Source organism: Citromicrobium sp. JLT1363, from assembly GCF_000186705.1.
In the GTDB taxonomy this organism is placed as follows: Bacteria; Pseudomonadota; Alphaproteobacteria; order Sphingomonadales; family Sphingomonadaceae; genus Alteriqipengyuania.
The window spans coordinates 53,616-111,286 of sequence record NZ_AEUE01000001.1; the positions used below are offsets into that span (position 1 = coordinate 53,616).

General features: G+C 63.5%; 49 protein-coding genes and 2 tRNA genes (2 of these 51 cut by a window edge). 32 read left to right on the plus strand and 19 right to left on the minus strand.

Annotated features, from left to right (window positions below; genetic code table 11):
- The 7 genes from ADAD_RS15270 to ADAD_RS0100345 all read right to left on the minus strand — a co-directional run.
- On the minus strand, positions 1 to 76 hold the beginning of the coding sequence (locus ADAD_RS15270; RefSeq protein WP_237700701.1) for an alpha/beta hydrolase. The gene continues 1,031 nt to the left of window position 1, outside the view; only the first 76 of its 1,107 coding nucleotides appear in the window; it begins with the start codon at positions 74 to 76; the stop codon falls past the left edge of the window.
- Positions 18 to 1,121 carry a phosphatase domain-containing protein gene (locus ADAD_RS0100320; protein ID WP_010407938.1) on the minus strand — a complete coding sequence of 368 codons (1,104 nt, stop codon included), beginning with the start codon at positions 1,119 to 1,121 and terminating at the stop codon, positions 18 to 20. The genes ADAD_RS15270 and ADAD_RS0100320 overlap by 59 nt, the downstream gene beginning before the upstream one ends.
- A gap of 69 nt (positions 1,122 to 1,190) precedes the next feature.
- On the minus strand, positions 1,191 to 2,669 hold the full coding sequence (locus tag ADAD_RS0100325; protein WP_010407940.1) for a PAS domain-containing protein: 1,479 nt from the start codon (positions 2,667 to 2,669) through the stop codon (positions 1,191 to 1,193).
- A gap of 103 nt (positions 2,670 to 2,772) precedes the next feature.
- Complete coding sequence (locus tag ADAD_RS0100330; protein ID WP_010407941.1) at positions 2,773 to 3,240, minus strand: DUF2141 domain-containing protein; 468 nt, start codon at positions 3,238 to 3,240, stop codon at positions 2,773 to 2,775.
- Positions 3,198 to 3,920 carry a sterol desaturase family protein gene (locus ADAD_RS0100335; RefSeq protein ID WP_010407943.1) on the minus strand — a complete coding sequence of 241 codons (723 nt, stop codon included), beginning with the start codon at positions 3,918 to 3,920 and terminating at the stop codon, positions 3,198 to 3,200. Before ADAD_RS0100335 ends, ADAD_RS0100330 begins: the two co-directional genes overlap by 43 nt.
- A gap of 44 nt (positions 3,921 to 3,964) precedes the next feature.
- Positions 3,965 to 4,474, minus strand: a complete 510-nt coding sequence (locus ADAD_RS0100340) for an MmcB family DNA repair protein (RefSeq protein ID WP_010407945.1) — start codon at positions 4,472 to 4,474, stop codon at positions 3,965 to 3,967.
- A 63-nt stretch (positions 4,475 to 4,537) separates the two neighbouring features.
- Positions 4,538 to 4,915: a hypothetical protein gene (locus ADAD_RS0100345; RefSeq protein ID WP_010407947.1), complete on the minus strand. Its 378-nt coding sequence runs from the start codon at positions 4,913 to 4,915 to the stop codon at positions 4,538 to 4,540.
- 143 nt (positions 4,916 to 5,058) lie between these two features.
- On the opposite strand from ADAD_RS0100345, the gene ADAD_RS0100350 reads away from it, so the two are divergent.
- Positions 5,059 to 5,135 (plus strand) — tRNA-Arg (locus tag ADAD_RS0100350).
- A 374-nt stretch (positions 5,136 to 5,509) separates the two neighbouring features.
- Positions 5,510 to 6,010 carry a competence protein CoiA family protein gene (locus ADAD_RS17340; protein ID WP_443100998.1) on the plus strand — a complete coding sequence of 167 codons (501 nt, stop codon included), beginning with the start codon at positions 5,510 to 5,512 and terminating at the stop codon, positions 6,008 to 6,010.
- A 30-nt stretch (positions 6,011 to 6,040) separates the two neighbouring features.
- Here ADAD_RS17340 and ADAD_RS0100360 read toward each other — a convergent pair whose 3' ends face one another.
- Positions 6,041 to 7,339 carry a hypothetical protein gene (locus ADAD_RS0100360; RefSeq protein WP_139020285.1) on the minus strand — a complete coding sequence of 433 codons (1,299 nt, stop codon included), beginning with the start codon at positions 7,337 to 7,339 and terminating at the stop codon, positions 6,041 to 6,043.
- A 612-nt stretch (positions 7,340 to 7,951) separates the two neighbouring features.
- Here ADAD_RS0100360 and zorA point away from each other — a divergent pair.
- From zorA to ADAD_RS0100420, 11 genes are all read left to right on the plus strand, one after another.
- Positions 7,952 to 9,877, plus strand: coding sequence for an anti-phage ZorAB system protein ZorA (gene zorA, locus ADAD_RS0100370; protein WP_010407962.1), 1,926 nt, complete (start codon positions 7,952 to 7,954; stop codon positions 9,875 to 9,877).
- Entirely contained in the window at positions 9,877 to 10,605 is a 729-nt protein-coding gene (locus ADAD_RS0100375) for an OmpA/MotB family protein (protein WP_010407965.1), read from the plus strand. Before zorA ends, ADAD_RS0100375 begins: the two co-directional genes overlap by 1 nt.
- Positions 10,602 to 12,008 (plus strand): EH signature domain-containing protein, encoded by a 1,407-nt coding sequence (locus tag ADAD_RS0100380; protein ID WP_029139792.1) that lies wholly within the window; start codon positions 10,602 to 10,604, stop codon positions 12,006 to 12,008. The genes ADAD_RS0100375 and ADAD_RS0100380 overlap by 4 nt, the downstream gene beginning before the upstream one ends.
- Complete coding sequence (locus ADAD_RS0100385) at positions 12,002 to 15,814, plus strand: DEAD/DEAH box helicase (protein WP_010407969.1); 3,813 nt, start codon at positions 12,002 to 12,004, stop codon at positions 15,812 to 15,814. Before ADAD_RS0100380 ends, ADAD_RS0100385 begins: the two co-directional genes overlap by 7 nt.
- Positions 15,811 to 16,149, plus strand: coding sequence for a hypothetical protein (locus ADAD_RS0100390; RefSeq protein WP_010407971.1), 339 nt, complete (start codon positions 15,811 to 15,813; stop codon positions 16,147 to 16,149). Before ADAD_RS0100385 ends, ADAD_RS0100390 begins: the two co-directional genes overlap by 4 nt.
- Positions 16,150 to 16,671: 522 nt before the next feature.
- Positions 16,672 to 17,265, plus strand: coding sequence for a hypothetical protein (locus ADAD_RS0100395; protein ID WP_010407973.1), 594 nt, complete (start codon positions 16,672 to 16,674; stop codon positions 17,263 to 17,265).
- A 2-nt stretch (positions 17,266 to 17,267) separates the two neighbouring features.
- Positions 17,268 to 18,821 (plus strand): type I restriction-modification system subunit M, encoded by a 1,554-nt coding sequence (locus ADAD_RS0100400; protein WP_010407975.1) that lies wholly within the window; start codon positions 17,268 to 17,270, stop codon positions 18,819 to 18,821.
- Complete coding sequence (locus ADAD_RS0100405) at positions 18,821 to 19,864, plus strand: virulence RhuM family protein (RefSeq protein WP_010407977.1); 1,044 nt, start codon at positions 18,821 to 18,823, stop codon at positions 19,862 to 19,864. The genes ADAD_RS0100400 and ADAD_RS0100405 overlap by 1 nt, the downstream gene beginning before the upstream one ends.
- Complete coding sequence (locus ADAD_RS16240; RefSeq protein ID WP_029139793.1) at positions 19,857 to 21,011, plus strand: restriction endonuclease subunit S; 1,155 nt, start codon at positions 19,857 to 19,859, stop codon at positions 21,009 to 21,011. Before ADAD_RS0100405 ends, ADAD_RS16240 begins: the two co-directional genes overlap by 8 nt.
- Positions 21,008 to 24,265: a type I restriction endonuclease subunit R gene (locus ADAD_RS0100415; RefSeq protein ID WP_010407981.1), complete on the plus strand. Its 3,258-nt coding sequence runs from the start codon at positions 21,008 to 21,010 to the stop codon at positions 24,263 to 24,265. The genes ADAD_RS16240 and ADAD_RS0100415 overlap by 4 nt, the downstream gene beginning before the upstream one ends.
- Before the next feature lie 3 nt (positions 24,266 to 24,268).
- Positions 24,269 to 25,003 (plus strand): M48 family metallopeptidase, encoded by a 735-nt coding sequence (locus ADAD_RS0100420; protein ID WP_010407983.1) that lies wholly within the window; start codon positions 24,269 to 24,271, stop codon positions 25,001 to 25,003.
- Between the two features lie 228 nt (positions 25,004 to 25,231).
- Here ADAD_RS0100420 and ADAD_RS16245 read toward each other — a convergent pair whose 3' ends face one another.
- The gene (locus ADAD_RS16245) at positions 25,232 to 25,936 is read right to left on the minus strand and encodes a helix-turn-helix transcriptional regulator (RefSeq protein WP_083825525.1); all 705 of its coding nucleotides are present in this window, start codon (positions 25,934 to 25,936) and stop codon (positions 25,232 to 25,234) included.
- 103 nt (positions 25,937 to 26,039) lie between these two features.
- Between ADAD_RS16245 and ADAD_RS0100435 the strand changes: the two genes are divergently transcribed.
- Genes ADAD_RS0100435 through ADAD_RS0100450 form a run of 4 tightly spaced genes read left to right on the plus strand, consistent with a single transcriptional unit; the run spans position 26,040 to position 31,568 of the window.
- Positions 26,040 to 27,947 (plus strand): TonB-dependent receptor domain-containing protein, encoded by a 1,908-nt coding sequence (locus ADAD_RS0100435; RefSeq protein ID WP_010407986.1) that lies wholly within the window; start codon positions 26,040 to 26,042, stop codon positions 27,945 to 27,947.
- Positions 27,948 to 27,998: 51 nt separating this feature from the next.
- Positions 27,999 to 28,952, plus strand: a complete 954-nt coding sequence (locus ADAD_RS15285; RefSeq protein WP_010407988.1) for a glycerophosphodiester phosphodiesterase family protein — start codon at positions 27,999 to 28,001, stop codon at positions 28,950 to 28,952.
- Complete coding sequence (locus tag ADAD_RS0100445) at positions 28,949 to 29,515, plus strand: cytochrome b (protein WP_272941316.1); 567 nt, start codon at positions 28,949 to 28,951, stop codon at positions 29,513 to 29,515. Before ADAD_RS15285 ends, ADAD_RS0100445 begins: the two co-directional genes overlap by 4 nt.
- Positions 29,516 to 29,522: 7 nt before the next feature.
- Entirely contained in the window at positions 29,523 to 31,568 is a 2,046-nt protein-coding gene (locus tag ADAD_RS0100450; protein ID WP_139020286.1) for a TonB-dependent receptor plug domain-containing protein, read from the plus strand.
- Positions 31,569 to 31,661: 93 nt separating this feature from the next.
- Here the strand turns inward: ADAD_RS0100450 and ADAD_RS0100455 are convergent, their stop codons facing one another.
- Positions 31,662 to 32,159, minus strand: a complete 498-nt coding sequence (locus ADAD_RS0100455) for a DUF2141 domain-containing protein (protein WP_010407994.1) — start codon at positions 32,157 to 32,159, stop codon at positions 31,662 to 31,664.
- Positions 32,160 to 32,423: 264 nt separating this feature from the next.
- Between ADAD_RS0100455 and rpe the strand changes: the two genes are divergently transcribed.
- The 8 genes from rpe to ADAD_RS0100500 all read left to right on the plus strand — a co-directional run bounded on the left by rpe (position 32,424) and on the right by ADAD_RS0100500 (position 41,490).
- Entirely contained in the window at positions 32,424 to 33,092 is a 669-nt protein-coding gene (rpe, locus tag ADAD_RS0100460) for a ribulose-phosphate 3-epimerase (RefSeq protein WP_010407995.1), read from the plus strand.
- Complete coding sequence (locus ADAD_RS0100465) at positions 33,089 to 35,074, plus strand: heparinase II/III family protein (RefSeq protein WP_010407997.1); 1,986 nt, start codon at positions 33,089 to 33,091, stop codon at positions 35,072 to 35,074. Before rpe ends, ADAD_RS0100465 begins: the two co-directional genes overlap by 4 nt.
- Before the next feature lie 4 nt (positions 35,075 to 35,078).
- Positions 35,079 to 36,668, plus strand: a complete 1,590-nt coding sequence (purH, locus tag ADAD_RS0100470; RefSeq protein ID WP_029139795.1) for a bifunctional phosphoribosylaminoimidazolecarboxamide formyltransferase/IMP cyclohydrolase — start codon at positions 35,079 to 35,081, stop codon at positions 36,666 to 36,668.
- 251 nt (positions 36,669 to 36,919) lie between these two features.
- A complete protein-coding gene (gene msrA, locus ADAD_RS0100480) occupies positions 36,920 to 37,603 on the plus strand; it encodes a peptide-methionine (S)-S-oxide reductase MsrA (RefSeq protein WP_010408003.1) in 684 nt (227 codons plus the stop codon).
- A 66-nt stretch (positions 37,604 to 37,669) separates the two neighbouring features.
- On the plus strand, positions 37,670 to 38,140 hold the full coding sequence (locus ADAD_RS0100485; RefSeq protein ID WP_010408006.1) for a Fur family transcriptional regulator: 471 nt from the start codon (positions 37,670 to 37,672) through the stop codon (positions 38,138 to 38,140).
- A 55-nt stretch (positions 38,141 to 38,195) separates the two neighbouring features.
- Entirely contained in the window at positions 38,196 to 40,118 is a 1,923-nt protein-coding gene (dxs, locus tag ADAD_RS0100490; protein ID WP_029139796.1) for a 1-deoxy-D-xylulose-5-phosphate synthase, read from the plus strand.
- A 12-nt stretch (positions 40,119 to 40,130) separates the two neighbouring features.
- The gene (locus ADAD_RS0100495; RefSeq protein ID WP_010408010.1) at positions 40,131 to 40,580 is read left to right on the plus strand and encodes a hypothetical protein; all 450 of its coding nucleotides are present in this window, start codon (positions 40,131 to 40,133) and stop codon (positions 40,578 to 40,580) included.
- Positions 40,581 to 40,692: 112 nt separating this feature from the next.
- Positions 40,693 to 41,490, plus strand: a complete 798-nt coding sequence (locus ADAD_RS0100500) for a crotonase/enoyl-CoA hydratase family protein (protein WP_010408012.1) — start codon at positions 40,693 to 40,695, stop codon at positions 41,488 to 41,490.
- Positions 41,491 to 41,529: 39 nt separating this feature from the next.
- Here ADAD_RS0100500 and ADAD_RS0100505 read toward each other — a convergent pair whose 3' ends face one another.
- The 4 genes from ADAD_RS0100505 to ADAD_RS0100520 form a co-directional block, all read right to left on the minus strand.
- Positions 41,530 to 42,198, minus strand: a complete 669-nt coding sequence (locus ADAD_RS0100505) for an NnrU family protein (protein WP_010408014.1) — start codon at positions 42,196 to 42,198, stop codon at positions 41,530 to 41,532.
- 200 nt (positions 42,199 to 42,398) lie between these two features.
- Complete coding sequence (locus tag ADAD_RS0100510; protein ID WP_010408016.1) at positions 42,399 to 43,781, minus strand: amidohydrolase family protein; 1,383 nt, start codon at positions 43,779 to 43,781, stop codon at positions 42,399 to 42,401.
- On the minus strand, positions 43,778 to 45,157 hold the full coding sequence (locus tag ADAD_RS0100515) for an amidohydrolase (RefSeq protein WP_029139798.1): 1,380 nt from the start codon (positions 45,155 to 45,157) through the stop codon (positions 43,778 to 43,780). Before ADAD_RS0100515 ends, ADAD_RS0100510 begins: the two co-directional genes overlap by 4 nt.
- Positions 45,158 to 45,179: 22 nt before the next feature.
- Entirely contained in the window at positions 45,180 to 46,952 is a 1,773-nt protein-coding gene (locus tag ADAD_RS0100520) for a peptide MFS transporter (protein ID WP_010408020.1), read from the minus strand.
- Positions 46,953 to 47,147: 195 nt separating this feature from the next.
- On the opposite strand from ADAD_RS0100520, the gene ADAD_RS0100525 reads away from it, so the two are divergent.
- From ADAD_RS0100525 to ADAD_RS0100550, 6 genes are all read left to right on the plus strand, one after another.
- On the plus strand, positions 47,148 to 47,525 hold the full coding sequence (locus tag ADAD_RS0100525) for a GntR family transcriptional regulator (RefSeq protein WP_010408022.1): 378 nt from the start codon (positions 47,148 to 47,150) through the stop codon (positions 47,523 to 47,525).
- 135 nt (positions 47,526 to 47,660) lie between these two features.
- Positions 47,661 to 47,942, plus strand: a complete 282-nt coding sequence (locus ADAD_RS0100530) for an integration host factor subunit beta (protein WP_010408025.1) — start codon at positions 47,661 to 47,663, stop codon at positions 47,940 to 47,942.
- 61 nt (positions 47,943 to 48,003) lie between these two features.
- Positions 48,004 to 48,088, plus strand: a tRNA-Leu gene (locus tag ADAD_RS0100535).
- A 109-nt stretch (positions 48,089 to 48,197) separates the two neighbouring features.
- Positions 48,198 to 49,799: an NAD(P)/FAD-dependent oxidoreductase gene (locus ADAD_RS0100540; protein ID WP_010408029.1), complete on the plus strand. Its 1,602-nt coding sequence runs from the start codon at positions 48,198 to 48,200 to the stop codon at positions 49,797 to 49,799.
- A gap of 29 nt (positions 49,800 to 49,828) precedes the next feature.
- A complete protein-coding gene (locus ADAD_RS0100545) occupies positions 49,829 to 50,239 on the plus strand; it encodes a GtrA family protein (protein WP_010408032.1) in 411 nt (136 codons plus the stop codon).
- Complete coding sequence (locus ADAD_RS0100550) at positions 50,226 to 52,010, plus strand: hypothetical protein (RefSeq protein ID WP_237700702.1); 1,785 nt, start codon at positions 50,226 to 50,228, stop codon at positions 52,008 to 52,010. Before ADAD_RS0100545 ends, ADAD_RS0100550 begins: the two co-directional genes overlap by 14 nt.
- On the opposite strand, the gene msrB is transcribed toward ADAD_RS0100550, so the two are convergent.
- The 4 genes from msrB to ADAD_RS0100570 all read right to left on the minus strand — a co-directional run bounded on the left by msrB (position 52,007) and on the right by ADAD_RS0100570 (position 56,260).
- A complete protein-coding gene (msrB, locus tag ADAD_RS0100555; RefSeq protein WP_029139799.1) occupies positions 52,007 to 52,501 on the minus strand; it encodes a peptide-methionine (R)-S-oxide reductase MsrB in 495 nt (164 codons plus the stop codon). The two genes, ADAD_RS0100550 and msrB, sit on opposite strands and share 4 nt — an antisense overlap.
- A gap of 79 nt (positions 52,502 to 52,580) precedes the next feature.
- The gene (locus ADAD_RS0100560) at positions 52,581 to 53,930 is read right to left on the minus strand and encodes a cytochrome P450 (RefSeq protein WP_010408039.1); all 1,350 of its coding nucleotides are present in this window, start codon (positions 53,928 to 53,930) and stop codon (positions 52,581 to 52,583) included.
- Positions 53,931 to 54,026: 96 nt separating this feature from the next.
- Positions 54,027 to 55,259: an ABC transporter permease gene (locus tag ADAD_RS0100565; RefSeq protein ID WP_010408044.1), complete on the minus strand. Its 1,233-nt coding sequence runs from the start codon at positions 55,257 to 55,259 to the stop codon at positions 54,027 to 54,029.
- Positions 55,256 to 56,260 carry an ABC transporter ATP-binding protein gene (locus tag ADAD_RS0100570; protein ID WP_010408046.1) on the minus strand — a complete coding sequence of 335 codons (1,005 nt, stop codon included), beginning with the start codon at positions 56,258 to 56,260 and terminating at the stop codon, positions 55,256 to 55,258. Before ADAD_RS0100570 ends, ADAD_RS0100565 begins: the two co-directional genes overlap by 4 nt.
- 45 nt (positions 56,261 to 56,305) lie before the next feature.
- On the opposite strand from ADAD_RS0100570, the gene queG reads away from it, so the two are divergent.
- Entirely contained in the window at positions 56,306 to 57,403 is a 1,098-nt protein-coding gene (gene queG, locus ADAD_RS0100575) for a tRNA epoxyqueuosine(34) reductase QueG (protein ID WP_010408048.1), read from the plus strand.
- A gap of 88 nt (positions 57,404 to 57,491) precedes the next feature.
- Here the strand turns inward: queG and ADAD_RS0100580 are convergent, their stop codons facing one another.
- Positions 57,492 to 57,671, minus strand: the 3' portion of a protein-coding gene (locus tag ADAD_RS0100580) for an NAD(P)/FAD-dependent oxidoreductase (RefSeq protein WP_010408051.1). The gene runs 1,050 nt beyond the window's last position; only the last 180 of its 1,230 coding nucleotides appear in the window; the start codon falls outside the window, past its right edge — the gene reads right to left on this strand; it ends in the stop codon at positions 57,492 to 57,494.

The window sequence follows — 57,671 nt, forward strand, 5'->3', positions numbered from 1 at the left end:
AGCAACCGCCCGGTTCCTTAGGCTTCTTCTCCAGCTCGCGACTCCACCGTTTCCACGATGCGCGATGTTTCCCCATGCGGTGCAACCCCTGCTGCTCTCAGGAAATCCCGACCGACCGCATAGCTGTTTCCCAACCACAGGGGCACCCCAAAGGACTCGATGACCCGTTTCGCGTCAAGTTCGACCTCGGTCAGCACTTTTTCGGTCGTGCGGATGAACACCGCCGCGATCCGCTCGGGCTCGCGCGCGACCGCCTCGGCAAAGGCGGGCAGGTCCCCCTGCGTATCGTCGCCGATGAAGGCGAAGCGCATGTCCGCGAAATGATCGAGGATTTCGGAGATCGACTTCCGCTTGTGCTCGCCGTGGCTCTTCTTGCCGATCGTGGCGCGGTTGAAGCCCCAGTTGCGCAGGAACAGCGCGCCCAGCGGCAGTCCGCGCGACTGCTGGAACGCGACGAGGTAGGAAAACAGGTTCCACGGGGAAGACGAGATATAGAAGAACGGGCGATGCGTTGCCGGGATGAAGCTGCCGGTGGGCTGCTGTTCGCTCGGCACCGCCAGCCCTCCGCCGATCGCGCCGTAGAAGGCGTCCGCGCCTTTCACGAGGATGCGATCCTGCGGCATCTGCGCGAAGATGCGCTTCCAGTTGCGCACCACGTTGTGGATGCCGCCGGTAATGCCCGTTTCGATGATCGTATCGTCGATGTCGGAGATTACGCCGATCTGCGCGTCCTCCCCCGGCACCAGCACATGCCCCGTCACCGACTGGTGGCCATCGGCGTTCTCCCAGCCCAGCCGGACGACTTCCCACGCGGTTTGCGCGTGGTAGGGCCAGTCGCCTTCGAGCGGCACATCGAACCGGAAATAGCCATCGTCGTCGGACGTGACGACATGGTTGAAATCCTCGCCATCCGCGCGGGTGAGGCACAGGGTGACGCGCACATTGCGGACTTCGCTGGCGAAGAACTGCGACATCATGACGCGGAAGGTGCGCCAGCGGCCCGCCTGTTCGAATTCGGGCGCGCGGGAGCGCTGGGTCCGGCCGACCAGCGTCAGCCTGCCGCGGCTGCGATATCCGAAATAAGGTTGCACCCGAACCGGGCGGCGCCTGAAAATCGCCATGGACGCGCAGCTAGCCTGCCCCGGCCCCCGCGTGAACCCCCAAGGAGGTGCGGGTTCACTCTCCCGGTATCAGCCGGCGAGATGCTTCGCCGCGCGGGCCAGCAGGCGGTCATCATCCGCAACTTCCCCGAGAAAGGCGATCTCGCCATTATCGTCGCGGCGGATGACGCACAGCGAATGGCGCGCGCCCTCGGTCGGGATTTCGGAGAGCGGGCGCGCTGCCAGCGTACCCAGCCTGCGCTCGATCCGCGTGCCTGCCGTGGCGGCGGAACCCGAGGGACGGCGCGCAGCACGCTCGCGGGCGACGATTGCCTTGAGGCCGCCCTCTGCTGCCTCGATGGTATCGGCCAGCGTGCCCGGGGCGATCTCTTCGCGGTGCGCAAAGGCGAGCACGGCGGCATACTCGGCCAGCCGCGACTTGTCGTAATCGGTCCCGAAGACGAGCTTGACCACCGGGGTCAACGGCGCGCGCGGCGAGATGGAAATCGCGTTGTCTTCCAGCAGCCGGGCGAAGGCGTCCGGCTCCTGCTGCGCGGCCAGGCTCACGTCGTAGGCACGGCCCACCGCACGGTAGAGCGCGGCGTGGCTGCGCATTTCGGCGCTGCGGGCTTCGGCGGCAAGCGCCCGTGCATCGGCCAGGCAATCGTGCAGACCCGTGGGGCTTTGCGGCGCGGGCGTCGTGCCCGGCCGATCGAACGCGTCGCCGTCCGCATCAGGGCCGCCGCTTTCTTCGGCGGTGGCCGAATCGGTTGCCGACTGTTCGATTCCATCGAGATGGGCGTCGAGCCGGGCGAAGGAAGGGCTGGGAAGAGGCCGCTCGCCCGCTTCCTCGCCACCGGGGGCGCCCGGCCCATCGGCCCAGCGCGTGATCGACGGGGCGGTGGCAGTGCGCGGGGCCTTGCCGCTCAAGGGGTCTTCTTCCTCCCGCTCGGCCGGCTTGCCCGACAGCGCCTGATCCACTTCGAGCAGCAATTCGTCCGTCGTCAGCTGGTCGGCCACTTCCTTCCAGTTGATGACCCCGTAGATGAAGTCGATGGTCTCGTCGTCGGTGGAGAAGGGCAGCAGGATTCCCCGATAGAGAATCGCCACGTCCTGCGCGTTGACGAACTCCGCCTCGAACCCGATCGGGGCCTCGTTGGCGAGGATCTGCATGTAGTGATCGGTCATCCTGCTCAGCAGGGAGCGGCCCGGCACGTCGGCAAGCGTGCGGATGTCCCCTTGCGCGCCGCATTCACCCGCCAGCTTGGCGCCGAGGAAGGTGATGGCCGGATCCTCGATCCCCGCCGTGAAGTCCAGCAACACGCCGTTATCGGCGAAATCGGGCAGGCTGTCGGGCTCGATATCCTCGACGCTGGGATAGCGGCGCTCCCCCAGCAGGGTGGCCCAGTAGTTATAGGCGCGCACCTGCATCCGGCGCTCGTCCTGACCCACCGGGGCCGGCGGGCTGTCGTCCACGGCAAGCTCGCCGTCCTCGTCGCCCGTCCCGTCCCAGGGAGTCTCGTCGTCCGCCCCGTCGGGAAGGCCGAATTTTCCGCGCAAGCTGTCCATGTCTTCAACAAACCCCTGAATGTTTGGGGTCCGTTGTGACGGGCCATGGTAAATATTGCGTTAGCCGCGGCAGCGTGTGTTCGCGCCCGCTGCCGCGCCGGGATCACCGGCTCATGTAGCGCATCCTGATCTTCTGGTAGACCGGCGCGTCGCTATCCACCGTGAAGGCTGCGGCAGAGAATTTCGGCGGGCCGAACCGGGCCTTCGCATCGCGGGAGAAACCGAAGCCTTCCTTGGGCAGGAACAGCACGGTGTCCGCCTTTCCGTTGCCGTTCTCGTCATGCAGCAGCGAAATGGCATATTCGCCGGGCGGCACGTCGTTGAACACGATCGTGACGCGCGCATTCGCCCGCACCATCCGGCGCTGCGCCCGCTCGTCCTCGCCACAATCGGGGAAGGCCCCTTCGCTGGGCGTGAGACAGGCAAGGACCGATCCGTCTGCCGAGCGCACGTCGACCACGGTGACGACAACGTCCTGCGGCACCCTGGCGCTGTTGCCCAGTGTCAGCAGCGCCGCGCCGCCCAGCGCTAGCGCGGGAAGCTTTGCGATAGTCCCCGGTCGGTTTTGCATAAGCGGTCCCAGAATCTGAAATAGAGCCCGTAATTGCACAGGTAGCGTTCGTGATGGAGCTGGTGATGGCTGGCGGTGATGATCCACCCGCCAAGCGGCGAACGGACGAGCCACCGCGGAAACATCTCCCACCCCATGTGGTTCGTGACGCCCATCACGGTCATCACGGCCAGCACGACGCCCAGCATAGCAATGTGGATGGGCACGAGGAAGACGAGAAAGGGGATAATCACCGCACCCGTGAGGGCTTCTATCGGATGGAAGCTCATCGCGGCCCATGCGGTGGGCGGCCGGCTGGCGTGATGGACGGCGTGCGCCACGCGAAAGACACGCGGGCGATGCATCCAGCGATGCGTCCAGTAGAACCAGGTGTCGTGCGCGAAGAGGTAGATCAGCACGGAGAGCGGCAGGTACCACAGCGGATAGGCGGTCCAGTCGCGGTAGATCAGGGTCCAGCCGAAACGATCCCAGCCGAAGGCGACGATGCCCGCCGGGATGCCGAAGATTGCTGCAGAGACCAGCGACCAGCCGATCTCGCGCCGGATCTGCTTGCGCAGCCCCGCGTGGTAACCCGGGCGCACGCGCGCGGTCAGCATGGCGAAGGCCCCGCTGGTGGCGAGGTAACGCAGCGCAACGATTGCGGTCATCGCGATGATCGAGAGGGTGAAGGCAAGCAGCATCGGCGACTTGCCCTATGCCGCAGATGGAGCGCGGTTGCGAGAACCTATTGCTCGCCACCCCAGGGCGCGCAGGCCGGATCGCAGGCGACCGTGGCACGGCGCAGCGCGGTGCGCGCAAGCCGCTCCACCTCCACCTTGCGCCGCGCGGGGGCCAGCGGATGGCGCGCCGCCGGGCGCAGGATCTCCGCATCGTAGCCATCGGCCACGATCAGCCCGCAGCGTTCGGGCTGGAATGCCTCGCCTTCCAGGATCGCGGGATCGAGATGCGCGCCGATCCCCCAGTAGAACTTGTCGCAATGGTCCAGGTAATCGGTCCACTTGCCATCCCCGGTCAGATCAGCGCGGGACACCTTGATCTCCACGATGATGACATGCCCCTTGGCATCCACCCCCATCAGGTCTGCGCGGCGCCCGCCACGCAGCGGCATTTCGGTAAGCGTCCAGATGTCGTTGCGCGCGAACAGCCGCATGATCCCGCGCGCCGCCTGGCTCGCATCGCACAGCGACTCAGCAGGGGTGGCGGGGGTGTCGAGAAGGAAGGGAGCGTCGGCCATGCGCCCTAGGAACAGACCGGAAACATCGTGTCAAGCCGCCTGCTGCGCGCGCGGTGCGGGGAGCTAGCAGGCGAGCGCCGTAGCCGCTTCGCCCAGCACCTGTGCGCGCCCGCGCTCGTACTCGTTCCACAGCCGGATCGCTGCGGCATGCGGGTTGGCGGAGGTGCCGTGCGCGGCGAGCAGCGCGTCGAGCCCTGCGCGCATCGTTGCCACCAGTTCGGCCAGCGCGAAGATCGCCGCATCGCCCCGCGTGCCCTGCACGGCGGCGAGCAGGCCGATGCGCGCTTCGGCGTGGACGTCGTGAACCGGGGTGGGCCTGCCCGCGAGCATCGCGAGGACCCTCGCGGCGTCCTCTACCGCGCCCCACTGTTCGACCAGCGTGGACCCCGCGTCGAGCGGGTGCGGCGGCGCAAGATCTGCTTGGGGGGCGAGGTCGCTCATGACAGGCGGACGCTACCCGTGCGAATCTTGCCAATCTCCTAAGGCCCGGCGCGTGTATGACGGGCAATGCGACGCACCCGGCGATTTTTACCGTGGCGCGCGCCCCGGCGCTTTGCTAAGCGCCCGCTTCGCGCATTCGCGATGCACCCGTAGCTCAGCTGGATAGAGCGCTGCCCTCCGAAGGCAGAGGCCACAGGTTCGAATCCTGTCGGGTGCGCCAGCTTTTCCGCCATTTTTGTCCGACCGACCGATTTTGCACTCCGGTGTGTTTCCGGTGAAATGGGTAGAACATTCGCGAATTATCGCGTCGCCTATGTAGCGGGCGCCGAGCTCAGGGCACATCTGTCCGCTCTCGTCCCCAATCGCGAACGATCCCAAGATGTCCGCTATGCGCCCTAATTTTGGCCATTCGCGACGTTCGCGACGTATCCTGAAAGCCGCCGTTCGTTCAGGGTTCACCAAATGGCAACAAGGCGCCCTAGTTTCGGTCGTTCATCGGCCCGGCGCGCAATCTCGAAAGCCGCCGTTTGTTCACATCGCGCGATACCCGGCGAGCCTCTCGCACTCAGCGGGCGGATGCAGCTGATGACAACAATGGACGCGATCCAGGCGCAAGGCGGCGCCCGCCTTTGGAAGGCAGACGTCCTCGTGCAATGGGCGGGTCGGCGCATCGCGATAGAGATACAGCGCTCCTACCAACACCTTCGCGACTTCGAGCGTCGGCAACAGAGATACCGGGACGCTGACGTGGAGTGCGTCTGGCTGCTGCCGCGCGACGCCTACCATAGGCTCGCGAAAGCCACGGGAAGGGTCCGCCTTAAAGAGGAATTCGGGGGAAGTTTCCCGCCTTCAGGAAGCATCGGACCATGTCTGCGGCACCTACCTGTCGCTAGCCTCCATGATCCCGAGAGGGCGGAGATCGCAGGAGCCGGACTTTTCCGAGTCACCCTCGACGCGTGGTGCCGCGCGATACTGGAACGGCAATTTCAGTGGTCTGATGGCCTATGGATGATCGGAACAGACCCATCATCGCCGATATCCGGAATACACTCTCCGGTGACGAGGCCAACGAACGCGACTGGCGAGCCGCGCTAACATCGGTGCCGCGTCGTGACGTCTATACTCCTAGCGGCTGATCCGGTTGGACATTTCATCACCGACCGCCTCGATCCTGCCGGGGTCGACCCGAAGCCCTAGGATGCTGGGCGGATTGTCACGTTCAAACAGGCGCAGGTCCTCGCGCTCGCGCGGGGTCATGCCGATCGCAGATCGCTTCACGATGCCAGCCACCGCCTGCTGCCTGATCCAGTAGAATAGCTGATCGATGCGCTGCAGAACGATCGGAAGGTTCCCATCCGGATCCTTCCGCGACATGTGCCGATCCATGACGGCCCGGATCGAATGCAGCCGATCCTTGGAGCTTGGATGCGTGGAATCGATGCCTCCAGTCTCACGCTTATGGAGCGACTGACAGGCGTCCACCACCTCGATGCCCTTGAGAAAGATGTAGGGAGCGACACTGGTCAGGGCGTTCGAGTATCCGAGGCGCACCGCGGTCTCTGTCGCGAGAACCGCTCCTGCGGCGTCCGCCTCGAACTCCGCCTCATGGGAGAAGATCGTCGCCTCGGTATCCCCGAAAGCATCGTCCCTGACGCCCACGCTCTCCGACGCAGTCTCAAGGTGACCGAGCATAAGATGAGAGAGCTCGTGCGCGATCACGAAGCGCTCCATCGCGACGTTCAGGGGGATGTAGAGTGTCAACGCGCCGGCTTCAGGGATCCACGGCTCGCTCGCGCGGACGGTGCCCAGGAAGACCATCGCGGCGAACATGTCCTCGATGCGTCGCGCGATGTCGGGGGCTTTGGCGTTCGAGACGATCCGCCGATCCTCGAAGACGATCGCACCGTCCTTCACCACGCCTCGCGTGAAGCAGGTGGCCACGATCTTGGCGAGCGAAGCGCAGAAGATGAAGAGCTCGGAATCGACGAACACATGATGATACTCGTCGTCCCAGGTGTTCGCACAGCAGAAGGCGTTGACGAGGCCCGATGGCACCGACGAGACGAGGAGCTTACGGCCGCCCGGTTCCAGGGCGGCCAGCGCCATCGTCTCCGACACTTGGTCGACGATCTGCTGGATCAGCTCGCGCGTCCGCGGCTCGTCGTATTCACCGACCTTGGCGGAGGCGGGCCTCGTGAGCATCGCGTCGAACTCGCCCATCATTTCGCCACCGGCGCCCTCGACCGCGTCGCGCATCTTGCGCAGGTGATCGTCGCGGATGTGCAGAGGGGCCGCGTTCGTCTCGCGGGCCAGCAGGCCCGAATACCGCTCCGCGAACCGCGCCTGCACCGATTCCGCCCAGTCACGGGCTCCCTGCAGCCGAAGCTCCGGGGTCATCTCCTCATCATCGAAACCGTCAGCCAACTCTGCTTTCCAAACTACCGTGCGGATCGGCCCCATAAACGATTGCGAATACGACGAAACCCATGCCAGCTAGATCAACACGAACAGCCACGAAATCAGCAAGGGTTGCTCAATCGATGACAATGATGGGGCGGCCAAAGCAAGCGCGACTGATCTGACAGCGACACCTGCTCCACACCGCACCCGAACATCAGGACAGGATCACGGCGTAAACTGCGATGAGCGGGAAGCCTGTTTCAGAACTGGCTGATCTCCCATTTGGCGGGGACATCATCGTCGATAAGGTCGAGACGCTCTATAGCGGCATTCGCCTGCACGTGGCCGAAAAGTCCTATCTAATCGAAATCTCGTCTGGGAATACTTGGGAGTGTCCGGAGGAATTATTCTGAGGATATCGCCTAGGTTCAACTACAATGACCACAGAACTCGACAAGCCAAGCTCAAGTCCCAAAAAAATCATGAAGTTGCTGCGACCTGCCTTGGCGCACACTCTCGGTTTCGATAGGGTTTAGCTCGTGCGGAGCTATTCATGCCGGTTGTCGTCCGTAGGCTCGGTCTGCGAACGCTGCAGGTCGCAAAAGCCTGGCACGTTCGAATGCTTCTGGGGGTTGCATGAAAATTACGGAATGGCTCGGTCACGGGCTCATCTATTTCTTCACAGAAATACCAATCATCGGCGATGCGATGGCGGCTTTCTTGGCGATTGTGCTAATCGGCGCTGCGCTCGTGATCGCCTACCATTACAGGCGCAAATATCACGCCCCACTTGCGGGCGCGATCTATGCGCGCGTTCGCCTTCTCGATGAGATAACGGGCGGCAGCACCGCCGATGTAGACCAGGCGCGCCTCGAGTTTGCGCGCAGGTTCAATGACATTGATGAGCAAATGATGGAGGCGAACGGTTCGGAGGCGCTGCCTCTGCGTAGAACTTGGGAGGAGTATCGCGAAACGATTGTCGATCCCTCGGCAGAGGTTCTTCAGAACTCCGCTCGCCCCGAACACTTCTTCGTTAATTTAGGTGACCGCCATCGTGGGTTGAACTGGTTTGCCAATATATTCATCGCACTGGGACTTCTAATCACTTTCCTGGGCATCATCGCAGCCCTTTCGACACTTGATTTCAGCGGCGGTGTCGACGCGATGCAGGAGCGGCTCAATGACTTGATGAAGGTCGCTGGAGCAAAGTTCTGGGCTTCGGTGGGAGGCATCGTGGCCTCCATCATTCTTCGTTCCTATGACTACCGGTTCGGCAAGCGGATCAATGACGGATTATCCATGCTCTGCGACAAGCTCGAGCATGGGATGGCTTATCTGCCACCGCAACGTATTGCGAGCGATCAGCTTGAACAACTTAAAGAACAAACGCCGGCACTCCGTGCCTTCTCAGAGCAGCTTGCTGCCGCCCTCGATGGCGCTTTGGAGAAGCAGATGGCTCCCATGATCACCCATCTCGGATCGATCCAGCAGGGCATAGACAAGATCAGCGGCGGTGGCGGTGAAGCCGTCCGCGACGCGATCGCTTCAAGCGCTGGCGCTGAAATGGCCGGGCTGGCGGATGCCATTGGCGCGATGACACATTCCATGGCTTCGATGTCTGAACGGATCGAAAAACAGAGCGGTGAAGCTGATCGCCAAATCGAAGAAGCTGTCAGACGCTTCGGTCAAGCCTCGGAAGAAATGCGTTCAGCGTTTGGGGAGCTTAGTCGTAACTTCGGCGTTGTTGCTGACCGCATGCGGGAAGAAAATGAGCAGGCCAGCGAACTTGCGAGGAAGCGGATGGACGAACTGCTGAGCAATCTCGGGAATACACTCGACGAGATGAAATCCGGTCTCGCCTCTGCTGCGAGCGAGATGGGTGAAGCGTCTGCACAGGCCGCGAATGACGCGGCCCGGATCGGCCAAGAAGCAATGGAAAAATCTTTCTCACAGTTCGTTGAACGGTTCAATCAGACCGGCCAACCGCTGGTTGGCAGCATGAAAGATGCAGGTGAAGCCATCTCGTCGTCTGCGGATGGCCTTTCCAGTGCGCAAAGCGCCATCGGAGATCACGCGCGTGCGATTGAGCAAGTAGCAGCGCGATCAAGTGATCTCGCTTCTGCTTTCGGAACGGTGGCCAACGACGTCGAGGCGGCTACGGCCCCTGTCCGTCAGTCGGCAGCTTCCATCGCTGAAGCAGTCAAATCCGTTGAATCTATCGTTTCAAACAATGCGCAGTCGTCCGAAAGTGCACGCGACGAGATGCGCCAACTTGCCGCAGCGCTAAACGAGACCGCGACTGCCGCCTCCTCCGCATGGTCTGAATATCGCGCTCGTTTCGAAGACGTGGACAGAGCTCTAGGCGATGCGATCGAGAAGATTTCTGACGCTGCGGGCAACCATGCTTCGAACCTCAACGAGCGGGTCGGCCAGATCGACAAAGCGCTGGGCGATGGGGTGGCGCAGCTCGCCGGCGCTCTCGAACCTCTCACGACCTTGCGGGATACCGTCGAGGAACTTGCTGGCATCCTTGCCAACCAGAACAGGGAAGCCGCTGAATAATGGAAGGCGTGGTCCGCCGGAAGCCGCCTGAGGAGGGCGAAAGCTATTTTATGTCCATGACGGACATGATGGTCGGCCTGCTTCTTATCTTCATTATCCTGTTGGCCTACTTTGCCCTCAATCTGCAGACGAAAACCGAGGAGCTGACAGGCGCTAACAGGACCCGCGCCGAGATCCTCAACGATCTGCAGCAGTCCCTGAAAGACCGAGGGCTCAAAGTGGAAATCGACACCAAGACCGGAGTTCTGAGGCTCCCCGACGACGTCCTGTTCGACAAAGGCCAATGGGAACTGACGGAGAGGGGGCAGGCTGCCATCAGCAAAGTTGCCAACGCCATGGTCGAAGTCCTGCCTTGTTATACCGCTTCCGATCTTTGCGAAGGCGAACGCTCACCCCACTTGATCGACGCTGTCTTTGTCGAGGGGCACACGGACTCTGACGTGATGTCTGGCGGCATCAACAACTATGGACTTTCTGTGCGCCGGGCAGAAACAACTTTCACCATGCTCCAGCGCAACCAACCGGCCCTTCGCGGCTTTCTTAATAGACCGGCGGTAGAGGACGGCGCGGCGCCAATCCTAAGTCTGAGTGGTTACGGTCCTGACCGTCCTGTTGATCGTGGCGATTCCGAAGAAGCCAAGAAGCGTAATCGTCGGATCGACTTGCGCTTCCTGATGACGACGCCAAGCGCAGGCCTCGACCGCGACATATTGAGTCAGGAGCAATGAGTTCGCTGCGGTCTGCAATTGCAAGAATGGATGCCTTGGCATCCACCGGACTGGCGAAACCTCCGACGACACAGCCCGAGTTGCAGCGACAATTAGCCAAGCTTGATGCATGTGTGGGCGAAGCAGAGCCCGTCATCGAACTTAAGCCATTCCTGCGAGGCGCGGCCGATACGGGTGCAAACGGCTTGCCGCGGTTTCAACTCAACAGGGTTCTGCGCGGAGCATGGTGCGACCCGGAGTTCGATGACCTGGGCGTTGCGGCGCTAGAACGGGCCGAAGTCGACCATCGGCGCAGTTCCGACCAGGCCGTGATCAATGGCTACCTTACCTATTTCCCAACGGAACGCTCGATCATGCCGATGCTTGCAGGAGCTGCCTCCCGGGCCGCCGGTCGGCATGACTGGGCGTGGCGCGGGCGTGGAGCAAGGTGGGATCTGTTCAGGCCGCAGATAGGACCAACCAAAGTGGCACGCGATTTTGTTGCGCGCGACGCGGATGGCATTTCCTTCTTGATGCGCGAGACGGGCCTTGGCGCAAACCTTGCGGCAACCGGGTTTGGTCAGGCAACTTTTGCCGAAACCTGCAAAGCGACCGCAGAGCTTCAGCCTGCAGAAGCAATCGGCCCGCAGCGCAGTATCTTGCGTATGTTTGATACAGAAGCGCAGGCAGGACAGTTGGAACTGGTTGTCCGCAGCCTGCTAGAGCCCTGGATCAGGACCAAACCCGAACCCGAGCATCGAAAGGCAATTTCCGAGTTTCTGCTCGATCAGGTGGGTGATCCGCGTCTCCAGCGCACCCGGTGGGACAGGATCGTGCGATCACTCGCCGAGTCGATCGGTGGAGAACGTGCGCGCGAGGTCACTCAGGTGTTCAAGCGCTGGCTTACCGAGGTCGCGATGCGCGAGTTCTTCCGCGCCATTGCAAAAACCACGGATCGGCCCGATCAGTGGGCACAGCGCGAGAAATTCTGGATGGCATACCTCGATGAGGGCCTCGTCAGCGATGCATGGCCCGCTTTGGGGATCCGGGCGCGCAACAGGATCGAGGATCTCATTCGTCAAAGTGGTGAACGCCCGGAATATGGCATCATTCGGGGGGGGGCTGCTTCGTCGTCATCTATTATCATGCAGATAGGCGATCTGCGCATATCAGAATGGAGCGATAACGGATCTTGCCGTTTCTGGAGTGACACCGATCCCGGAGCACCGAAACTCTACGTAAAGGTCTACGACGGCGGGAAGCTGCGGACCACCAGTGGACGGTCGGATTTCGAATATGAGTCTCACGTCCCTGCAAGTCCTGGATGGGAAGGCAAGTTCGCCGGTATCATCCATCGCCGGACATCAATCGCGCATCCCCATTTCGGGAGAGGCCGTGGCCGCAACTGGAATGATCGATGGTAACGACCAAGTTCATTGCCACACAGAACGAGGACGGTGGCGAGACGATTGCACTTCTCCGCGAACAGCCGGGCGGGCTTTTCCGGCGAGCATCGAGCGAAATCGTGCCCGTCCCGGAGTGGCCTAGAGTAGCCCCCGAAGCTGGCCAAGCCGCTCTGGCGCTGGCTCGAGCTCTCGATGATGATGGTCAGATAAGCGAAGAGGCGGAGGGCATAGTCCTTCCACCGCAGATCGTTGCACGGCTCGATGAGGCCGACGCATTCGCACTCGGTCTTCCGCCAGCCACGTCGATGACCCTTCAGCTCAACTCAGGGGGTTCGCTCGCTGAAGGAACAATCAAAGTCGATACGAAATGGGTTCGCCGCGGTGGCCTGCCGGTTCGAGCCGACATCGCTGGCGCGCGTCTTCGAGACGGCGGGCGTGTCGGACGAATTCCCGAGCCGATCTACTCGGCCTTCCAGTCCGCACTCGCAGTCAACGCGGCGGGTGATCCCGATCAGCGCCGTGCTTTCTTTGCCGAGCTTCGTTCGAAGCTCGGAGACGATATCGGCACCGGGATTGAGGCGGATGGCTTTCTCGACCGTGTCCGGATTGCTTATGCCGCCAATTTTTCGCTCAACGCAAAGACCGACCATGGACGTTTCGACTTCGACCCAGTCCTCTTCTCCAAGAACGCAAGCGAGAGCGCTGAGGGTGATCTGGTCGACGAAGAAGAAGCGTCGCTGCTTACCCCCCAGGACAATCAGCATTTTCAGCGTAGGTTCCGAGGCCAGGAGGGCGGGCGGCGAAGCTATCTGCTTTCAGACGGGACGCTCCTTTTTCTCGACCCGATGCTGGGCAAAGCTCTCGACATTGTGCGCGCAAAGCAAGTGGGCACCTCCCGAGAGAAGCGCGAATTTCTGCGTTCCCCGCAGCGTGTCCTTCGAGAAGAGCTCAAGCTAGACGCGAGTGGCGACGACGAAGCCGCTGATTGCCTCTTCATCGAGACACAGCAATTCTCCGAGCGGGTCAGTGGGATCGAGGTCTGGCAAAAGCCGGTCCTTCCCTGGATCAAACCCAAACCAAACAGCTGGCTGCCAGAAGGATTTGGCCTACGGATCGGAGATCCACCCAATGCGCGCCACGTTCAACTAGCGCCTGGCGAAGCCGAAAAACTTGCCGACGATGTCGAGATGGCGATCGATGCATGTAAAGAAACAGTAAGCTGGGCTGCTGAAGAAATCCCGGCTACTCCGGCAACACTTCAGGCTGCCCGCGCAATTGCGAACCTTGAAGACGAGATAAGCTGGGTTCGCGAAGAGCGCGCAGAGTTCGAGCTACCACCGACAGAGACTGCTGAAATCTTCTTCCTTCAGGTCGGTGAGAATTTCGAGCAACTAGATTATGCGCGCCTGCCTCGTCCGAGTACCGGAGTGACGTCTTTTGAGCCTCCCGAGCTCCCGAACGGTATGAGGTCAAATCCCAAGCCTCATCAGGTGCAAGCGTTCGCCTGGTTTGCAGAAGCTTGGGAACGGCGACTACCGGGAGTTTTGCTCGCCGACGATATGGGGCTCGGGAAGACCTTCCAAGCGCTGATGTTCTTGCTGTGGGTGCGCCAGCGATCATCGCAGCGGAAGCCCGTTCTGATCATCGCACCAGCAGGGCTGCTGCGAAACTGGCAAGCCGAAATTTCGCAGCATATTGATTCTGGTCTTTTGGGGCCGGTTGTAGAAGCGTTTGGCGCGAATCTGCGAAATTTTCGTCTTGAAGCCGGGAGCGATATCCGCGGTGGAACATCGCGACTCGACGCGTCCGAATGGACCGACGCCGGTATCGTGCTGACGACCTATGAGACGATGCGTGACTATCACATGAGCTTCGCGCGTATTCCCTTCGCGGCAATCGTCTACGATGAAATTCAAAAGCTGAAAAATCCTGCCAGCCAAATGACCCGCGCGGCGAAGGCGTTGAACGGGAGAATTCAAGTCGCAATGACTGGCACCCCAGTCGAGAACCGATTGCAGGATCTATGGTCGATCGCGGATACGGTGTATCCGGGCTTTTTGGGGTCTAGCCGAGAGTTCGAGAACAGCTTCCCGCCGAACGATCTCGATCGACTTCGCGATCTGCAAAGCCGTCTGACCGAACGAGACGGAGAATTGCCACCCTTTATGCTTCGCCGCATGAAGGACGAGATACTCACGGGCCTCCCTGAGAAAAGTTCGCGCAAATATTCGGTCAAGATGCCGGTGGCACAAGCTCAGGCTTACGACCTTGTGCTTGCTAGGGCCCGAGCACTGCGGGAAAGCGGTGAGCAGGGAGCGATGCTCAAGGTCCTCCACATGCTGCGGGGAACATCGCTCCACCCCTCGCCGCCGCGTGGTGTCACGGATATCGATGAATACATCGGGCAATCTGCGCGATTGCAAAAGACCTTCGATATCCTCGAAGAGGTCAAGGAACGCGGCGAGAAGGCACTCCTTTTCTGCGAAGATCTTGAGATGCAGGCATTTCTCGCAACAGCGATCCAAGAACGCTTTTCGCTTAGTCAACGACCGATGTGCATTAGCGGCAAAGTGGCTGGCCATAAGCGCCAGGAGATGGTCACCCGGTTTCAAAGTTCGCCGGCACCTTTCGACGTTCTCATTCTATCGCCGAAAGCGGGCGGTGTTGGACTGACAATCACCGCCGCAAACAATGTGATCCATCTTTCCCGGTGGTGGAACCCAGCGGTCGAAGACCAGGCGACCGACCGGGCCTACCGGATCGGACAGACCAGACCAGTGACCATCCACATCCCGATGGCTGTCCATCCGGATGAGGCAATTGGGCCCTCGAGCTTTGACGAACGTCTCGATGAACTGATGGAGCGCAAGCGCTCCTTGAGCCGGGGGCTGCTCATGCCACCGGAAAGCGACTGTGATGTGGAGGACCTGCTTTCCGGCGTGCTCAATGGCCGCTCGTCAGGACAGCAGGATGCGAGCAGCTTGCCAGGCATCCCCAGAGAGATTGAGGCGGATGGAGAAAATGATCGGCAAGAGGTCGGCGATCAAGAGCCTGAGGCGTCCTCTGATTCACCAATGGCGTCAGAGATCAATGAACCAGCAGGTTATGGCAAGATTCCCGACCCGCTCGAAAATCCGACCGAGGATGATGAGGCTGAGGCAGCCACCAACGATACAGACAAGAAATCCCCATCGAGTCATTCCTCGGAAGAAGCAGCGCCTTCGGCACCGCCCAAGGCCGCAGAAAATGTCCGCCCTATCGACGCTGGGGAGCAAACTCGCCGCCCCATCCTGTCCCTGGGCACGCCGGTTGAAGCAGCAGAGGCGCGCGCAACCTCGGTTCAACGGGTTGTCTTCGAGCAATACGGGCAGCGAGACTGGACTATCTTCGAACAATACGCTCGCGATGCACGAATAGATTGGCTCGAAATCCAGGATCCCTATTGCTGTGCAAACGAGCTGGCGCGTGGGCGCCTAATCAACTTCATCAGTCGGTTCGAGTGCCTCGCTTCTGAACTAACGGCCGTCCAAATCATCGCTTTTGATGCAGACTCGGTGCAATCGCGCACGCCAGAAAGCACGCCAGAGCAGCGCCGAGACCTCGAAGAGCGCTGGAACCGCATGTTCCCTTCCGTATCCCTTCATTTAGCCCAGAAATCCCGGCGATCGACTGGCGATCTGCATGATCGCTTCGTCAGGGCCAAGCTGGAGAATGGAGACCGCGTAGTATGGGATTTGGGTCGAGGTGTTGACGGCGTCATGAGTGCACGTTGGTCATGTGTGGTGAACGCCTTTTACGAAACCTCTGCGGGGGTAACGAAATGACCAATCTGGAGAAGCTGGAAAGGCAGTTCGATCTAGCGATGTTCGAGGTCTATCGGCGCGCGAAGGATGAGGCCGGCTACAACGCAACGATGTTTCTCCAAATGCTCTCTGACACCAACGGGCGGCGAACCGCGAAGGCCCTCATCAACGCAGCAAAGCCCTCAGATGGTTATACTGCCCTCTGCATTCGAGAACGTCTGGACCTGACTGTCGAAGCTTTGGTCATCGAAGACCAGCGCTGGCATCCCCTCTTCACTGAGGATGGGCTTAAACGGGCACGGCGACGATTGAAGGAATATCGATACGAACCACGCTCAGCGCCGAAAGCAATATGAAATAGCGCCACCAGGGATAGTAACATCGGGCATAGGTGTGTGGGCAAGCCAATTTTGTAAAATGACTGGTTTGCAACTTGAATCGACCAGTCCGCGATGCCCTTATCGAGACCGCGAAGGCTGCCGTGCATTTTCCGTTGACTGTCCGCCTTGGCGGAACAAGCACGGTAACTGAGTTTGCGTTTCGTGTGACTTGGACTGCGAGTGGGTGTGACGTAGGGCTAGCAAAGGCGAACCAGCAGTAGCGTCTCGTAGGGGGGATGAGAATGAGGTGTTCACCTCTCTCAACGAGCGTAGCGAGGCGTAGGTTTTGATTCCCTGCCCGGACCAGATCAAGAATCTTGGCCCCTTAGCCCCCTTAGCCGGCTCGCCGTGCCGCGACTTCAATCCTGCGCAACTCCAGACACCAGCCGGCTCCTTCCAGCCGAATCCTAACGCAATAATTCGCGAATACACGGACCGTTTTTTAGCTGGATCGCTAATCCATTGACATCAGGGTTAGATTGTCTAGATCGACGATCCATGGAGAAAACTTGCTCCCTTGATTCTATTGCGCTGATCAACAGCGGCGTCGCAGTCGACCGATCCGGCGGCGGCGCTCTTGCCGTGGTCGTAGGTGACGTTGGTGCCAAGGTGCTTATCGATACGGAGCTTGGTGAGGTTGCGATTGCTGGTGATGATGCGCGCCTGAAGGATTCGGACATACTCATCTCGCTGCGTGGCAAGCGGAACGGCTCGTCGGTCTTCATGGCAGCGAGGTTTGAAGGCCGGCCCGTTTATGCCTCGCTTGATGTGGCTGTCATCAGGCTGCGCCATCCAGATCAGATGAACGCGCTCGCGCTGTCGTTTTGGTTCAATCTCGAGAGCACCCAGCGACTTCTGTCAGTGCATCGAGTTGGCAGTCACGCGTTCAGGCTCCCGCTGCCAGCGCTCCGGAAATTTCAGGTTCCGCATTTCACCCCGCGTTCGGCCGACCTGTTCGTCCGCGCCGGCGTGGCTGGGCGGCAGGCGACGAAGATTGAGCGTGAAATAACGGATCGCCGAGAGATCGTATTCGAAGAAATGATGACCCAGGCTGCCGCGCAATTTGTGGGTGGCGCAGGACGAGAGGATTAGTCGTGACTGCAATTAAGCAATCGGATGTCAACAAGGCAGCGTGGGATGCCTGCGATACGTTCCGCGGGACGATCGATCCTGCCGCATACAAGGATTATATCCTGGTCTTCCTGTTCTGGAAGTTCCTGAGCGACCTGTGGGCCGACGAACGGAAGGCGGCGGCGGCGCAGTATGACGGAGACAGCGAACGCGTGGCGCGCCGCCTTTCCCGGTTCCGGTTCCAGATCCCGGACGGGGCGAGCTTCCACGATCTCTATCCGAACCGGAACGCCGACAATATGGGCGAGCAGGTCAATGTGGCACTGGAGGCTATCGAGCAGGCCAACATCGCAAAGCTGGAAGGCGTGCTGAGCGAGACAGACTACAACAGCCGCAACAACCTTGGCGAGACGGCGGACCGTAATCGCCGCATCAAGGACCTTTTCGACAACTTCGCGCGTCCAGCGCTCGATTTTTCGCCCTCACGCTTCGGTGGCGAGGACAATGCCGAGGACGTAATCGGCGAGACCTACATCTACCTGATCTCCCGCTTCGCGTCGGACGCGGGCAAGAAGGCCGGCGAGTTCTTCACGCCGCGCAAGGTTTCGGAATTGCTGGTGCGGCTGGCCGATCCGCAGCCGGGTAACAAGATCCTCGATCCAGCGTGCGGTTCGTCCACTTTGCTGGTTCGCGCGGCGGAGTATGTTGCCGGGGTCGAGGGTAAGGATCACGCGAGCGAGGCCGATGCTCAGGTCTTCGGGCAGGAGGCGACAAACCAGACCCAAGCGCTGGCGCGGATGAACATGTTTCTCCACGGGCTCGACAATGCGCGGATTGAATGGGGCGATACGCTCACCAATCCGAAGTTCGTGAACGGCGATGCGCTGATGCGGTTCGACCGGGTAATCGCCAACCCGCCCTTTTCGCTGAAGAAATGGGGGCATGAGGTCGCGGGCGATGATCGCTTTAACCGCTATCATCGCGGCGTGCCGCCGAAGTCCCGCGGCGATTACGCGTTCATCAGCCACATGGTCGAGAGCGCCAAGCCGCGCGAAGGCCGCGTGGCGGTCATTGCCCCGCATGGAGTGCTGTTCCGCAGCGGGGCCGAAGGCAAGATCAGGCAGGCGCTGATCGAGGAGAACCTTCTCGACGGGGTGGTCGGCCTTCCCGCCCAACTCTTCCCCTCGACCGGCATCCCGGTCTGCATGGTGATCTTCGACCGCGCGCGTGAAAAGGGCGGGGCCCGCGAGGATGCCGATGATGTCTTCTTCATCGATGCCAGCCGCGAGTTTGTGCCGGGTAAGAAGCAGAACGAGCTGTCGAAGGATCACCTGAACAAGATCGTCGACACGTGGCGCGCGCGTAAGTTTGTTGATCGCTATGCCAACGTGGTCACGCGCGAGCAGATCGCCGAGAACGGCTACAATCTCAACATTCCGCGCTACGTCGATACCTTTGAGCCCGAGGAGGAGATCGATATCGCGGCGGTGCAGGCCGAGATCGAGGAGCTGGAGAAGGAACTTGCCGAGACGCGCCAGAAGATGAACGGCTACCTCAAGGAGCTGGGCGTCCTCTGATGGCGGACCGTAAATCCAATGGAGAGCTGATCCAGTATCAGACCGAGGATGGCGTGACGGTCATCCGGCTTCAGGCGCGAGACGGCGATGTCTGGCTTAGCCAGGCTGAGATCGCGGATCTTTACCAGGTGACGCCTCAGGCGGTGACCCAGCATATCAGGGCAATTTACGAGGACGAGGAATACGACGAGGAGGCAACTTGTAACGATTACTTACAAGTTCGAACCGAGGGTGGACGCGAGGTAAAGCGCTCGATTGCGCACTACAGCCTCCCCATCATCCTTGGCGTTGGTTTCCGCGTGCGCAGCCCTCGCGGCGCGCAGTTCCGTCGATGGGCGGCGGATGCTCTTTCGGAGTATCTGGTCAAGGGCTTCGTCATGGATGACGAGCGGCTGAAGGACCCTGAGGCCGATTATTTCGACGAGCTGCTCGCCCGCATCCGCGACATCCGTTCGTCGGAGAAGGTGTTCTACCGCAAGGTGCTCGATATCTACGCGCTCAGCGTTGATTACGACCCGAAGGCGGAGACCAGCCAGACCTTCTTCCAGACGGTGCAGAACAAGATGCACTGGGCGGCGCACGGCCACACCGCAGCCGAGGTGATCCACGCCCGTGCCGATGCGCAGAAGGACCACATGGGCCTCACCAGCTGGCCGGGCGAGGCGCAAGGCAATCTGCCGCGCAAGGACGATGCGAGGGTCGCGAAGAACTATCTCGAGGAAGACGAGATCCAGGCGCTCAACCGAATAGTCACGGCTTATCTTGAATTTGCCGAACTGCAGGCGGAGAACCGCAAGCCGATGTATATGAAGGACTGGATCGCGAAGCTCGACCAATTCCTCTCCCTGTCCGACCGCGAAATTCTGACGAATGCCGGTCGCATCTCGGCGAAGCTCGCCAAGAAGAAGGCCGACGCCGAATACGACAAGTGGCACACCCGCGCCATCGAAGCGCCAAGCGCTGTCGAACGGCATTTCCTCGAAGCGACGCAGGCGGTGAAGCAGATCGGTGCGCAGCGGAAGAAGGGGGGCGGCAATGGCTGATGCACCCTCGAAGCTCTCGCATTATTTCACGCACAGCAAGCGCAAGGGCCGCGCAGGCTTGCCGCTGATGTCGGTCACCATGCGCGATGGCCTTGTCCGTCGCGACGCACTAGATCGCAAAACGGATAGCGCGCTAAAGGACGAAGAGCATTTACTCATTGAGCCCGGTGATATTGCCTACAACATGATGCGGATGTGGCAGGGAGCATTAGGCCTCGCGGTTCAAGCAGCGAATGTCAGTCCAGCCTATGGTGTCATGCGGCCGAAGGATACAGTGGACCCCCGCTTCGCAAAGCACTGGTTCAAATCCGATCGTGGCCTCTACATGCTCTGGGCGTATTCTTATGGCCTTACTGAGGACCGGTTGCGCTTATATCCCGCGGAATTTCTCAAAATCCCCGTTTGCTGGCCAAGCCGTGCTCAGCAACAAAAAATTGCCGATATTCTTGATGCTTGGGATTCTGCAATTTCCGAATTGAATAGGTCAGTATCACTGTGCCGCAAACGATTAAGCGCTGCCCGCAAGAAACTTATTACAGGCGATTTGATCCGCCTGACGAAGTTGGCGACGATATCGTTCAGTGGCGTTGATAAGAAAATCGATCACGCTGAGAGAAAGATTCAACTTTGCAATTACACCCATATTTGGCGGCACGATAACCTTGCTTCTGGGCTATCTTATGACGCTGGGACAGCAGGCGAGAAGGAAGTAAAACGCTTCTCACTAAAGCAAGGCGACTTCATCTTTACGAAGGACTCGGAAACCGCCGAAGAAATTGCCGAAGTCGCCTACGTGGCAGAAACAATGCCAAACGTAGTGTGTGGCTATCATCTGGCGCTTGCGCGAACAAAACCGGGTTACAACGGAGCCTATGTTGCGCAAGCAATGCGCGTGCCCTCGATAAGGCATGAGTTCGCTAAGAGAGCCAACGGTGCGATACGATTTGGGCTCACTTTAGACACGATTTCGCAGATTCAAATTCCAGTCCCCGATGAAGCGCAGCAAGCTCGGATTGCAAATTATCTACAATCGCTCGAGGCGGAAATCGCGCTGAAGCAAAGTGAGGTGCATGCCCTTCGGCAGCAGAAGCAGGCGATAAGGCGGAAACTTCTATCTACTGAAGATCCGATCGAGATGCCAGAATGAGCTCCCCCCGCTTCTCCACCAGCGAAGAAGGCGGCGTGCAACTGCCCGCCGTCATGACCCTGGCGCGGCTGGGCTGGCGCTATGTCAGCCGGGCTGAAGGAGAAGCGCAGCGGCGTGGGCGGCTGGAGCAGGTCATCCTCGAGGACGTGCTTGCCGAGCGCATGGTGGCAATCAACCGCATCCGCCAGCGCGGAAAAACCCATCCTGTGCCGGAGGAGGCGGCGCGCGAGCTGATCGAGAAGCTGAAGGAAGCGGCCAGTGATCGCGCCATCGGCCTGATGCCCGCCAACGAGCGGGTCACGAACCTGCTCAAGCTCGGCGAAAGTGTCGACGTCGAAGTCGATGGCGAGAAGCGCGGGCGGCAGCTCAAGTTCATCGACTGGGACAATCCCGAGAACAACCTGTTCCACATGACCGCCGAGTTTCCCATCCGCCGCGAGCGGCGCGAGGATACGCGGCGGCCCGACATCGTCCTGTTCGTCAATGGTATCCCTCTGGTGGTCATCGAGGTGAAATGCTCCGCCATCGAAACCCAGCAGGGCATCAGCCAGCAATTGCGTAACCAGGCGCCGGACGAGATCCCGCGCCTATTCACCGTCTCCCAGATGCTGATCGCCGCCAACGACAGCGATCCGCGCTACGCCACCAGTGGCACGCCGTCGAAGGTCTGGTCGCTCTGGCGCGAAGAGGAAATCGCCGACAGCCAGGTCGAGCGTATCGTCAACGCCGGGCTGGACCCTGACGAAGCATCGAAGATCTGGATCGATTTCGACCGCCACCGCCGGACGCATGACGGCCTGATGGATCCGGGCGCGGGCGGGCGGCTGCCAAACCAACTTGACCGCCTGCTTATTAGCCTTTGTCGCCCCGACCGGCTGCTCGATATCGTCCGCGGCTACACGCTATTCGACAACGGCGTGAAGAAGGTCGCGCGCTATCAGCAGTATTTCGGCGTGCGCCGTTCGCTCGAACGGGTTCGTCAGCACGACGATGATGGCCACCGCAAAGGTGGCGTGATCTGGCATACGCAGGGTTCGGGCAAATCGTTGACGATGGTGATGCTGGCCGGCGCCATCGAGCGCGAGTTCGGCAAGGCGCGCTTCGTGCTGGTGACAGACCGCGTCGATCTCGATCGGCAGCTTACGCAGACTTTTCGCAATGCGGGCAAGCAACCGCAGCAGGCAACGCGGGGCAGCGACCTGATCCGCATGCTGAAGGACAAGCGGCCCGTCATCACGACGCTGATCCACAAGTTCAAGGCGGGGCTGGCTTCGGCGGGCAGCTTTACCGATCCAGATACCGACATTTTTGTGCTGGTGGACGAAAGCCATCGCAGCCAGACGGTGAAGGATATCGACAGCCTGCACCGCCAGATGCGGAAGGTGCTGCCCGGTGCGGCCTATATCGGCTTCACCGGCACCCCGCTTCTGAAGCGCGAGAAAAGCACCTTCGACCGCTTCGGCGGGCTGATCCACGATTACAAGATCGACCAGGCCGTGGCGGACAAGGCGGTGGTTCCGCTGCTCTACGAAGGCCGCCACGTCGAGATGGAGGCGCAGCAGGCGAACCTCGATAAATGGTTCGAGCGCAAGACCCGCAATCTGACGGACGGTCAGAAGGCCGACCTGAAGAAGCGCATCGCCCGGGCGCAGGTCGTTCAGGGCGTGGAGCCCTGGCTGAACGAAGTCGCCCAGGACGTGAGCGAGGATTTCGAGCGAACGATGTTGGGCACGCCCTACAAGGCGCAGCTCGTCGCCCCCTTCAAGCGTGAGGCGGTGCTGTTGCACAAGATGCTCGAGGAGATCGGCATCGTCGAAAGCGCAGTCATCATCTCGAAAAGCGACGACCGTGACGGCCACGAGGATGTCGGCGACGATGACGACGATATCGTGCAGTCCTTCATAAAGAAGGTCGAAGCGAAGCAGCCCTTGGCCAAATACGAGGAAGACACCATCCGCGCCTTCAAGAATGGCGTGGGGGCGGATGTTTTGATCGTCGTCGACAAGCTGCTCACCGGCTTCGATGCGCCGCGCAACCAGACGCTCTACATTGCCAAGAACCTGCGGGATCATAAGCTGCTGCAGGCAATCGCGCGCGTAAATCGCCTGTTCTCAAGCGAGGAGAAGGACGAGGATGGCGACGCGCTTTATGACAAGGAGCACGGCCGTATCATCGATTACGTCGGCATCCTCGAGGATCTCGACCAAGCGCTGACCGCTTACAGCGCGTTCGAGGGATACGACGAGGGCGACGTGGCGCAGGCTCTGGTGTCGATCCGTGAGGAGGTCGACACCTTACCGGACAAGCACGCGGCTCTGCTCGACCTCTTCAAGGGGGTCGGCAATCACTACGATCCGGAAGCCTATGCGCTTCACCTGCGTGACGAACTTCGCAGGAAGCGCTTCTATGATCGACTGTCCGATTTTGCCCGCACGCTCCAGACGGCCTTCGGCTCCGACCAGTTCGTGGAGAACACCGAGTCCCGGGTGATCGCGAACTACAAGCAGGACCTCAAACGCTTCGAGGCGCTGCGCCGCGCGGTGCGCCTGCGGTATGGCGACGCCGAAGAGGACTACGACTACAAGCGCTATCAGGCGTCGATCCGGGCGCTGCTCGACAAGCATATTGATGCGACGGAGCTGGTGGCGATCGTGCCGCCGGTCGACATCTTCGATGAAGCCAATTTCAAGCGCACCGTAGAGGAGCAGACTGGCACGGCGGCTAGCGTTGCCGATGCTATTACCTCTGCCACTCAGCGCTCCATCACTGAGCGGATGGACGAAGACCCGGCGATGTATCGGCGCTTCGCAAAAATGGTGCAGGACATCATCGACGGGTTTCGCGAGGGGCGCCTTAGCGAGAAAGACTATCTGAGCAAGGCACACGAAATCCGGGACCAGGTCGTCGAGGGATCGCGGGCGAAAACGGAGGAGACCCCGCCATCTCTTCGTGGAGATCCACTGGGCAGTGCCATCTACGGTCAAGCGTGTGATGCGGTTGAAGAGTTGGCAGGCGAGCAGTCTACCGAGATTTCCGAAGAGGTCGCTGTCGAATTTGCGTCGATCATTGAGCGCCACAAACGGGTCGGTTGGACGACCGATCTGAATGCCGAAAACGCAATGCGGCAGGATATGGACGACTATCTGTTCGACCACATCAAGGGCGCGCGAGGCCTTTACGGTTTGTCTGTCGAAGCGATGGACAGCCTGATGGACGCCGCCATCGCTATCGCGAAACGGCAGGCGGCTCGCTAATCAATGGAACAGCACGCAATCGAGATTGGTGGGGAACTGATACGTTTCCAGCTGCGTCGCTCGCAGCGGAAGACCATGGGAATCTCGGTTTCGCCCGATCAAGCGGTTGTGGTCAGCGCACCCGAGAAGGCGGATTTCGCCGACATCGAAAGCCGCGTTCGAAAAAAAGCTGGCTGGATCCTCGATAAGCAGGCCGAGTTCTCGACTAGGAGTGTTGAGGCAACTCCGAGGCAGTTCAAGCCAGGTGAGACATTCCTTCATCTCGGCCAGCAGTATCGGCTGCGAGTGGATCCAGACAGGGTGGGTGTGGTGCGCGAAGGGTCGCGCATAATGGTGGGTGCCATCCGACCGAACGAAGCTGATCGCATCCGCAACCGCTTGATTAGATGGTATATGAAGGAGGCTCGACAGCACTTGCCTGCCGCGCTCGAAAGATGCCTGCCGGTTTTCCGCAACGAGGTAGAGCGAAGGCCTAAACTTCTCATCAGGCCGATCAAGATGCGCTGGGGTTCCTACATCTCGGCGACCCATACGTTGATTCTCAACCGATCACTCGTGCAGGTCTCGCCACCGCTGATCGATTACGTAGTTGTTCACGAGCTCGCGCACGTTGGATATGGCGATCATGGACCGGCCTTCATCGCTCACCTTACTGAAAAAATGCCCGATTGGAGGACGCGTAAAAGGGCTCTGGAGAAGTTAGGGCCGGAGCTTTTTGACGCTCCGGTTCTTCGGTGAATCTCCAGTTAAGTTAGTCGATATTCACGTTGTATTCCCGTATTGTTCCGCGTATTGGAAAAGCAGAAACCTCGGTTTTTCGCCGTTTACGGCAATAGGCGCTGCCCTCCGAAGGCAGAGGCCACAGGTTCGAATCCTGTCGGGTGCGCCAGTTTTTCCTTATAAAACAGCAAGTTGGGCAAGGTCCCGGGCGAGCCCCAACGGCGCACGCCAAGAGGGCCCACCAGCTCAATCAGCTATCTCGTCATAGGATAGGAAAAACACCGGTCGGCCGTATTGGGCAAGATGCTGATCGTAGTCGGACTTCGTTATCCTGCGCGTCTCGCAAATCGTGATCACCTCATCGCTGTCGAGCAGATGTGGCGTGTCGAAGTTCTTCAGGAAAACGGATGCTCCGCCAGGACCCTGCAGGGAAAGGACGGTCAGCGTCATGGCCACTTCTCCGCTGAATATCCCGCTCCGTTCCCACAATTGCGTGGTCTCATCGACGATCTCACCGAACTGTCCGTAAATGGTGGCCCCGCGCAGGCGCCCCGGTTCCGTGCCCGTTTCAGAGGCAAAGCTCGGACTGAAATCCAGAAAGCGCGCGCCATTTCCGACCAGACTCACGGGATTGGGAGTGTAGCGAAGCCTCGCCTTGATCTGCTGTGCGACATCGGATGAACTCGATACCCGCATCATTTCCCGCATCGTCTTGCGCAGCCGGACCGAAGGCAGATCACTCCCGTTTTCCCACCGCGAAACGGATGCCTGCGTCACGCCCAGCTGGCTGGCAAGCTCGGACTGGGTAAGCCCCTTTCTGTTTCGCAACTCCCGAACGATGGACGTCCACCGGCGCGGCCTGGCCAAGCCCTGTGCCGAAGGGGCCGGCGAACATACGTTTCCATTCGCGGGCGACTTGGGAGCGTTATCGTTCCGTGATGAAGCAGTCATGTAGCGATCCTAGGGCCGGTTCGAAATCGAACGACGAGGCGCTCCCGCTATGACTTCTCAACGTTACATCTCCACGATACTCGCTCTTCCGCTTCCATTGTTCATGGCCTCGCCGGCCCTTGCCGAGGATCAAGTCGCTCCGCAGGACGCGAACGAGATCGTGGTTACGGCTACGCGCAGTTCCAGCAGTGCGGAGAGTATCCCTGCCCGCGTCGATGTGGTCACCCGGGAGGATATCGAACTGAAGGGCCTTGTGACGGCCGCAGACGCCCTGAAATCGGTCCCCGGCTTGAGCGTTGTCCAGAGCGGCGGTGCAGGCTCGCTCACTTCGGTCTTTTCCCGCGGCACCAATTCCAAGCACACGCTGGCCCTGTATGACGGAATCCGGCTGAACGATGCGTCCACGCCCAACGGCCAGTTCAATTTCGGCTCGGATACGCTGGGCGATCTTGAGCGAATTGAGGTCCTGCGCGGCCCCGCCTCAGCCGTCTATGGTTCCGACGCGATCGGCGGTGTCATCAACTTCATTCCCCGCATCGGCGGCGCACGCCCCATCATCGCCTATGCCGAAGTGGCTGCCGGGAACCTGGATACCTATCGCGGTCTCGCCGGAGCGCGCGGTACCATGGGGGCCTTCTCCTATGGTCTCACCGCCGAATACTTCGAGACCGGCGGTTTCAACAACGTGGCCGACCGCATCTCCGATAATCTGGGCGAACGCGATGGCAGCAACTTTGTAACGGTAACGGGCAATGGCGAGCTCGCGGTGACCAAGGGTCTCACGATTCGTGGTCTGGCGCGTTACCGCGAGGCGGAAAGCGATTTCGACGACGCCGCGCTGGACCGCATCGGTCGGGGTGGGAAGGACCGATACTTCCTCTGGCGCATCGCCCCTCGACTGACCGCCATGAACGGACAGTATCAGGGCGATCTCGAGTTCGGGCAGGCCGACAACAAGCGGAGCGAGTGGGACAGGCCGGACGTCAACAATGAGTTTGGCGGCCCGGATTCGGAAGCCACGGGCCTGCGGACCTTCGCCGCATGGCGCAACCGGATCGAACTGACACCGTCCGAAACCGTGTCGGGCTCTCTGTCTGCCGGGATCGAATGGCAGAAAGAAAAGATCACCACGGCCGGCGGCTACAACGATCCACTCGCGCGATCGGAAGCGCTGACCGGCTTTTACGGGCTGGCGCAGCTGGCACTTGCGGAGCGGGTCGAACTCAGCGGATCGCTTCGCCATGACGATCCGGAATTCTTCGACGCGGTCACCACCTGGAACGCCGGTGCGGTGCTCGACCTGCCGGAAATCGGCGGGCGCGCCTACATCTCTTACGGCACCTCGTTCAAGGCGCCGAGCTTGAGCGAACGCTTCGCCGAAAGCGCTTACAATGTGGGCAACCCAGACCTGAAGCCCGAACATGGCGAATCGTTCGAAGTCGGGCTGGATGCGGGTGTCGGCATCGGGGCGGCGGGCTGGCTGGGTCTGACGGCCACCTATTTCGACACCACGATCCAAGACCTCATCGAATATGACTACGCGCTGCTGGCGAACATCAATGTCGGGCGCGCCAAGATTGACGGTTTCGAACTGGGGCTCAACGCCCAGGCCGCAGAGATCGTCGATCTGCAGGTCAACTATACGCGCACCAACGCCTTCAACGACACAACCGGAGAGCGCTTGCTGCGCCGTCCCAAGCATGGCTGGACCGCAAGCCTGACGGTAAGCCCTGTCGAACGGCTCGCGCTATCAGCCGACTATTTCCGCCGTGGCGTGCGGGAGGACGTGATCTACGCCCCGGGCAGCGATTTCGGGGCCGGTGGCGGCTATCTCGGCAACGGAACCGTGCCGGGCTACGATCTGGTCAACTTCTCGGCCCGTTACAGGCTGACCGAAGCGTTCGAGCTGTTCGCCAATCTGCGCAACGCCTTCGACGAGAAATACGAGGAACCCGACAGCTATCGCGGCGCGCCGCGCACCTGGACGGTCGGCGCGCGCGCGCATTTCTGATCCCTCCATTCCCTCTCCTGGACTGTCCGAACCATTCGAAAGGTCTCTTCGATGAGCCGTTTGCTTCTCAACACGCTGGTGGCAGCCTCGATCCTTGCCACCGGCACCCCGCTGTCGGCGCAACAGCCGCTGCCGGAACCGCGCGTGCCTGTCTCCAACCCCTATGCAAGTGTGGCCGACCTGTTCGGCTGCCTGCGCGGCAAGGGCACGATGGCCAGCGCGCATCGCGGTGGCCCTGCCCCCGGCTATCCCGAGAACGCCATGGAAACCGTGGCCCACACGCTGGCAGCGCAGCCGGTTCTGTTTGAAAGCGACATCCGCCGCAGCCGCGATGGCGTGCTGCTGTTGATGCACGACGAAACACTCGACCGCACTACGACGGGGACCGGACCTGTCAGCGACCACGACTGGAGCAGCCTCCAGACCCTTTTCCTGGTCGACAATGATGGCAATGCCACCGACTTTCGCATTCCGCGTTTCGGCGACGCCATCGCCTGGACAAAGGGCCGCGCGCTGATGCTGGCCGAAGTCAAGGACAGCAGCGCGCTGCCGCAGGTGGTGCGCGAAATCCAGCAGGCCGAGGCCCAGCCGCATGTCATGCTGCTGGTAAACAGCCTGGAAGACGCCGCCCGTGTCCACGAACTGGATCCTGCCATCACGATGACGCTGGCGGTGGAAGAGCTCGAGGCGCTCGACGCCTATGCCGAGGCCGGTATCGATCTGACGCGCGTGATCGCGTGGAACGGCATCGGCAAGCGGGATCGCGAAACCTGGCACGCCATCCATGATCGCGGGCTGACGCTTGCCTATGGCACGCTGTGGTACATCGACACCACGATCATCAATCTCGAGCTGGAGGGGATATACGCCGAGCTTGCCGAGGACGGTGTGGACCTGATGGCCACCGACCGCCCGATCGAAGCGACCGAGGAAATCGCCAGCGTTCGTCCCATCGTGCCTGCCCTGCGGCAATGCAACGCCGTGCCCTCCGGCGCGGCACGATGACGATTGCCGTCCCCACGCGATGGCCAGTGCTTGTGGCCATGCTTCACTGGAGCACGGCGGCGCTGGCGCTCGCAACCGCAGGCTATGCCATCTATCTCCTGTCTCCACCGGACTGGAGCCAGCCCTATATTGATCGCTACATGGCGGGCATCGGCCTCCACAAGGCGGGCGGGCTGATCGTGCTCACGCTGGCGCTTTGCTGGGTCGCATGCCGCATGGTGACGCCCCGCCCTCCACTGGCGGTGCACGGGGGCATGCGCCGCTTCGTGCTGGGCGTTCACGCCGTGCTGATGGCGCTGGTCATTTTATTGCCCTTGAGCGGCTATGCGATGGACGGCTTTGCCGGCCATGGCCTGGCATTGCCTGGAAACCTGGCTGTACCGCCGCTTCTGCCGCGCAGCGACGCCGCCGCGACTTTCCTTTCCTATCCCCACAAATGGGCCGGCTACGCGCTGCTCGGCCTTGTCGCGCTGCATATCGCCGGAGCGCTGCGCCATGTCGTGGACACCGAAAAAGGCGACGTGCTGCTGGCCATGATGCCCTGGGCATCCGCGCGAAGGTGACCGTTCCTTGAATACTGCAAAACGCCACCATTTCCGTTGCCGGTCGCTTGCCTGCATCTTCCTGTTCTGCCTGTCGTCCTCCCCCGCATCGGGACAGAGCACCATGCAGGGAGATACGAACGACCTGGTGTTCGAGCCCGCCTATTTCCGCGACGCCAACCCAGCCACGGCGCTCGACATGGTCCAGCGTGTGCCCGGCTTCACGATTGATGGCGGGGATGCTGTGCGCGGCTATGCGGGCGGCGCTGGCAATGTGCTGATCGATGGCGCCCGCCCGTCGACCAAGAACATTACCCTGACCGCGGTTCTGCAGGCCATCCCGGCCAGTCAGGTGGAACGGATCGAACTGATCCGGGGCGAACGCCCCGGCATAGACCGGCAGGGCGCGCAATTGCTGGTCAATGTCGTGCGCAAACAGGAACAGAGCGCCACCCGCAGCTACACCCTGTCAGGCTATGCCTATCCGGACGGGATAGTACGTCCTTCGCTGCGCTTCGAAACCTCGCGTCGTACCGGCTCGGGCGGCTGGGAAGGCTCCCTGCTGCTGTCGACCAACCAGGACGAGAGTGGAACAGGCACCCGTCTCAGGCGCGATGCGCAGGGCCAGGAAATCGAACGCGCCGATATCGCCATCGATTCCCCGATCAAGGGCGGCGAAGCGCGGCTGGCGGGGGATTTCCCCTTCGCCGGCGGCACGCTGCGAGGCAATGGATCGCTCACCTATCAGGACTATCGCACGCACGAACGCCTTTCCTTCGCAACAGGCCCGTTTGGCGGGACTGAGGCGCGCATCGATGACCGCATCGAGACCGTGAGTGGCGAACTGGGCGCAGAATGGACGCGACAGTTCGGCAAGGCCCTGACCAGCAAGGTCTTGCTGCTGGGCACGCGCAAGGACACCGCGATCCGATCCGCCAGCGACGAAGGCGGTGTAACCAGCGATTTCGCGAGCGATAGCCTGGCAGATGAGCGGATCCTGCGCATTGCGTTCGACCGTCCATCGGACGATGGGCTGGGCTGGGAGGCAGGTGGCGAAATTGCCTACAACAGCCTGGGCAGCCGCGCGGGGCTGACACTGGACGGTCTGCCCTTTGCCCTTCCCAATTCCAACGTCATCGTCACCGAATGGCGCGGCGATCTGTTCGGCCGGATCAAATGGCAACTCACCCCTGCATTTCAGGCAGAAGGCACGATCCGGGCAGAGCAATCCGCGCTGCGACAGCGGGACCGAAGCAATGGCGAAAGCTATGGCCGCGACTTTACCTATGTGAAGCCGAAGCTGGCGCTGCAATGGGATATTGGTGCGCGCGACCAGCTGCGCCTGCGCGCGGAACGAGAGGTAAGCCAGCTCGACTTCAGCGATTTCGCCAGCACGGCCTCGCTCATCGAAGGCACAATCGATGCAGGCAATGCCGATCTGAAACCAGAGACAGCCTGGATTCTTGAGGCAGCGTGGGAACGGCGCTTCATCCGCGACGGCGCCGTCACCATGACGCTACGCCATGACCGGATCGACAACGTGCTGGACCGCGTAGCCATCGGCACGCTCGATGCTCCGGGCAACATCGGCAGAGGGACCGTCAACGCAGCCGCGCTGGGGCTGAGCTGGCCGCTGGATTCGCTCGGCCTGCAGGGAGGTCGGGTGAATTTCGACGGCGAATGGCGTCACAGCACCGTTCGCGACCCTATCACCGGGAACAAGCGCAGTATCACGGCCAAGGCGCCCTTCGCTGGCGAATTCCACGCGACGCTCGATCGGCCGGAGCTCAAATCGACCTTCACTCTCGACGTCTATTTTGGTCAGGAACTGACCTATAGCCGCATCGATGAGGTGCGCCGGACAAACGCCCAACCCTATGTCAGCCTTAAATGGACGTACCGGCCAAACACACGTCTGACGCTCGAGGCCAGCGCGGAGAACATCCTGTCACGCAGGCGCGACCGTGATCGCAGCCTGTACGACGGCCCCCGCGACAGCGGCGATCTGCTGTTCGAGGAAAGCCGGTCCTTCCGCTCCAGACCGGGCCTGTTCCTGTCCCTGCGCTATCAATAGGCGGCAGCGGCGCCGTCCCCGTCTGCCTCTAGCCGACGGGGTTCTGCCACCGGCCAAGGCAGCCGAGCGATCGGTTCGCGGCCCGCGGATCGATCAGAGGTAACGCATCCGCATCGTCACGTTGGTGACGCCCGAGCCGACGGTGAAGGTCGCCTTCTTCACGCTCGGCTTGCCGAGATTGAAGATGTTGATCGGCGGATCGTTCGACATGGCGGCGCCGTCGATCGTGATATCGTCCTCGTCGTTTCCGTTCTTGTCGTGCCTTGCGCCAAGCGCGTATTCACCCGGCGCGTCGACAGGGATGCAGAACGTCATCGTGCCCGCCTTGGCCGGAATGTCGATCCGCTTGAGCCAGCGGCCCTTCTTCAGCCAGTCGGACTTTTTCGCGTAATAGCTGTGCAGACGAACCTTGCCGGTGCTCGACTTGATGTCCGTGATGGTGACGCGGATGGCCGGCCCCTTGCCGGGGGCGCAGTTCGCAAGGTTGTTCGATATTCTCTGTTCGTACTGCGCCTGGCTGGCGACGGGCATGGCGACCATTCCGCTCGCCAGAAGCCCCAGTGCAAGCCGCCGTGCAGCCTTCTTGCTCATAATCATGTTCGGATGCCCGTTATTGCTGATCGGTCGAAAAATCGGGGCGGGCCTGTGTACGGCGGCGCCCTGTTGGACATGGAATATGGGATCTTACGCTGAATTCCTCCTGAATTTGGTGCGACTCGCCGGAAAACCGGCATCGCGGTGCTTGCCTTCCGGGGAAAACACGCGCGCGGCTGTCTCAATCCGATTCGCAAAGCGCTAAGGGAGCCAATCCGGCCCCGGCCGATTACGTCCTCCGCTTGCGAAGTGCTGTTGCGAATGACCACGCCGCTGATTGCTCCTTCGATCCTTTCCGCCGACTTCGCACGGCTGGGGGAAGAGGTGCGCGGCGTCGATGCGGCAGGCGCGGACTGGATTCATGTGGACGTGATGGACGGGCATTTCGTGCCCAACCTCACCATTGGCCCGGCGGTGGTCAAGGCGCTGCGCCCGCACAGCGACAAGCCGTTCGACGTGCATCTGATGGTCAGCCCGGTCGATCAGTGGCTGGAAGCCTTTGCCGATGCCGGTGCGGACCACATCACGATCCACCCCGAAGCGGGGCCGCACACGCACCGCACGCTGCAGACGATCCGTTCGCTGGGCAAGAAGGCGGGGGTCGTGCTGAACCCCGGAACGCCCGAAAGCGTGCTCGAATACCTGATCGACATGGTCGATCTGGTGCTGGTGATGAGCGTCAATCCCGGTTTCGGCGGGCAGAGCTTCATCGACAGCCAGCTGCGCAAGATCGAGGCGATCCGCAAAATGATCGACGCGACCGGGCGCGACATCTTTCTGGAAGTGGATGGCGGGGTGGATGCGCAGACCGCGCCCCGCTGCATTGCCGCGGGGGCGGACGTGCTGGTGGCGGGCTCGGCCACGTTCAGGGGCGGGCCGGAACGCTACGCCGCCAATATCGCGAGCCTCAAGGGGAAAGCCGGGAAATGACGGATTCGATTGGGCCAGATCCGGTCGCAGGTGGGACGGTTGGCGACGATGCGGACGATGCGCCCGATCGCACTGTTCTCGACAGGGAAGAGCGTGCAGCGCGCCAGCTTATCATGACGCTGGGCAGCAAGCCGGAACCGACCGCGCTGAGCAAGGAGGAAGCTGCGCGCGAAGGGGCCGCGCACGAAGGGGACGCGCGTGAACAAGCCGCTCCGCTGCCGACGCCGCGCGTTGAAAAGACTGCGCCCGAAGTCGAGGTGCTGGCACCCTCGCGCGCGCTGGTGCCGCAGGAAATCGGCGCGCCCCGGGTGAGCCCGGTGGAGCGGCTGGTGCGCATGGCCTATACTGCGGGCGTTCGCGGACGGCTGATCACCTCGCCGCTGGGCAAGCCGGCCAAGCGCCGCGTGCTCGCCACCGTCACCCCGCCGCTGGCCGGAGAGCGGGCTGCCGGGATGGCGCTGCGGGCCGGGCACTTCCTGGTCCAGGGGATCAAGCTGCCGATCTCTCAGCTCGACTTCGCGCCGGGGTCCGCACGCCCTGCGCCGCCGATCGAGCGCCATGTGCATTCCTATGCCTGGCTGCGCGATCTCGCGGGCTCTGGCGCAAGGCCGCAGGTGGAAGCGACCGCGCTGCGCATCCACCGCCTTTGGCTCGACGCGCATCCGCTGCCCGGCAAGGGCCCGGCGTGGGAGGTGGAGGCCAGCGCGAAACGCATGCTTGCCTGGCTGGTCCATGCGCCGCTGATCCTGTCCAACAAGGCGGTGCGCGGGCGCACGCTGGCCGCACTGGACAAGGCGGCGCGCTGGCTCGACGGGGCGGTATCCAAGGCGCCGGACAAGCAGGCCGAGGTGTTCGGCTGGGGTGCGCTGGTCGCGGCCGGGCTGCTTTTGCCCGAAGGCAAGCCGCGCCGCCTGTTCGCCGAAGCCGGTCTGTCGCGCGCGCTCGGCGATTTCGTGGGCGAGGATGGGGGCATCCAGTCGCGCAGCCCGCTGGGGCAGATGGAGCTGCTCGAACTGCTGACCGAACTGGTAGCCTGCTACCGCGCGACCAATACCGAACCGCCCAAGTTCATCGGTGCGGTGTCCGAACTGATCGTGCCGCCGCTGCTCGCGGTGATGCATGGCGAGGGCGGGATGGGCAACTGGCAGGGCGCAGGGGCCGTGACGGCGGATCGGGTCGCCACGCTCATCAAGGCCAGCGGCGTGCGCACACGCCCGCTCAAGGAACCGCGCGGCTGGGGCTATCACCGGGCGAGCGCGGGCAAGACCGTGCTGCAATTCGACGCCGCACCGCCGCCGCTGGCGCGCTACGCACGATCCGGCTGCGCCTCCACGCTGGCCTTCGAGCTGTCCGCCCACGGCCAGCGGATCATCGTCAATTGCGGCGGGGCTGCCTGGGCAGGCGGACAGGTTCCGGCGCGGATCGAACAGGGCCTGCGCGCCACTGCGGCGCACTCCACGCTGGTGCTCGAAGACGTCAACTCCACCGCAATCCTCATCAAGGGCAAGCTGGGCGCCGGGGTGGGCGAGGTCGAGGTCGACCGGCGCACCGTTGGCGGCAAGCGCGGCGGGGCGACCCGTCTGGAAGCGAGCCATGATGGCTATGCCGGCCGTTTCGGCCTCAACCACCGCCGCGTGCTGGTGCTGCGCGAGGATGGCACGGAACTGGCGGGCGAGGATGTGCTGCTGCCCGCGAGCAAGCGCGGCAAGCGCGGCAAGGTAGGCTACGCGATCCGCTTCCACCTCGGCCCGGGCATCGCCGCGCGCCTTTCCGAAGACCGCAAGGGCGCAGGTTTGGCTCTGCCCGACGGAACGCACTGGCAATTCCGGGTCGCGGGCGAATATACGGGCACGCTTTCGGTAGAGGACAGCCTCTTCGTCGATGGCGAGGGGCGGCCGCAGCCGATCCAGCAGCTCGTTTTGCAGGGCATGGCACCGCGCAGTGGCGGCAGCTTTGCCTGGCTGTTCAAGAAGATGGGATAGAATTTTGACCGACATGCCGATCCGCAGGGCCCTCCTTTCCGTATCGGACAAGGAGGGATTGGCGCAGCTTGGCCGCGCGCTGGCCGACCGTGGCGTCGAGCTGGTCTCCACCGGTGGCACCGCAAAGGCGCTGCGCGAGGCGGGGCTCGAGGTGCGCGACGTATCCGACCTCACCGGCTTTCCGGAGATGATGGACGGGCGCGTGAAGACGCTGCATCCCAAGGTGCACGGCGGGCTGCTCGCGCTGCGCGACAAGGACGATCATGTCGCCTCGATGGAGGAGCATGCCATCGGCGCGATCGATCTGGTGGTGGTCAATCTCTATCCGTTCGAAGCGACCGTGGCGAAGGGTGCCGAGCGCGCCGAGATCATCGAGAATATCGATATCGGCGGGCCCAGCATGGTTCGTTCGGCAGCGAAGAACCACCAGTTCGTCACCATCCTCACCGATCCGGCGGATTACGGCGCGCTCATCGAGGAGTTGAAGCAGGCCGAGGGAGCGACCAGCCTCGACTTCCGCCGCAAGATGGCGGCCAAGGCCTTTGCCGCCACCGCCGCCTATGACGGCGCGATCAGCCAGTGGTTCGCCTTTGCCGATCAGCAGCAGCAGTTTCCCGACTATCTCTCGGTCGGTGGCAAGGCCCCCACCGTGCTGCGCTATGGCGAGAACCCGCACCAGCAGGCGGCGCTTTACACGCCCGCCGGCCCGCACGCGCGCGGGATCGCGCAGGCCGAGCAGCTGCAGGGCAAGGAACTGAGCTACAACAATTACAACGATGCCGACGCCGCGCTGGAGCTGTGCGCCGAATTCGCGGGCGAGGAGCCGGCGGTGGTCATCGTCAAGCACGCCAACCCCTGCGGCGTGGCGCAATCGGGCACGCTGATCGAAGCCTGGAACGCGGCGCTGGCGTGCGACAGCGTGTCTGCCTTCGGCGGGATCGTGGCGGTCAATCGCGAACTCGACGGCGAGACCGCGCGCGCGATCTGCGAGATCTTCACCGAGGTCGTGATCGCGCCCAGCGTTTCGGACGAGGCGCGCGAGGCGTTTGCGAAGAAGAAGAACCTGCGCTTGCTGACCGTGGGCGACCTGCCCGATCCGCGCCGGGCTGGCCTTTCGGTCAAGCCGATCACCGGTGGACTGCTGGTCCAGAGCCGCGACAGCGCGACGATCGCGCGCAGCGATCTGAAGGTGGTCACGAAGCGCGAACCGAGCGAGCAGGAACTGCGCGATTGCCTGTTCGCGTGGACCGTCGCCCGGCACGTGAAATCCAACGCGATCGTCTATGCGAGGGAGGGCGCGACCGCCGGGATCGGCGCGGGCCAGATGAACCGCCGCGACTCCAGCCGCATCGCCGCGATCAAGGCGGCCGAAGCGGCGGAGAAATACGGTTGGGCGGAGCCCCGCACGGTCGGCAGCGCGGTCGCTTCCGACGCGTTCTTCCCCTTCGCCGACGGCCTGCTGGCAGCGGCGGAAGCGGGCGCGACGGCCGTCATCCAGCCGGGCGGATCGATGCGCGATTCCGAAGTCATCGACGCCGCGAACGAGGCGGGGCTGGCGATGGTCTTCACCGGAATGCGCCACTTCCGGCACTGATTCGGCCACCTGTGACGTAGCCGACCCCGGCGCATGCACGGATCGGCGGGTGTGTACGAGAAATTCACTGCCGAGAAAGCGGGCGCACTCCATATCGGGTGCACAGCAACGCATTTCGCCAGAGAATCACCCATGAAGATATTCCAGTCAGACCTCTTTCGCAGCTTCGGCATCGGTTTCGGCGCGGTTGCCTTCGCGCTCGTCATGACCCGCTTCGACGGGGCGGAGGCTCTGATCGCGGTGGTTCAATAGTGACGCGCGTATCCGCCGGAATTCTGTCTCTGCTTGCAGCGGGCTCGCTCGCGCTGACAGGCTGCGGCCCGGCGCTGGCAGCGGAAAACCACGTGCGAGCGCCCATCGCGAAGGTGAAGGCGAAGGAGAGCGGGTTGAAGACCGCCATCTTCGCGGGCGGCTGTTTCTGGGGCGTGGAAGCGGTCTTCAGCCATGTGAAGGGCGTGAAGAGCGCGGTCTCCGGCTATCATGGCGGCACGCAGCGGCAGGCCGATTACAAGCTCGTCTCCAGCGGCATCACCGATCATGTGGAGGCGGTGAGGATTACCTACGATCCCTCGCAAATCCGCTACGACCAGCTGCTGCGCATCTTCTTCTCGGTGGTCGCCGACCCGACCCTGCGCAATCGCCAAGGTCCCGATCGCGGTGCGCATTACAATGCCGAACTGATCCCCACGTCCGCCCAGCAGCTGAAAGTTGCCAGGGCCTACCTCGCGCAGATGAAGCGCAGCGGGGTGTGGGACAAGCCGATCGTGACCGATATCGTGCGTGCACAGGCCTTCTACCCGGCGGAGGAGTACCACCAGAACTTCGCGCTCAAGAACCCGCGCCACGGCTATATCCGGCGCTGGGATGCGCCCAAGGTTGCTGCGCTGAAGGAATTCTACCCCGGCGTCTTTCGGGCAAGCTTCCTGAAGGACTGAGCGGCGCGCCAGCCCCCGGCGACAGCCAATCTGGAAACTGCGGCGCGCACGCGCTATCTCTGCCGCATGGCAACCGCACACAAGCACACCCACCGCGAGCACGAGGGCGAGGCGCTGATCGATGCAGCGCGCCGTTCGCTGGAAACGCAAGGCGAGCGCTGGACCGGCATGCGGTCCGAAGTGTTCGAGGAACTGGCGCGCCATTCGCGCCCCGTTTCCGCCTACGATATTGCCGAAAACCTCAGCAACCGCCGCGGTAGCCGGGTGGCGCCCAACAGCGTCTATCGCATCCTCGACATCTTCGTGCGCAAGAACCTCGCCAACCGGATCGAGAGTGCGAACGCCTTTCTCGTCAATTCGCACCCGGGCTGCCGCCACGACTGCATCTTCCTGATCTGCGACGATTGCGGCGCGGCCGACCATGTCGATGACGACGCGCTGACCGGCGCCCTGCGCGAAGCCGGGCAGGCTGCGGGCTATGCCGAGGTTCGCCCCGTGGTCGAGCTGCGCGGCCTGTGCGCCGCGTGCAGCAAGTAGCGGCGGCGACGCGCTTTATCGACAGGTGCGATTGGAGGCTGTAGGAACCTCCATCATGGATAATCGCCCTGAAACGCCGTTGCTCGATACGGTCAACCTCCCCGCCGATCTGCGCAAGATCGACCGTGACAAGCTCCGCCAGCTGGCCGACGAATTGCGCACCGAAATGATCGATGCGGTCGGCACCACCGGCGGGCACCTGGGATCGGGGCTGGGCGTGGTCGAGCTGACCGTGGCGATCCATTACATCTTCAACACGCCCGAGGACCGGCTGATCTGGGATGTCGGCCACCAGTGCTACCCGCACAAGATCCTGACCGGGCGGCGCGACCGGATCCGTACGCTGCGTCAGGGCGGTGGCCTCAGCGGCTTCACCAAGCGCTCGGAGAGCGAGTACGATCCCTTCGGCGCGGCGCATTCCTCCACTTCGATCTCCGCCGGGATCGGCTTTGCCATGGCCAACAGGCTGCAGGACAAGCCGGGCCGGGCCATCGCGGTGATCGGCGATGGCGCGATGAGCGCGGGCATGGCCTACGAGGCGATGAACAATGCCGAACAGGCGGGTAACCGGCTGGTCGTGATCCTCAACGACAACGACATGTCGATCGCCCCGCCGGTGGGCGGGCTTTCCGCCTATCTCGCACGCGTCGTCTCCAGCGGCGAATATCTCGGCCTGCGCAGCCTCGCCTCCAAGGTCGCCAAGAAAATGCATCGCCGCATCCATTCCTCGCTCGGCAAGGCGGAGGAATTCACGCGCGGTATGGTGACCGGCGGGACCCTGTTCGAGGAACTGGGCTTCTACTACGTCGGCCCGATCGACGGCCACAATCTCGACCACCTGATCCCGGTGCTGGAGAATGTGCGCGATTCCGATCAGGGCCCGGTGCTGATCCATGTCGTGACCGAGAAGGGCAAGGGCTACAAGTTCGCGGAAGAGAGCGCGGACAAGTACCACGGCGTCTCCAAGTTCGACGTCATCACCGGCGAGCAGAAGAAGTCCAAGGGCGGGCCGCCCAACTACCAGAACGTGTTCGGCGAGACGCTTGCCAAGCTGGCCGAGACCGACACCCGCATCTGCGCGATCACCGCCGCGATGCCGGGCGGCACGGGGGTCGACAAGTTCGCCAAGGCGCACCCGGAGCGCAGCTTCGATGTCGGCATTGCCGAACAGCACGGGGTGACCTTCGCCGCCGGCCTCGCCGCGCAGGGCATGCGGCCCTTCGCCGCGATCTACTCCACCTTCCTCCAGCGCGCCTACGACCAGGTGGTCCACGACGTCGCGATCCAGAACCTGCCCGTCCGCTTCGCGATCGACCGCGCGGGGCTGGTCGGCGCGGACGGCGCGACCCATGCGGGTTCGTTCGACATTACCTATCTGGCGACGCTCCCCAATTTCGTGGTGATGGCGGCGAGCGACGAGGCGGAACTGGCGCACATGACCTACACCGCCGCCGAATATGACGAGGGCCCCATCGCCTTCCGCTATCCGCGCGGCGCGGGCACGGGCGTGGAGATTCCGGAGAAGCTGCAGAAGCTCGAAATCGGCAAGGGCCGGATCGTGAAAGAGGGCAGCAAGGTCGCGATCCTCTCGCTCGGCACGCGGCTGGGCGAGGCATTGGAAGCGGCGGAGCAGCTCGAAGCGCGCGGGCTGTCGACCACCGTGGCGGACATGCGCTTCGCCAAACCGCTCGACACCGCACTGATCGAGAAGGCCATGCGCGAGCATGAGGTCGTGCTGACGATCGAGGAAGGCGCCATCGGCGGCATCGGTGCGCATGTGCTGACCTATGCGAGCGACAGCGGCCTGCTCGACGAAGGGCTAAAGGTGCGCACGATGCGTCTGCCCGATATCTTCCAGGACCAGGACGACCCGAAGAAGCAGTACGACGAGGCGGGGCTGAATGCGCCGCATATCCTCGACACGGTACTAGCCGCGCTGCGGCACAATTCGGCGGGGGTCGAAGAGGCGCGGGCTTAGGGATTTAGCCCTGTGGGCGAGTTGCTCGGCATTCCCGAATGGCTGTTCGCTTCCCTCTTTGTCCTGAGCGGACTTGGTATCTGGTTCGGGATCGCATGGCGCAATACGGGTAAGCAGGTCCGCAAGACTTCGGCACGGCGCATCAATCCGACTGAGGCCGAGTTCATGCAGATGATGCGAGTCGACGTGTCGGAGGCGGCGTCGGCTTTCCTATGGAAGACTGCGCTGCCTTACCTCGAACTTTATCGGCCACCATTGGCCCCGCATCCCGAGGATGATCTCGTGCAGGACCTCCCGATAAACGATGACGATTTCGGAATGGACTGGCCGCGCGAATGGGCCGAACTCAAGGAGTTCCACGAGAGCAACATGCCGGACTGGCCCGAAGGATGGCCGGTCACGATCCGGAATTACGGTCGTTGGCTCGACATGGCCCCCACCACTTCGTCACCCCGGACTTGATCCGGGGTCCAGCTTCTTCTGCGATACCGTCAAAGAAGGCCTGCCCCCGGCTCGGGGGCCGGGCTGACGAACGGATGTGGGGCTGGCATTGGGACGACCGAAAGGAACCCGCATGTCCCTCCTCACCCTCACCACCGCCAACCATATCGCCACCCTCACCCTAAACCGGCCCGAGAGCATGAACGCGCTCGGGCAGGCGGGCGATGGCGATGCCTTCGTCGAGGCGTGCGACGCGATCAATGCGGACGCAAATATCCGCTGCGCGATCCTGACCGGGGCGGGGCGCGCGTTCAGTGCGGGCGGGGACATCAAGGCGATGCAGCAGCGGACCGGCAACTTTGCCGGATCGCCCGCAGATATCGCCGATGGCTACCGCACCAACATCCACCGCATGCTGCGCGCGCTCTATAACCTGCGCGTGCCGCTGATCGCCGCGATCAACGGGCCCGCCATCGGGCTCGGCGGCGATCTCGCCTGCCTTGCCGACATGCGCATTGCGAGCACCTCGGCCAAGTTCGGCGTCACCTTCCTCAAGCTCGGCCTCGTGCCTGGCGATGGCGGAACCTGGCTGCTGCCGAGGGTTATCGGAGAGGCGCGCGCGGCTCAGCTGTTCTTCACTGGCGAGGTGATCGACGCGCAGACCATGCTCGAATGGGGCTTCGTCTCCCGCGTGGTGGAGCCCGATGCGCTGATGGACGAGACGCAGGCGCTGGCGGAAAAGGTCGCGGCCATGCCGCCCGCCGCATTGCGCCAGACCAAGATGATGCTGCGGCAGGGGCGCGGGCTATCCTATGACGGTGCGCTGGAGCTTGCTGCCAGCACGCAGGGGCTGATGCACCACACGGCGGACCATGAAGAAGGCGTCGCCGCGCTCATCGAAAAGCGCGCGCCCGATTTCAAAGGCGCGTAGCGGGCTTCTTCGCGCCGCCGCAGTGCCGCGCGCGCGCGGCTAGAGCCAGCGCCAGACGCCCGCTTCCACGCCCTTGTGCAGCCAGCTCGCGCCGAGCCACACTGCCATCCCGCCGATCCATGGCAGCAAACCGACTGCAAGAATGCGCTGCAGCTTCGGCCAGTAGCTCGTCTTCGCCTCCCACTGCTGCCACGCATCGCCCATCAGCACCTCCTTCTTGCGGTCCTGCAGATGCGCGCCGATCAGCGCGAGCGCGGCGATGGCCAGCGCCACCACGATGGTCCGCGCGGTGGGGGCTGCGATGAGGTGCGCGAGCGCCCACAGGGCAAAGCCCCACATCATGGGATGACGCGTCACCCTGAACACGCCGCCGGGTTCGCCCAGCGCGGCTTTCTCCGCGCCCGGCGCGGGTAACGCCGGGTTGCCGACCAGCGATCCGGTGAACAGCACCATGGCGACCAATGTGACAATGCTCGCCACGATCCACACGGCGTCGGAGTACCCGCCCCACAGCGGAGCGCCCGCAGGCGTGGCAACGAAGGCGAAGTACATCCACGCCATCGTCGCTGCGCTGACCAGCGAATAGGCGATCATGAAGCCGCCAGACCCAAGCACGCGGACCATGCCTGCGCGCAAGGGATGGGACATGGCGAAATGCGTGCCGACAAAGGCAATACTGGCGGCGATCAGCGAAGTCAGCGGGTCCATCGGTCTCTCCCTCACCGGCCCGCCTGGCGGCGGGCGAGGCCGAGACTATCGGATTTTCCTGCCCGCGCAATCGCTGGCATGCCGGGCGATGCGATGCATTGCGGAAGATCGCCAGCCGCGCCCCCGGATCGCGGGAGAGCGATCCCGCGAATCTCGAGGTGCACAAGGCAGGCAGGCCACGCCTGTCGCCCGGTGTGGCCCTACCAGTCGTAGGCCTTGGGCAGATCGCTCTCGTCGAGGTCGCGGTAGCGTTCGCGCAGCCGGGTCTGGTGGTTGTCGGTCGGCTGGCGGACACCGTCGATGAACACCGCTTCGGCCGCGCTGCCCACTTCCAGCGGGTCGCCGTCCCAGATCACCAGATCGGCGGTCGCGCCGCTGGTCAGCGTGCCCAGCCGGCCTCCGAAGCCCGCGATTTGTGCGGGAACGGAGGTAATCGTGGCCAGCGCCTCGCCCCAGGTGAGCCCGGTTGCGCCTTGCAGGCGGGTAAGGGCGACCAGATTGCCCGCATACTGGCGTGCATTGCGCGGCTGTTCGCCCGTCCCGCCGCTCATCCGACCGATGGCGACCGTCACGCCCGCATCGCGCATCCGGCCGATATTGCTCTGCGTCGCGGCAAGCTGGTCGAACCCGGTGGGCAGATCGTCGAGCGGATCGGCAATCACCGGCACGCCCGCCGCGGCGATGGCGTCGGCTGCCAGCCAGCCTTCGCTTGCGCCCAGCAGGACGAGGTCGAGCCGGGGAAAATCGCGCTTGAGCTTCAGCACCTCGCGGATATCGGCGGCCCGCTCGGCCACCACATACAGCGGCTGCTCGCCGCGTACGACCGGGACCAGGGCGGCGGCATCGAAGCGGGTGAGCAGCACGTCGCCCGCCCGCTCGCTATCCCTGCCATCGAGCCGCGGGTCGAGCGGAACATCGTCGCCGAAGCGAGTCTCGCTCGGGCGCGCGGTCGCCGCGCCGATGGCGGCGCGATCGCCATATTGTTGCGCCTCGCGCAGGGCATTGCGCAGCAGCGCGTGCGCGCTCGTCCGGCTGCCGCCCGAGATGCGTGCGCCGGTCTCGCCCAGATCGACGATCTGGAAGGCGCGCGTGCGCGTAACCATCTCCGGGTCCGCGCCCAGATCGATCACCGCGCCCTGCCCGCCGAAGATCGAGGCCGAGGGGCGCGAATACACGCTGGCCCGGGTAATCCCGTCGGCGCGCGCGACCAGCACGTCCTGCGAATTGGGATTGAGCGCCCTCGAGGCGTCGAGCGCGGCGCTGAAGGGCGAATTGCCTGCAGCCTCGTCGTTGCTCTCGCTCACGCCGTCGACATCGGACAGGCCCAGATCGGTCACGGCGGAGAAGATGCCGGGCGTCACCCATTTCCCGGTGCCGTCGATCACCTCTGCGCCCGCCGGCGCGGAGACGCCGGTGCCAGCCGCGACCACGCGGCCGTCGCGCACCACGACCGTGGCATTCTCGACCGGTTCGGAGCCGTCACCGGTGGCGACCGTGGCGTTGGTGATGGCGAAGTCCTGCGCGAAGGCCGGTGCGGCAAGGGCCAGCGCTGCAGCGGTGCCGAGAAGTGCGCGGCGCATCATTTCACATCCCCTTCGCCGGGCTGGCCGAGTTCGAAATCGCTCACCGGGCGGCGCTTGCGGTCGAGCGCGTCGTATAGCAGCGCGCCGTCGACCCAGACCTTCTCGGGCCGGGAATATACGCTCAGCGGGTCACCGTTCCACAGCACCACGTCCGCCATCTTGCCCGGCTCGAGGCTGCCGGTCATCGCGTCGATGCCCATCGCCCTGGCGGGGTTGAGCGTGATCCAGCCGATCACCTCGGCGTCGGGAATGTCCAGCCCCATGCGGCGTCCGGCGGCCTGCGCCTTGGCGGCTTCCTGGTTGAGTCGCTGGATGCCGTTCTCGTCGTCCGAATGGATCACCACGCACGCGCCCGCCTTCCACAGGAGCGAGGCGTTTTCGGGAATGCCGTCGTAGCTTTCCATCTTGAAGCCGTACCAGTCGGCCCAGACCGCGCTGCATACGTCGTTCTCGCGCAGCAGGTCGCCGATCTTGTAGGCTTCGACCGCGTGGTGGAAGGCGGTGACCTTGTAGCCCATCTCCTTGGCCATATCCATCACCAGCGCCATCTCGTCCGCGCGGTAGCAGTGGTTGTGGATCAGGATGTCGCCATCGAGCACGCCCGCCAGCGTTTCCTTGGCGAGATCGCGGCGGCTGCGGTTGCCCGCGGCATAGGCCTTCGCGTCCAGCCACATCTGGCGGTTGACCGCGAAATTGCCCATCCGGGTGGAGGGCATGCGGCCGCGACCGCCATAGACGCGCTTGGGATTCTCGCCGCAGGCCATCTTCATGCCGTAGGGCGCGCCGGGGAACTTCATCCCCTGTACCGTGCGCGAGGCGACGTTCTTCAGCGTGACCGAACGCCCGCCGGTGAGGTTGGCGGAGCCGGGCAGGATCTGCAGCGCGGTGACGCCGCCATTGGCGAGCGCGCGCGAAAAGCCGGGGTCCTGCGGCCAGACCGAGTGTTCTGCCCAGACTTCGGGCGTGGTCGGACTGGTCGCCTCGTTGCCGTCGCTATGCGCCTGAACCGAAGGGGTGGGATAGTCGCCGAGGTGCGAGTGGATGTCGATCACGCCCGGCGTCACGAACTTGCCGCTGCCGTCGATCACGTCGTAGCCGTCGGTGGCCAGGCCCTGGCCAACCTCGACCACTTCGCCATCGCGGAACAGCACGGTGGCATTGTCGAACCGCTGCCCGGCCCCGTCGTAGACGGTCGCGCCGACCAGCGCGGTCGGGCGGCCGGGGAAGCGTTCGTAGGTAGAGGCGTAGGGCCCGTCAGCCGCACTGGCCGAAGAGGGAGAGGAGGCGGCGCTGCGCGAAGCATCGCCGCCGCCCATCGTGGAACAGGCCCCCAGCGCAATCGCGCATCCGAACGTGGCCAGAGACCGTACGAGCATTTTCTCCCCCTCCCCGAAGCGATCAGTGCGTGGGGCGCGTGGTCGGGTGGATCCCGGCGCCCTGCGGTTCGCCAGGGCCTTCGCTCTGGCCTTCCAGATCGTCGCCCACATCGTCGTCGGCGAGCGTGTCGAGATGCATCAGCTTCTTCACGAAGGGGCTGACCACGATGACGGCAACACCCACCGCCACTGCATACCAGCCGACGCTGGAGTAGACATCCAGCACCACCTGCTTGCCCGCTTCCTCGCCCGAGCCTTCTGCGCCCGTTGCCGCGGCGATGAGGCCGGCGGCGAAGTTGCCGGTGGCCGATGCGAAGAACCACGTACCCATGATCAGGCTGGCGATCTGCACCGGTGCGAGCCGGTTCATGGCCGAAAGACCGACCGGGCTCAGGCACAGCTCACCCGTGGTGTGCAGCAGGTAGATCAGGAAGATGAAGATCACCGGCGTCGGCACATCCACGCCCACGCTCTGCGCGCCCCATACCAGCACCAGGAAGCCCAGGCCGACCTGGATCACGCCGAGACCGAATTTCATCGGAGTCGATGGCTCCATCCCGCGGCGGCCCAGGAACTGCCACGTAATGGCGAACACGGGCGCGAGCAGGATGATGTAGATCGCGTTGATCGACTGGAAGGTCGAAGCGGGAACGCCGCCGCGATCGACGTGGCGATCGGTGAACAGGTTGAGGCTGGAGCCCGCCTGTTCGAACAGCGCCCAGAAGATGATCGAGACGATGATCAGGAACATCGCGGAGACGATCCGGTCGCGGTCATGGTCGGTCTTGGCGATCATCTGCAGGATCATGATCGTCACCACGCCGCCGAAGCCGATCGTCGCGGGCAGCTGCCAGCTTTCATAGCCCTCGCCCTGCGAAACGAAGAACATGGACACTGCCAGGACCACCGACAGCAGCACGTAGGACAGCAGCGCTGCCTTGGGGGCTGCGCTGTAGCGGCCATAGGGCAGCTGGAAGATCGCGATCGAGAGGACGTAGCAGACCAGCGCCGCGCCGAAGGTGCCGAGGAAGATGCCCACCGCATCCTGATACTGGATGGCGACCCAGCACAGCGCGACGAACAGCAGGCCCAGGCCGTAGACGCCGAGTTCGGTCGTCTTGCCGAGCAGCCTGGGCGGCTCGCCCCGGCCGAGCAGCAGCGGCTTGCCCCAGATGAACACGACCAGGCCGGCAAGCATGCCGATCCCGGCGAGGCCGAAGCCGTAGGCCCAGCCATAGGTTTCGCCGATAAAGCCGCACAGCAGCGAACCGGCGGCGGCACCGATGTTAATGCCCATGTAGAAGATCGTGTAGGCACCGTCGCGGCGCACGTCGGTGCGCGGATAGAGCTGGCCGACCATCACGGAGATGTTGGCCTTGAGGAAGCCCGAGCCCACGATGATGAGCGCCAGCGCCAGCCAGAACACGAAGATGATGGGATTGTTTTCGTTACCGGCGCCCGGCGATCCCTCGAATGCCATGAAGAAGTGGCCCAGCGTCAGCAGGACAGCGCCGAACAGCACCGCCTTTCGCTGCCCCAGCGCCTTGTCGGCAAGATAGCCGCCCACCACGGGGGCGATGTAGACGAGCGCGGTGTAGGCGCCGTAGATGACGCCGGATTCACTGTCCGAGAACAGCCAGTGCTTGGTCAGGTAGAAAATGAGGAGGGCGCGCATCCCGTAGTAGGAAAAGCGTTCCCACATCTCTGCGAAGAAGAGCACGAACAGGCCCTTGGGATGGCCCAGAATCGTCCCTGCGGAATCGCCGTGAGGCAGTCCTGATACGTCGTTTGCCATATTCGGCGATATCCTCTTCGAAAAATCATCCAGCCAGCCTCCCTCGGCCTGGCCGCAAGGCGCGCACACTAGCGCCCAAATACGCCATGTGAAGCCCAAGCGATCTCGTGGCGGAGGACAAGGGCTTCTTCGGCAAGGATTAAGCTGGCCGCGGGAACCTTGACCTGCCCCGCTGTATTATGTCACTGAACCACCATGGCAAACGGCAATCCCTCCTCTGCGCGGCCCGTATATCTGCGCCTGCGCGATCTGATCGCCGCCGCGATTCTGGACGGGGATTTCGCCGAAGGGGAACTGCTGCCCTCCGTGCGCGCCTTCGCGGCAGAGCAGGGCGCAAACCCGCTCACCGTCGCCAAGGCCTTCCAGCAGTTTCAGGATCGCGGGCTGATCGCGGTTAAGCGCGGAATCGGCATGTATGTGGTCGATGGTGCGGCCGAGCGGCTGCGCGCGGCCGAAAGGGCGCAGTTTCTGGAAGAGGAATGGCCACAGATTCGCGCGCGGCTCGATCGGCTCGGCCTGTCGGCAAGCGAGCTTCTGGCAAGGCAGCCTGCGGCCGCCGCACCCGCAGACTAACATTTCTTGCATACGTATTATTGCACGTTGGCAAGGTTTCTGGCACGCGATGAAAACCTTGGGTCGCACCAATGGTAAGAATCGAGTCCGCGTGCGGGTAATCGGTCGAGAGCGCTTGAACGGGGGGCGCAAGACATGATCAGGTCTGAGCTGCTGCAGAAATTGGCGCAAGAGAATCCCGAATTGCGCGCGCAGGAAATCGAGCAGGTCGTCGATATCTTCTTCGAAGAGATCGCCCAGCGCCTGGCCGAGGGCGGACGCGTGGAACTGCGCGGCTTCGGTGCCTTCTCCACCCGCGAGCGCGAGGCCCGCACCGGCCGCAACCCGCGCACGGGCGAATCGGTCGACGTGCCCGCCAAGCGCGTGCCCTACTTCAAGCCCGGCAAGGAAATGCGCAACGCTCTCAACGAAGAGTGATCGCGCCCCGGTTCCGGCATCTCGCCAAACCGGGCCGTGCCCGCTATTCGCCCCACCCAGTGCGGGTGTGGCGGAATGGTAGACGCCGGGGACTTAAAATCCCCTGTCCTCCGGACGTGTGGGTTCGAGTCCCACCACCCGCACCAGATCGTCCTCTGAATCGCGTTTTCGCGCCGGTTTCGGTGGCCTTGTTTACCGCTCCCTAACCATTTTCCTTCACCCCTCGGTCAAGCGATCAAGAACCGGGGGCTCTAAATGAGCGAAGCACAAAGCCAGGTACTCAATGTCGACGTGGCGATCATCGGGGCGGGGCCGGCAGGGCTGACCGCAGGCTACCTGCTGACGAAAGCGGGCAAGAGCGTCGCCATCATCGAGAAGGACGAGACCTACGTGGGCGGCATCAGCCGCACCGTGGAGCACGAGGGCTATCGCTTCGACATCGGCGGCCACCGCTTCTTCTCGAAATCGAAGCAGGTGGTGGACCTGTGGAACGAGATCCTGCCCGACGACTTCATCGAGCGCCCGCGGATGAGCCGCATCTATTACGAGGGCAAGTTCTATTCCTACCCGCTGCGCGCGTTCGAAGCGCTGCGCAATCTGGGGCTGTGGCGCTCCACCGTGTGCATGGCGAGCTACCTGTGGGCGCGCGTCTTTCCCAATCGCAATGTCAGGAGCTTCGAGGACTGGACCACCAACCAGTTCGGCAAAAAGCTATATTCGATCTTCTTCAAGACCTACACCGAGAAGGTGTGGGGCATGCCCTGCGACGAGATGAGCGCGGACTGGGCGGCGCAGCGGATCAAGGGCCTGTCGCTGATGGGCGCGGTGGTCGACGGCGTGAAGCGCAGCCTGGGCCTCAACAAGAAGCCGAACGACGGGATGCAGGCCAAGACCCTGCTGGAGAACTTCCGCTATCCGCGCCTTGGGCCGGGCATGATGTGGGAAGCCGCGCGCGACAAGATCATCGCCAGCGGCAGGGGACAGGTGATCATGGGCCACGCGCTCGACCAGCTGGCCAGTGACGGCCGGGGCGGTTGGCGCATGACCGCCAAGGGCGAGGGCGGCATCGTGACGATCGAGGCGGACCACGCGATCAGCTCCGCGCCGATGCGCCAGCTCGCCCGCCGGATGCATCCGCTGCCGCAATCGACCTTCCATGCCAACGAACTGAAATACCGCGATTTCCTCACCGTCGCGCTGATGGTCGAGGGTGAAGACCTGTTCCCCGACAACTGGATCTACATCCACGACAGCAAGGTGAAGGTCGGCCGGGTGCAGAACTTCCGCAGCTGGTCGCCCGAGATGATCCCGGACGAGAAGATGGCCTGCGTCGGCCTCGAATATTTCTGCTTCGAGGGCGACGGCTTGTGGTCGATGGAGGATGACGACCTCGTCGCGCTCGCCACGAAGGAAATGGAAATCCTCGGCCTGCTGGACCCTGCAAAGGTGAAGAGCGGCGCGGTCGTGCGGCAGGAGAAGGCCTACCCCGTCTACGACGAGGACTACGCCGCCAATGTCGCCGCCATGCGCGAGGAGCTGGAGGCGAAATACCCGACACTCCATCTGGTCGGGCGCAACGGCATGCACCGCTACAACAACCAGGACCACGCGATGATGACCGCGATGCTGAGCGTCGAGAACATCCTTGCGGGCGAGCGCGTCTACGACATCTGGTGCGTCAACGAGGATGCGGAGTACCACGAGGCGGGCGACGAGGGCGCCGAAAGGGCGCTTCCGGCCAGAGAGAATGGGCGCGAAGTTTCCGAAGATCAGGCCGCCGCGCTGAATTCGATGCGCGATGTGCCCACCCGGATCGTCGAGGATGACGACTCCGGCGACGCCCGCCGCGCCGCCTGAACGGATTTGCGAAGAAGGAGCGCGAAGATATGCAGCCCGTGCTGCAACGCCTGACCGATCTCGTCCTGCTGCGCTACCTGCTGGCGAGCGTGGGCGCGCTGGCGGTGGACGTTGGTGCCTTTCTCGGCCTGATGCAGCTCGGGCTGGCGGCAACGCCCGCCTCGGCGATCGGCTATGGCGGCGGGATCGTGGCGCACTGGCTGCTGTCCAGCCGCGCGGTGTTCACCGGGCGGGTAGCCGCCACCGGCATGGCACGCACGCGGCAAAAGGCGCTGTTCGTTGTCTCCGCGCTGGCGGGGCTGGGGCTGACGACAGGCATCGTCGCACTTTCCCAGGCATCCGGGCTCGATCCGCGTGCGGGCAAGCTGGTGGCCATCGTGGCAAGCTTCACTCTGACCTGGTGGCTGCGCAACCGGCTGGTCTTTCGTGCCATCCCCTGACCTGTCCCTGACGACCGGGCCCGCGCGCGCAGAGGAAGGCCATCTCGGCCATGTGCTGCGCATGGTTGCGCTGCTGGTGGCCATGGTGCTGCTGGTTTCGGCGGGGAACATCCTGGCATGGCGCTATCCCGACCCGGACGACATCCTGCGGCTGGTGCAGGTGCGCGATCTGCTGGCGGGGCAGGGCTGGTTCGATCCGGGCCAGCACCGCATCGATCCGCTGCGTGACGTGCCGATGCACTGGTCGCGGCTGGTCGATTTGCCCCTGGCGCTGGTGATCGGCGCGCTGACCCCGCTGGTGGGTCAGGCAGCGGCGGAAGCCTTTGCCGTGATCGCCGTGCCACTGCTGACACTGGGCGTCGCCATGGCCTTTACCGGTCTGGTGGCGGTGCGCATGCTGGGGCGCGAGACCGGCGGCTGGGCGGTGCTGCTGGCAGGCACGATGCCGCTGCTGATCCACCAGTTCCAGCCGCTCAGGATAGACCATCACGGCTGGCAGATCGCCTGCCTGGCCGTTGCCTTCTGGGGCCTTTCGCGGGGTGACCGTCGGCTGGGACCGCTTGTCGCCGGGCTGGCCATGGCCTGGGGGCTGACGATTTCCATCGAGATGCTGCCGCTGGCCGGGCTGGTCGGAGCCATCCTCGCGCTTCGCTGGCTGCGCGCTGCCGAGCGCGCTGCGCTGGCCCATTACATGCAGGCGCTGGCCGGGGGGCTGGTCGCGCTGTTCCTTGCGACGCGCGGCTGGCCGGGCTCGCAGGCCTTCTGCGACGCGGTAGGCCCCGCGCATCTCGGCTTCTTCTGCGTGACCGCGCTGGGCACCACCATCCTGCGCCATGTGCGGCCCCTCTCCACAATCGGGACCATCGTCGCGCTCGGTGCGGTCGCTGCTGCGGGGCTCGCCTGTTTCGGCTGGGCGTCGCCCACCTGCCTCGGCACGCCGTTCGGCACGCTCGACCCGGTGGTGCGCGATTTCTGGTACGTCAATGTGAGCGAGGGGCGCCCGATCTGGGAACAGGACGCGGTAATCCTGATCCCCTTCGCGCAGATCGTGATCGGCTTCGCCCTCGCCGCGCTGCTGTGGAGCCGCGCGCCGGAGGAAACTCGCGGCGCGTGGCTGGAATTTCTGCTGCTGTTTGCCGGAACGCTGCTGCTGGGCGTGCTGGTAGTGCGTTCGCTCGCCTTCGCATCGCTGCTGGCGACCATTCCCTTCGCCTGGCTGCTGGGCGCCGCGCTTGCCCGGCTGCGCACCGGCGGGGCGCTGTGGAGCAGGGTGGCGGTATCTCTCGCCACAATGCTGCTGATCATTCCCGCCGCGCCTTTCGCGGTGGCCAAGGCCGTGGACCCGGTTCGCGTCAGCGAGGCGGAGCCCGGCGAGATCGCCATGAGTTCCTGCGATCTGGAAGCCAGCGCGCGCCGCCTGCGCGCGCTCCCCCAAGGCACGGTGTTCGCCCCGCTCGATATCGGGCCGAGCATCCTGCTGGAGACCGGGCATGGCGTGATCGCCACCGGTCACCACCGGGCCGACAAGGCGATGCGCGACGTGATCGGCGCCTTCGTATCGGGTGATCCGTTCTCGCGCCTGATCGTGGAGGCCTACGGGGCGGATTACCTCGTCATGTGCACCGACCTGATCGAGCCGTCCATCTATGCGGGGCGCGGCGGTGAAGGCAGCCTTGCCGCGCGGCTGATCGCCGGGAATGCTCCGGACTGGCTGGAGCCGGTCGAAACCGGCGGGCCGGACACCTTCCGCGTCTGGCGGGTGCGCGACTAGGCGGGCCGGAAGTCCAGGGCCACGCCGTTGAGGCAGTGCCGCTTGCCGGTCGGCTGCGGGCCGTCGTTGAAGATATGCCCCAGGTGTCCGCCGCAGCGTGCGCAGTGTACCTCTGTACGCGGGTAGCCGAGTTTCAGATCGCGCGATGTGCCCACGGCGCTGGATTTGATCGGTCGCCAGAAGCTGGGCCAGCCGGTGCCGCTGTCGTACTTGTGTTCGCTGGAATAGACGGCGTTGCCGCAGCCCGCGCACGCGTAGGTGCCGGCGCGCTTTTCCTTGTCGAGCGGGGAGGAGTAGGCGCGCTCCGTCCCCTCTTCGCGCAAGACCCGGAACTCGGCCGCGGTCAGGCGCTTGCGCCATTCGGCTTCGCTGCGGGAAACGGGGAAATTCTTCGCCTCCACGCTCCGCCCGCAGGAGACAAGCGCGAGGCTGGCGACGCCGCCACCCATCATGGTGAGGGCAAAGCGGCGGTTGGCGGTGGGTTGGGTCATGGCGTCATCCTCTTCCACAGGTCCCATGTCGGGAAGCTGAAGAAGATACGCAGCCCAACCCGGTATGGATGCACCGACCCTAGAAACTCGTGATTTCGACCTCGAGCTTGCGGAAGCCTTCGACGAAGTTCGCGCGCACCCGCTCGACCTCGCCGGCCACGTTTACCCGCAGGCGGCGGGCATGCATTTCCTCCATCAGCACGCGCAGCTGCAATTCCGCGAGCCGCGCGCCCACGCAGCGGTGGATGCCGTAGCCAAAGGCAATGTGGCGCCGCGCATTCTCGCGTGTGATGTCGAGCTGGTCCGCGTTCTCGAACACGGTCTCGTCGCGGTTGGCCGAATTGTACCACAGCAGCACCTTGTCGCCCGCAGAAATGTTCTGGCCGAACAGCTCGGTATCCTGCGTGGCCGTGCGCCGCATGTGCTTGAGCGGGGTCTGGTAGCGGATGCATTCCTGCACTGCATTGGGGATGAGCGATGCGTCTTCCTCGAACAGTTTGCGCTGGTCGGGAAAGCGGTCGAGCGCGTGGACGATCCCGCTCATCGTGTTGCGCGTCGTGTCGTTCCCGCCCACGATCAGCAGCACCAGGTTGCCCATGAATTCCTGCGGGTCCATCTGGTTCATTGCCGGGCTGTGGATCATCCGGCTGATCAGATCGGGCGCTTCGCCGCGCTGCGCGCGGTCGGCCCACAGGATCTGGAAATAGGCAGCCATCTCGCGCAGCATGCCGCGCCGGGTATCGTCCAGCGAGCGGACCGTGGCGAGTTCGGTATCGCCCGACCAGTCGGACCAGTGGGTCAGCAGGTCGCGGTCTTCCCACGGGAAGTCGAACAGGATCGCCAGCATCCCCGTGGTCAGCGGGATCGACACCGAGTTCACCCAGTCGAACTTTTCGCCTCTGGGAAGCGCATCCAGCGTTTCTCCGGTGCGCTGGCGGATGTCTGCTGTCAGCCGGGTCATCTCGGCGGGCGTGAAGGCAGGGGCTACCGTCTTGCGCTGGCCGGTGTGCTTGGGCCGGTCCATCGCGATGAACATCGGCAGCCGCATCCGCTCTTCCTCGGGAATGTCGGGGAGATCGTCGAGGATGGTGATGCCGCCATATTCCCAGCTCGACGAGAAGATGTCGGGCAGCGCCTCGGTATGCTGGATCGCCTTGTGCGAGACCACGGACCAGTAGGGCCCATAAGGGCTTTCGGGGATGTGGTGGACGGGGCCCGCCGCGCGCATTTCCGCGAAGATCGGTTCCCACCGGTTCTCGGCATAGATGTCGCTGCGGCTGGTATCCCACTTGTGCGGGTGATGCGGACGGGTGCCGGGGTTGGCGGCGTAGTGCGCTTCCAGCGCCTCGTGCGCGCTGGGCGAGCGCTTCCACGGGTGGGCGCGCGCAGCTTCGGGCGCATGCATCTGCGTATGGGCGGCAGTGGCCATGGCATCTCTCCTTGCCGGGCGCGCCTGTTGTCGGCGCGTCTCCGGGTCGCAGATCATCCTGACCATCGGGCCATCGGAGTCAAGGTAGGTTCGTTATCAGGACTGATTCGTCGTGAGTCTCAGCATCGCGAGCAGGCCCTTGCGCCCCGCGCCCTTCTCGCGCCCGGCGGTGCCCGACTTGAGGACCGTGCGCTTGAACAGCGTTGCCCCGATCTTCACGAAGATCGCCACCCACAGCACCTGCCACGCCAGCGCCGCCAGATGCCACCACAGCACGCCTTCCTTCGCCGCGCGCGCCAGCATCATGTAGGGGCTCGACAGCGGGAAGATCGCCGCGGCGACCTCTATCCACGAACCCGTCTGGCCGACCGCGAAATTGGCGAGGAAGAAGATCAGCAGCTGCAGGATGGTGGCAGGCAGGCTGATCGTCTGCACGTCGCGCACGGTCGGCGCCATGGAGCCCACGGTGAGGAACACCGATCCGATCAGCAGGTAGGCCATGGCGAAATAGATCACGAACAGCGCGAAGAACAGCGGCCAGCCGACCGCCGGCGGCGGGATCACGGGCAATGCGCTGGCGCCGAGGAAGACGATCGCGCCGCCCACGCTGCCCCACACCACCAGCCCGACGAGGCTGACGCCCAGCATCGCGAACAGCTTGCCCACGAACACCGCATCCATCGGAATGGCAGCGGCCAGGATCTCGATGATCTTGTTGCCCTTCTCCTCCACCAGGTTGGACAGCACCATGCCCGCCAGCAGCATGGTGAGCAGGAACAGCATGACGATTCCCGCCCGCGCGGTCGCGTCCTGCGCGGTGCGCTGGTTGATGATGCCGGTGTCGGTCGTGTCGATCGCGATATCGGCTTCGGGAATCGTGGTGCCCCGCGCCGCGCCGACGAGCAGCGCCGTCTCGCCGCTCCAGCGTTCGATGTCGTCCTTCGGCCCGGTCAGCAAAGGTTCGTCCAGCGTGCCTGAAAGGACGGCGAAAAGGTTCGAATCCTCGGCTTGCAGCAGCGCCCTGGGGTCTTGCGCATCCGCCGGATCGACCGCCGCCACCTCCGGCATGCCCACCAGCGGATCGAGCCGCTCCTGCGCATCGAGGATCGCGGCCGTCGCCTCTGCGGGGAGGGCGATGCCCAGCTGCGGATCGTCCGCGCTGTCGGCCGCCATCGCGCCAACATATCCGCCACCTGCAGAGATCGCGAGGAAGAACAGCGGGCCGATAAGGAACAGCAGGAAGACCTTGCTGAACACGATGGCGGTAAAGTCGCGGCGCGCAATGACGAGCGCGGCCTGCCACAGGGAAAGGCGTGCGGACCTGCTCATGCCGAAACCTCCTGCGCGGGTTCGTCGCTTTGCATGGCCTGCGCCGCGGCTTCGCCCGCGATCGTGACGAAGGCATCGTGCAGCCCGGCGCGCTCGATGGAGAGTGAGCGGATGCCCGCATTGCCTTCGATCAGGCTGCGCAGCAGAGGCTCGATCCCGCTTTCGGGCAGTTCGAACACCCATGCCGCGCCGTCGCGCGTCGCGCTGGCGGGCAGCGCGCTGCGCCATGGGCCGTCATCGTTCTTCGTTTCCAGCCGCACCTGCGGGGGCAGCCGGTCGCGCGCCACCTCGACCGATCCGGCATAGGGCACCTTGCCGCCCGCGATGATCGCGACATCGCTGCACAGGCGTTCTGCATGGTGGATCACGTGGGTGGAGAAGATCACCGTGGTGCCATCCTCCGCCAACTGGCGGATCAGCCCTTCCAGCTTGCCCTGGTTGATCGCGTCGAGGCCCGAAAACGGCTCGTCCAGAATCACCAGATCGGGCTTGTGGACCAGCGTGCCGAGCAGCTGCACGGTCTGCGCCATGCCCTTGGAGAGTTCCTTGATTTTCTTGTCGACCGCATGGCCCAGACCGTACTGTTCCATCAGTTCCGCGCCGCGCCTGCGGCCTTCGGCCCGGGGCAGGCCGCGCAGGGAACCCATGAAGGCAATCGCATCGGTCGCCTTCATGGCGGGGTAGAGCCCGCGTTCCTCCGGCAGGTAGCCGATCCGGCGGGCGATGCGCTGCGGGCGGTCCTCACCGAAGATGCGTCGCACGCCTTCGTCCGGGTCGATAATGCCCAGGATCATGCGCAGCGTGGTGGTCTTGCCCGCGCCGTTGGGGCCCAGGATGCCGTAGATCGCACCGCGCGGCACGGTAATGTCCACCCCCCTCACCGCCAGCGTATCGCCGAAACGCTTCACGAGGCCGCGCGCCTCGATCGCCAGTTCGGTGGAAGTGTCGGGTTTCACGCCCGATTTGTCGCCATGCGGCGCTTGGTCTAGCACGTCGCTCATGGGTGCGGACCGTGCCCGCGCGTGCGCCAAGGAGCAAGCCCGAGCATGAGCGATGCGGGTATTATCGACCAACTGCAAAGCGACCTCGCCAAACGGGCGGGCGAGTTGGGCTTTGCGAGCGTGGGCTTTGCCGACGCGGCCGACGATCCGCGCATGGCGCAGCGGCTGTCTGCATGGCTGGAGGCAGGATACAACGGCACGATGGGCTGGATGGAGCGCGAGCCTGCAGTGCGCAGCGGCCCGCAATCCATGTGGCCCGAGGCGCGCAGCGTGATCGCCCTGGGTGCGAACTATGCTCCGGCGCACGATCCGCTGGAGGCCGCCGAGCCTGCCGAGCGCGCGCGCATATCGGTCTATGCGCAGGGCGAGGATTATCACGACAAGCTGAAGAAGGCGCTCAAGAGCCTCGCCCGCTGGCTGGTCGCGGAGGCGCAGGCGCGCGGGCTGGGGGAGAGCCGCCTCAAGCTGTTCGTGGATACAGCACCGGTGATGGAGAAACCGCTGGCGGAGCGCGCGGGGCTGGGCTGGCAGGGCAAGCACACCAATCTGGTCAGCATGGAGCATGGCAGCTGGCTGTTCCTCGGCGCAGTCTACACCACGATCCCCTTCGTCCCAGACGGCCCGCACGAGGACCGCTGCGGATCGTGCCGTGCCTGCCAGGATGCCTGCCCCACCAACGCCTTTCCGCAGGCCTACCGGCTCGATGCGCGGCGCTGCATTTCCTACCTGACGATCGAGCATGACGGGCCGATTCCGCACGAGTTTCGCGAAGCCATCGGCAACCGCATCTATGGCTGCGACGATTGCCTGGCGGTGTGCCCGTGGAACAAGTTTGCGAAAAGCGCCGCCACCAACCGCGCCTTCCTGCCGCGTGCCGAGCTGGCCCGGCCCCGCCTGGCGGACTTCCTGCAACTGGACGATGCGGGATTTCGCAAGTTGTTCAGCAAGTCGCCGATCAAGCGGATCGGGCGCGACAAGTTTGTGCGCAATTGCCTGATCGCGGCGGGCAACAGTGGCGATGCGGCGCTGATGGCGCAGGTCGAGCCGCTGCTGGACGATCCCGATCCGGTGGTGGCGGAGGCGGCCGAGTGGGCGCAGCGAAGGCTCTCGCCAGCCCCATCTTCAACGTCGCCCCGGACCTGATCCGGGGCAGGGTGTCTTCGAACGAGGCGCCGGAACGAAGCTGGACCCGGGAGCTAGTCGGGGGCGACGAGTTTCCTTGTGGTCGACGCTAAAGCAAACTCTTCAGCGCAACCTCGGGATCGGCCAGCGCATCGCGGTCGGGCTCGCTCTGCGCCTCGATCAGCCTGCGCCCCTGCGCATAGTCGCGCGTTGCGTTGACGCAATCGACCGCGGCCACGCGTCCGTCGCGCAGGTACACGACCGAAAAGCTGCGGCTGTCCGGATCGCC

Bases quoted from the DNA above. Each gene is read 5' to 3' on its own strand.
- ADAD_RS0100465 (WP_010407997.1), top strand. From the start codon at position 33,089: ATGACGGATTCGATTGGGCCAGATCCGGTCGCAGGTGGGACGGTTGGC.
- ADAD_RS0100565 (WP_010408044.1), bottom strand. From the start codon at position 55,259: ATGAGCAGGTCCGCACGCCTTTCCCTGTGGCAGGCCGCGCTCGTCATT.
- ADAD_RS0100340 (WP_010407945.1), bottom strand. From the start codon at position 4,474: ATGGCCGACGCTCCCTTCCTTCTCGACACCCCCGCCACCCCTGCTGAG.
- ADAD_RS0100545 (WP_010408032.1), top strand. From the start codon at position 49,829: ATGCAGCCCGTGCTGCAACGCCTGACCGATCTCGTCCTGCTGCGCTAC.
- ADAD_RS0100345 (WP_010407947.1), bottom strand. From the start codon at position 4,915: ATGAGCGACCTCGCCCCCCAAGCAGATCTTGCGCCGCCGCACCCGCTC.
- rpe (WP_010407995.1), top strand. From the start codon at position 32,424: ATGACCACGCCGCTGATTGCTCCTTCGATCCTTTCCGCCGACTTCGCA.
- ADAD_RS0100390 (WP_010407971.1), top strand. From the start codon at position 15,811: ATGACCAATCTGGAGAAGCTGGAAAGGCAGTTCGATCTAGCGATGTTC.
- ADAD_RS0100540 (WP_010408029.1), top strand. From the start codon at position 48,198: ATGAGCGAAGCACAAAGCCAGGTACTCAATGTCGACGTGGCGATCATC.
- ADAD_RS0100375 (WP_010407965.1), top strand. From the start codon at position 9,877: ATGGAAGGCGTGGTCCGCCGGAAGCCGCCTGAGGAGGGCGAAAGCTAT.
- ADAD_RS0100525 (WP_010408022.1), top strand. From the start codon at position 47,148: ATGGCAAACGGCAATCCCTCCTCTGCGCGGCCCGTATATCTGCGCCTG.
- ADAD_RS0100515 (WP_029139798.1), bottom strand. From the start codon at position 45,157: ATGCTCGTACGGTCTCTGGCCACGTTCGGATGCGCGATTGCGCTGGGG.
- ADAD_RS0100445 (WP_272941316.1), top strand. From the start codon at position 28,949: ATGACGATTGCCGTCCCCACGCGATGGCCAGTGCTTGTGGCCATGCTT.
- ADAD_RS0100560 (WP_010408039.1), bottom strand. From the start codon at position 53,930: ATGGCCACTGCCGCCCATACGCAGATGCATGCGCCCGAAGCTGCGCGC.
- ADAD_RS0100530 (WP_010408025.1), top strand. From the start codon at position 47,661: ATGATCAGGTCTGAGCTGCTGCAGAAATTGGCGCAAGAGAATCCCGAA.
- zorA (WP_010407962.1), top strand. From the start codon at position 7,952: ATGAAAATTACGGAATGGCTCGGTCACGGGCTCATCTATTTCTTCACA.
- ADAD_RS0100335 (WP_010407943.1), bottom strand. From the start codon at position 3,920: ATGCTGCTTGCCTTCACCCTCTCGATCATCGCGATGACCGCAATCGTT.
- ADAD_RS0100320 (WP_010407938.1), bottom strand. From the start codon at position 1,121: ATGGCGATTTTCAGGCGCCGCCCGGTTCGGGTGCAACCTTATTTCGGA.
- ADAD_RS0100485 (WP_010408006.1), top strand. From the start codon at position 37,670: ATGGCAACCGCACACAAGCACACCCACCGCGAGCACGAGGGCGAGGCG.
- ADAD_RS0100385 (WP_010407969.1), top strand. From the start codon at position 12,002: ATGGTAACGACCAAGTTCATTGCCACACAGAACGAGGACGGTGGCGAG.
- dxs (WP_029139796.1), top strand. From the start codon at position 38,196: ATGGATAATCGCCCTGAAACGCCGTTGCTCGATACGGTCAACCTCCCC.
- ADAD_RS0100570 (WP_010408046.1), bottom strand. From the start codon at position 56,260: ATGAGCGACGTGCTAGACCAAGCGCCGCATGGCGACAAATCGGGCGTG.
- ADAD_RS0100500 (WP_010408012.1), top strand. From the start codon at position 40,693: ATGTCCCTCCTCACCCTCACCACCGCCAACCATATCGCCACCCTCACC.
- ADAD_RS0100325 (WP_010407940.1), bottom strand. From the start codon at position 2,669: ATGGACAGCTTGCGCGGAAAATTCGGCCTTCCCGACGGGGCGGACGAC.
- ADAD_RS0100415 (WP_010407981.1), top strand. From the start codon at position 21,008: ATGAGCTCCCCCCGCTTCTCCACCAGCGAAGAAGGCGGCGTGCAACTG.
- ADAD_RS0100380 (WP_029139792.1), top strand. From the start codon at position 10,602: ATGAGTTCGCTGCGGTCTGCAATTGCAAGAATGGATGCCTTGGCATCC.
- ADAD_RS0100395 (WP_010407973.1), top strand. From the start codon at position 16,672: ATGGAGAAAACTTGCTCCCTTGATTCTATTGCGCTGATCAACAGCGGC.
- ADAD_RS16245 (WP_083825525.1), bottom strand. From the start codon at position 25,936: ATGACTGCTTCATCACGGAACGATAACGCTCCCAAGTCGCCCGCGAAT.
- ADAD_RS0100330 (WP_010407941.1), bottom strand. From the start codon at position 3,240: ATGCAAAACCGACCGGGGACTATCGCAAAGCTTCCCGCGCTAGCGCTG.
- msrB (WP_029139799.1), bottom strand. From the start codon at position 52,501: ATGACCCAACCCACCGCCAACCGCCGCTTTGCCCTCACCATGATGGGT.
- ADAD_RS16240 (WP_029139793.1), top strand. From the start codon at position 19,857: ATGGCTGATGCACCCTCGAAGCTCTCGCATTATTTCACGCACAGCAAG.
- ADAD_RS0100405 (WP_010407977.1), top strand. From the start codon at position 18,821: ATGGCGGACCGTAAATCCAATGGAGAGCTGATCCAGTATCAGACCGAG.
- ADAD_RS15285 (WP_010407988.1), top strand. From the start codon at position 27,999: ATGAGCCGTTTGCTTCTCAACACGCTGGTGGCAGCCTCGATCCTTGCC.
- ADAD_RS17340 (WP_443100998.1), top strand. From the start codon at position 5,510: ATGGACGCGATCCAGGCGCAAGGCGGCGCCCGCCTTTGGAAGGCAGAC.
- ADAD_RS0100435 (WP_010407986.1), top strand. From the start codon at position 26,040: ATGGCCTCGCCGGCCCTTGCCGAGGATCAAGTCGCTCCGCAGGACGCG.
- ADAD_RS0100505 (WP_010408014.1), bottom strand. From the start codon at position 42,198: ATGGACCCGCTGACTTCGCTGATCGCCGCCAGTATTGCCTTTGTCGGC.
- ADAD_RS0100420 (WP_010407983.1), top strand. From the start codon at position 24,269: ATGGAACAGCACGCAATCGAGATTGGTGGGGAACTGATACGTTTCCAG.
- ADAD_RS0100455 (WP_010407994.1), bottom strand. From the start codon at position 32,159: ATGAGCAAGAAGGCTGCACGGCGGCTTGCACTGGGGCTTCTGGCGAGC.
- queG (WP_010408048.1), top strand. From the start codon at position 56,306: ATGAGCGATGCGGGTATTATCGACCAACTGCAAAGCGACCTCGCCAAA.
- ADAD_RS0100520 (WP_010408020.1), bottom strand. From the start codon at position 46,952: ATGGCAAACGACGTATCAGGACTGCCTCACGGCGATTCCGCAGGGACG.
- ADAD_RS0100510 (WP_010408016.1), bottom strand. From the start codon at position 43,781: ATGATGCGCCGCGCACTTCTCGGCACCGCTGCAGCGCTGGCCCTTGCC.